Source organism: Paenibacillus sp. J31P316 (genome assembly GCF_056269105.1).
On sequence record NZ_JBWDNI010000003.1, the window covers coordinates 922,745 to 978,753 of the forward strand.

Genomic DNA, 56,009 nt, shown 5'->3' on the forward strand with positions numbered 1-56,009 from the left:
GACTTCCTTCCGGCGGCATGATTGCCGTCGCATCTGATCAGGGCAGCGCCATCAGCGGCAACCGGATCGATATTTTCGTTCCGCAGTCCAGAAAAGAAGCAAGCAATTTCGGCTTTCAAAATGTGAAAGTATTCATTCTCGATTAATCATAAGCAACGACAAAAGGCAGCCCCCGCGGGCTGCCTTTTATCGTTGCCGATGACGGATCGTTTATTGCTGTCTGCGGGCAGCAGGCTTCCCGAGCAGCTCGGACAAGGTGACGATGATATAGCCCTTGCTGCGGAGCAGCTTGATGAGACGGGGCAATGCGGCTACGGTTCCGGACAGGTCTTGCCCTTTGCCGCCTCCGGCATGCTGCAGGATAATGGAGCCCGGCTGCAGCGTTCTCTTGATGTTGATTAGAATGGCTTGGCTGCTCAAGCTGCGCCAATCCTGGGAGTCGACATCCCAGTTGACCACGGTATAGCCGCCGTTCCGAAGCCACTCGACTTGCGCCGGCAGGATTTCGCCATAAGGCGGGCGGACGAAACGCGGGCTGTAGCCGATAAGCGGACGCAGCACCCAATCGGTTCGTAAAATCTGCTGCTGCATGGCATACTGCGAGATTCTGGAGAAGACGGGATGATTCCACGAATGATTGCCGACGATATGACCTTCCCTGACCATGCGCTGCACGAGCGCGGGATAGGCCGCGGCGCGCTGGCCGACGACGAAGAAGGTCGCCCTTACTTTATAGCGGGCAAGCGTCTCAAGCACTTGCGGCGTATAGGCGGGATCCGGGACATCGTCGAAGGTCAGCGCGACTCTGCGGTAACGCCGTGATCCCCAGATAACGAACGAGCCGGGGTAACGCTTTTGAAGCGTCACCCAGGACACTGGCTTGGTGCGGGTTCGCTTTTTTTTGCCCGCTTGACCGGAGAAGGCATCCGCTTCCGATTCATCAGGCTGCGAGGGCGGCATCAGCCGGTTCTGTCCGCTCACTGCCGAGGTCGCGTTCGCTTGGGCGCGGGTATCCTCGCCTTGAAAATCACCGGCGGAACAAGATAAGATCGTCCATCCGAGTACAAGCAGCAGCGCTTTACGCAATCCCCCAAAAATCCGCATGGTCTTCCCTCCTCGATGATGTCATTTTGCCCTCAATGGCCGCGAGCATTCACATTAAATAACGAATCGCTACTTTACAGTTGGCCGTTCGAACACGTAACATAAAAAAGGAATCTTATGAGGTGAAGGAGAGATCAAATGCCAGCAATCGATATGCCGTTACAAGAATTGCAAACGTATTCAGGAATCAATCCCAGACCCGGCGACTTCGATGCGTACTGGGAAAGAGCGCTGACCGAGATGCGCGGCGTGGATGCCGCGATCGAGCTTGTGCCGAGCAAATTTCAAACGCCGGCTGCCGAATGCTTCGATTTGTATTTCACGGGCGTCAGAGGCGCGCGCGTCCATGCCAAGTATGCACGGCCGCGGCACTCGGAGCAGCCGCACCCGGCTGTCGTCCAATTTCACGGTTATTCCGGCTCTGCGGGAGAATGGGCCGATAAACTGAGCTTCGTCTCGCTTGGCTTCTCGATCTTCTCGCTGGATTGCCGCGGTCAAGGCGGCTACTCCGAAGACACGGGCGGCGTCGCGGGCAACACGCTGAACGGCCATATTATCCGCGGGCTCGACGGGGATCCCGACCATCTCCTGTTCCGCCATATCTTCCTGGACTGCGCGCAGCTGGCGGGAATCGCGATCGACAGCCCTGAAGTCGATTCGACGCGCGTGTATGCGATGGGCGGCTCGCAAGGCGGCGCATTGACGATCGCTTGCGCCGCGTTGGAACCGAGAATCAAGAAGCTCGCGCCGGTGTTCCCGTTCCTGAGCGACTACCGCCGCGTCTGGCAGATGGACCTGGCGAAGGACGCTTACGCGGAATTGAAAGCGTATTTCCGCAATTTCGATCCGCAGCATGAGCGCGAAGACGAAATTTTCATGAAGCTTGGTTATATCGACATTCAGCATCTTGCGAACCGAATCCAAGGCGAAGTGATGATGGGCGTCGGCCTTATGGACACGATTTGCCCGCCGTCCTCGCAGTTTGCGGCATACAACAAAATTACCGCGCCGAAGCGGGTGGAGATTTACCCGGATTTCGGTCACGAAGGACTGCCGGGCTTCACCGATAAGACGATGCAATTTTTCCTAGGGGATTATTAAGGGGAGGGAATCGATATGCGTATTGGTCAAAATGAAAAGCTGGTCATGATCGGGGATTCGATTACGGACTGCGGCCGTGCACGACCGGTCGGCGAAGGATTGTTTGACGCGATCGGCAAGGGTTATGTGGGCGTAGTGGATGCGCTGCTCACTTCGACCTATCCGGAGCTCGGCATCCGTGTCGTCAATATGGGTTCAAGCGGCAATACCGTCCGCGATCTGAATGACCGTTGGCAGACCGACGTGCTGGATCTCAAGCCGGACTGGCTGTCGATCATGATCGGCACGAACGACGTCTGGCGTCAGTTCGACTCGCCGACGAACAAGGAGTCGCATGTTTATCTGGAGGAGTACGAAGCGACGCTGGAAGCGCTGGTGGCAGCTACGCTTCCGAAGCTGAAAGGTCTGGTGCTCTTGACGCCGTTCTACATAGAGCCGAATCCGAGCGACCGGATGAGAGCGCAGATGGATCTGTACGGCGCGGCAGTCAAACGGATCGCAGCCAAGTACGATACATTGTTCGTGGATACGCAGGAAGCGTTCAACCGCGTGCTGGAGCATCTGTACTCGGGTACGATTGCCTGGGACCGGGTGCATCCGAACCAAACCGGACATGCCGTCCTTGCCCGCGTATTCCTGCAATCGATTGGCTTCGAATACGATAAAGGCTTGTAAGTTTGCGATTGACAGAAAAGCCGCCCCGGTGAAAACCTAGGCGGCTTTTGTTTGGTCATTTACTGTTGTACGGACGGATGGATGACCAATCGAGCTAGATTTTGAATATCGACATCGTACGCTGCAGCTGCATGACGATTTGCTGCATTTTTTCCGTTTCCGATACGACGGCTTGAACCGAACCGATCTGTTCGTTCATCGAAGCGGATACTTGCTCCGTTCCTGCCGCGGATTGCTGCGTAATGGCGGAGATGTTCTGAATGGCACCTGATATTTTGCGGGCGCTCTCCAGCATCGCGTCGCTCTCTCCGGAGAACTGGCCGATCTGAGCGGTGATGAACTCGACGCTCGTGACGATTTCCGTGAAAATATGCTCGGAGTCGCGCAGCATTTGCATCTGCATGCGAACGACTTCTTCGTTGACCTTGATGTTCTGGATGGCTTGCTTCACCCCGGCATCGATGTCGCGTACGAGCGTGAAGACCTCTTTCGTGGAGGCGGTGGATTCCTCGGCCAGCTTGCGCACCTCTTGAGCGACGACGGCAAAGCCCCGGCCATGCTCGCCGGCGCGCGCCGCTTCGATGGATGCGTTCAGCGACAGCAGATTCGTTTGTTCCGCCAGGTCCGAGATCGTTTTGGTGATGGACGAGATGCCTTGCGCCTTCTGGGCCAGGTCCTCGATCGCGGCCGCAACCTTCGAGGTGGCTTCCACGTTGCGGGTCATGCCCTGGGATTGGCTCTCGACCGCCTGGCGTCCGCGCGACACGAGAGTCAGCGCCTGATCCGATCGTTCGTTCATGACTTTGGTGGAATGGGCGTATGTACTCACTTTGTCCTCGATCTCACGGATGGAGTCGGCCATGTCGCCGACATCCTCGGATATTTCGTTGGCGCCGGTAGCCAGCTCGCCGGCCGATGCGGCGACCTGCTCCATCACGCCTTTAAGTTCCACGTTCTTATCGAATATGCTGCGGCTCGTATCGTTCACGACTCTGGAAATCGTCGACGTTTCTTTGAGAATATCGCGCAGCTTGTCCACCATGCTGTTGAACGAGTGGCCGAGCTCGCCGAGCGATGCCGAGGAAGTAACGTCCACCTTCTGAGTAAAGTCACCCTTGGAGATGCTGAACGCGATGGTGGTCATTTCTTGAATCGAGGATGTAAGCGCTCTCTCAATGACACCGACGAGTGGGAAGGTGACGATTGCGGCGATCGCGATGATACAAATGCCCAGCACGATGCTCCCGCCTGTCATGATCAAACCCAGCAGCAGCGCAATGGAGAAAACGGCGACGATGGCGTAACAGCCCGTCAGTAATTTATTCCGAATCGATAATGTCGAGAACCATTGCATGATGCTTGCTCCTCCTAATTATGGAATAATCTCATTATATCACCGCGAAGCTTTTTGTCTATATTGGTCCTATATAATCATATTGTGTCGAAAGCACTGTAAGGTTCGGTCGGAAAGATGTCGAAAGAACGAAATTTTCTGTAAGGAATTTGTAAAAAACTGTTGTAAGATCAGGTACGCTGTCCTATAATGGGTCTATTGGATGATTTGGAAAAAACATCCTTAATTAGAAATGGCGGAGGAGACGGATCACATGAACCAGGATGCAATGTCATTAAATCGACAGGTAGATTACGTATTCAAACAATTGGAGGACGAGCTGCTTCATTCGCTGGCGGGGACTGTCATCATTCAAATCCGGAATAATGTCGTTGGGAAATACGGCGTGCGGCATCATCCCATCGAGAGCAAGAACGGCCGGATCGGCCAGCCGGAGCAGGGCATGACCCGAGAGCAGGTGCAGGCATTCCGCCAAATGGCGGCCGACTCCATTAACTTGAAGCGGAATTGGACCCATGGCGAGATCATGTATGATTTCTCCGTCAGATCCGGAACCTGGTCGGCAAGCATCCTGTTCGAAAGTAATTATAATCTGGCTAACATGTTCCGCTATACGCCGAAATACGGGCTGCAAGCGCTGCGGGACACGCCTTGATACATAGCAAAGAAGCTGCCTCGGCTCGCAGGGGCAGCTTTTTTTGTTTCGGTCAGCCATGCTGCCCGGAGAAACATTGCTTAGCCTTAACGGGAAGCTCTGCCTGCGAGTTGCATTTCTGCCATTTGCACGAGTCTGCGGGTAATATTTCCGCCGATTGCGCCTGCGTCGCGCGTAGCCATTTCGCCATAATATCCATCGGACGGAATAGCAATGCCTATTTCGCGTGCGACTTCATATTTCATTTGATCAAGCGCCGCCATTGCGTTAGGGACGAGCAAGGAATTGCTGCTGCGGTTGGAAGCCATTATAATCACCTCCTTCATGTACCCTTAGTATGGATACGCTGGAAGCAATTATGCGACGACCTTTCATGAAGTTTTTACCAATTACATCATAAATCCAAGCACTAGAGGGAGGACGAACAAGCCGTAGATGAACAGATTGGCCGCAAGCGAATTGGACGGCTCGTGATTGCAGTCGCAAGCGGCCGCGTCGATGCCGTGCCATTCCTGAACGGCGGCTTGCAGCTGATAGATGGCAGTCGCGAACAGGCCGATCGCGGAGAGCTTGACCGCAACGACAAGGTTCGGCTCGACAAATCGGATCAGCATGCCCGTACGGGCGAGATAGACGATATAGAAACCGAACGCCCCGAGGATACAGAAGCGGATCAGATGATGCGCGATCATGGTCCGCTGTTTGGTCGACATGTACATGGCCCCCTCAGGTTCCGAATATGAGCTTCTCTGTCAGCAGAGATCCGATCCAGACCGCGATAATCAAGAACGCGACGATGCCTAGGATGACTTTGCTGCGGAATGCGGCGAAGAGAAGCAGCAGGCTTTTGACATCGACCATCGGTCCGAAGACGAGAAAGGCCAGCAGCGCGCCGGGGCCGAAGATGCCTTGCAGCGACGAAGCGACGAAGGCGTCGGAGGTCGAGCAGAGCGAGAGCACGAAACCGGCTGCCATCATAAGCAAGGAAGCGAAGGCGGGCGTTCCGCTCACGCTGTGGAGCCAAGCCGGATCAATGGCGGACTGCGCGAGCGCAGTAATGAAAGCACCGATGATCAAAAATTTGCCGATATCGAAAATTTCTTCGGAAGCATGCGTGAACGTCGCTTGGATGCGTTCTTGAAACCCGCCGTTAATATGGCCGTGGTTGTATTGATAATCGTCATCCGGCTGCCGGGAGCCTTGGGACACGAAGGCATGCAGGCCAAGCTTGAGCGGATTCCGTCCCATGAAGGCATGCAGCAGTAGACCGAGCAGGACGCACACGACGAAAGCTAGCCCCATTCGGGCGTAGGCGATCGAAGGCTGGGCGCGGAAGGCGTTGAATGTCGAAGCGAACACGATCGGATTGAGGATTGGGCCGGCAAAGATAAACACCATGCCGATATAAGGCGGCATGCCTTTGCGTATGAGCCTGCGAACGATTGGAATCATGCCGCATTCGCATAAGGGCAGCAGCAGGCCGAGCAGACTCCCGAAGAGCACGCCCGCGATCGGATTGCGCGGCGTCAGCCTTGCAATGAGCCGATCCGATACGAATACCTGGAGTACGGCCGAGACGAAGACGCCCAGCAGAATGAACGGAAACGCTTCTATAATGATGCTGATGAAAATGTGCTGGAATTCCTGCATGATTTCTGGTCCGCTCCTTCCCGGGATTCGTACAGGCGGCAGCTGCCGAAGGACTGATATGAATAGCGTATGCGGGCTTGTTCATGCGCAGGACAAACCCGCGACCGAATTTGCTAATCCAGCAAAAAATCATTGCCAGGGCGTAGGAAAAGGAGTAAAATTCGCTTTGTGTGATAATGATTCTCATTGTTAATAAGAATGATAGCTATTCAACTTATAAGGTTAGGGGTCTTATCTCGATGAACTTGCGCAAGAAAACGACTGGAGCCGCGGCGATTTCCGTTCTGCTGGCTTGCTCTACGGCCTTGACGGCTTGCAACGACGACGTGCATGTCAAGGTATCGGATTACAATTTCGACACGGCGGGCAATATGTTCGCTTATGCGGAATTCGAGCTCTCGGGGGAGCCGCTCGCGGAATCGCTTGGCGTCGACCTCGACGTTCTGGATACGGGCAAGATCGATCAGCCGACTGCCTTCGATTACAAAGCGGGCATCGAGTCGTATGAATATTCCGAAGAGGCGATGTATGAGGTCGTCGAGAAATCCGGACTCGGTCTTCACTTGGTCAACGGACCGGCAACTGCGCTTGAGGCGCAGGCAGCCGGCGTAGCGAACAACGAACTGCTTGCTTCGCGGTTTCAGCATATGGCCGAAAGCGTAGGACAGCCTGCGGAAGATATTCAGCAGAACATGTATCCGACGTTCATTGAATACGTTTCCGGCGATCCGCATTATAATCAGAAAGTAGATATCGGCAAATTCGCCGATGGCGAGGACGGCGCGTATATTCCGAATTATCAAGTGAATTTCGCTTCGCTCCGCTGGAACCGCGATAAGATGAAGAAACAGCTCGTTCCGGCTGCTTACGGCGCCACGATGCTGAAGCAATCGCTATGGGCAGGCGACTTCCTCGGGAATTTGCACGATGCCAAGAGCGATGAAGAGGTCGATGCTTCAACGGCCAAAGAAGGTCCGGAGGCCGACCAGGGATTGAAGCTCGGCGTAAGCTCCGTTGACGGCATGCAAGGCATGATCTTGACCGACGAAGTCTGGAATAAGCTGCTGTATGTCCGCGATAACCTGTTCTACAATCCGTCCAACAAAAACATCGGCGGACTGGTTAATACGCCGGGCGGCTATTTGCCCCATGCGGTCGACGTGGAAGAGACGGGCGACAAGGATTTCACGACGATCAAGAATCTGAAAGTCAGCGACGGCCGCAGTCTGCTGCAAGACCAATGGCTGATGCTCTGGCCGACGTCGGAGTTCTTCGGCATGACCGATCAGCGCGCGGCGAATCCGAATCGCAACCCTGCGTTCGCGCGCGTATTCGACGGGGATCCTTTCCCTGCCGCTCCGGCCGTGAATACGGACGCGGACGAGAGCAATGACATTGCCTCCACCGATCCGTATACGGTTACTCATGACGTGCTCCTTGCGGTGTTCGACAATATCAAGAACCGTCATTGGAATGACAAGGCCGGCGCTTTCGTAACGGAAGCCGACGGCGACAAGCAAGGCACGCAGGTCGATACTTTCCAAGCGGGCTACACCATCGAGGCCTTGCGCATGTTCGAGCGAGCCATCGACGGGCTTCCGGTCGGCTATGCCAACGGCGAAGGTGCCGAGGGCTTGAAAACGGAGCAAGGCGCTGCAGCCAAAGAAATGATCGCGAAACAAGCGGACTTCATATTGAACGCTTTGATTAATAAAGATGGGTTGGCTGTTACCGGTTACGATACGGCGAAGGGCGAAGCGGATAAGGATACGTCGCTGCAGGCCCAAATCGGCGCTATTCGCGGCTTGACGTCCGCTTTCCTTGCTACCGAGGACGAGAAGTACCGCGATGCGGCACGCAAGCTGTATGCCGCCATGGACGAGAAGCTGTGGGACAACGATCTGAAAGCCTACAAAACGAACGGCAAAGAAGCGAATTACGACGCGTTCACGGCTGGCGGCGTATCGGCCGTATTCCGTCTGGCGCTTGAGCACTTGAAGAACACGAGCAGCGATACGGACGCTCCGAAAGCGCTCGACCAGAACGCGATTCAAGACCGTTACGTTACTTTCTTCCGCCAAGTCATAAACGGACCGACACTCGATGAAGGCATGCAGGCCAGCGAATTCTGGGATACCGGAGACGTGTACAAGGAAGGCGACGATTCCGGCAACACCGACGGCGATACAGTGCCTCAAATTCAGAAGGGACATGGTGACAATGGGATTGCTCCGATTCTTCTCCCGGTTAAAATCTCCAACTAACGGGCTGCGGGCGATCAAACTGGCGGCGGGTGCATGCGCACTCGCCGCTATGGCGTTTCTAAGCGCATGCGCCAATGATAACGGGGACGCGGCCCCCGCGCCTCAATCCGGCAGCAGCATCGTGATGAGTGCGGATGGCAATACGCTCTATATCGCCAACGGCGACAGCAATACCGTCTCCGTCGTCGACGCGAAGAATCGCAAGGTCGAGAAAGAGATCGCGGTCGGCAAAGAGCCGAGAGAACTGGCGCTTTCGTCCGACGGCTCGACGTTGTACGTGACCTGTCGTTACGCAAACTCCGTGGAGTGGGTGGATATCGATAAAGGAACGGTGCTCGGTACGGTCAAGACGGGGATTGAACCGTACGGGATCGTGACCAGTCCTGACGAGAAGACGCTGTACGTGACCAACTACCGTTCGGGTACCGTAACCGTCCTTGATGCGGAGAAACGCACGGTTCTGAAGCAGGTGAAGGCAGGGGCGAATCCGAGGGCGATCGCGATAACGGCGGACGGCGGGAAGCTGTACGTGTCGGATTACTTGACCTCCGGTACGTCGATATTCGATACGGCATCCATGAAGCTGCTGAGCGACAAGAAGCTGGCTCCTTCGCCTGATCTGCCGGATCGGAAGAAGAGCCAGGGGACGCCGAACACGGTGGAGCAGCTTCGGCTGACGCCGGACGGCAAGTCGCTGTGGGAGGCGCATCTGCTTACGAATACGGATACGCCGGTCCAGTTCGAGGAAGTGATTTTCCCCGCGCTGTCGATCGTGGATGCGGCGACCGGAGCGGAAGAACCGAAGTCGCGCAAGGAGCTGTTCAAGGCGATCGACGTCAAGGATAAATTCGGCAAGACGATCATCGTGTCCAATCCGACCGATGTCGTGTTCTCCGCTGACGGGAAGAAAGGCTACGCCCTCATGGGCGGCAGCGAGGATTTGCTGGTGTTCGACTTGGCACGGGGCGGAAGAGCGGGTCAGATCGTTCATCATCTGCCTGGGGATTTGCCGATCGGCATGGTCATATCAAAGGACGGAGCGAAGCTGTACATCCATAATGCGAGCTCGCATGATCTGACCGTCGTCACGCTGCCTCCCTCGGACGAAGAAGGCGGCCAGGCGAGGGTGGATGGCAAGCCGATTGCGCTCATTGCGAAGGACCGCCTGAATCCGCAGCAGCGGCTCGGCAAGACGTTGTTCTATAGCGCCAATTCGGATGATTATCCGCTCGCGGGCAGCAACTGGATGAGCTGCGCGTCCTGTCATTCCGACGGCGAGGTGGATCAGTTGTCGATCATGACGGCGAAGGGGCCACGCAACGTGCCAAGCAACGTGCTCGCTTTCGACACCGGCTTGTTCATGTGGGATGGGAGCCGCGATGATTTCGGCGATTACATTCATACGGTGCAGGGCGAGATGGGCGGCTTGAGCGACGTCGATCCAGCCAAGCCGCTGCCCGCGGAAGCCCAGAAGCAGTTTGACGCCTTGGAAGCGTTCATGCGCATGCCGGATGCGTTCCCCGTGCCTCAGAGTCCGTACCGGAACGAGGACGGTCAACTGACCGAGGAGGCGCAGCGGGGCAAAGCGATCTTCGAAGGCAAGGCGCAGTGCGTCACCTGCCATGCCACGGACGTCATGACCGACAGCGTCCGTGCGACAGGTGACGACGGGAAGCTGACGACCGCCAATACCGGCTTCCTGCACGATGTCGGGACTGTCAACAGCGCGGATGTCGACTATGCCGGCGATGCCCGCGGAGCGTTCAAGAATACGCGTCAGCGGGGGCTCTACGATACACCAACGCTGCGCGGCGTCTATGCGACGGCTCCGTATTTGCATGACGGCAGCGCACCGACGCTGGAGGACGTGATCAAGCGGGCAGGCGACGAGCACGGGCTCACGTCGAATTTGTCTCCTAAGGAAATTAGCGATTTGGTATCCTACTTGAAGCAAATCCAATAACAGGCATCGCAAACAGCCGCAGCGTGCGTTCACGCTGCGGCTGTTTGCGTATCGCGCTTAAACAAGGGGAGGCGGGGATTATTTCTTCTTCTGATGCAGCAGCGGAATCGGGATGGTGAATTGCTTGCAGCTTTGCTTCGTTTTGCCGTGCCGGTCGAAATGCAGCACCGCATTGATCTCGCCGCCAAGCACGATGACGATGCTCGATAAGTACAGCCACGTCAGCAGGACGATAATGCCGCCGATGCTGCCGTACGTTTTGGAATAGTTGCCGAAATTGTTGACGTAGAAGGAGAACGCGAGCGACGTGATAATCCACCCGAACGTCGCGAACAAGGCACCCGGAACGACTTCCCGGAAGCGCAGCCGCAGGTTGGGCACGTACAGGTACAGCGCCGCGAATACAACGGCCATGACGAGAACCGGAAGCGCGAACTGGGCAATGCTCCAGACGGCATCGATATTGCCGGGCAGCCGCGTCTCTTTGTACAGCATATCCCCGATAATCCGGCCGAAGATGAGCATGACGAGACTGAAGACGATGACGAGCGCGAGCACGACGGTAAACAGCAGCGAGTAGGCTTTCACCTTCCAGAACGGACGCGTCTCTTCGACGTCGTACGCCTTGTTGAGCGCCTTCATGACCGCGCTGACGCCGCTGGAGGCCGACCAAATCGTAACGAGCAGACCTAAGGACAGCAGCGAGCCGCTGCGCGAATTTTGAATCTCTTGGAAGACATCCGTAATGGTCTTCGTCGACAGGTCCGGCATCACGGGCCTGATCCGCTCGATCACGTCGCTCACCGTCAGATCGGCAAAGCTCAGCACCGCGATGATGAAGATCAGGAACGGGAAAAACGACAAGATCAAGTAATACGTCAACTGGGCTCCCATGGCTTGGACGTCGTCGTCCTGGAACCGGCAGTACAGATGCTTCGAAAACGAAAGAATGCCCATCCGGCCGCGGCGCCGAGGGGGATTCACCGCGGGAGCGGGACGATAGCCGACAGGCCGAGAGGTGCTGGAATCCGTCATCCGAGACTTATCGGCCCCGGGCATATACCAAGGATTGGCCATTGAATCTCCTCCTTACATCGTTCAATCACTATTAACCAACGAAGCACGCGCAAAAACAAGCCGCCATCTAATCCTATGCGACAAGCCGGAAAGACTTGTCTACCCTTAGAGGCGTTTCACTCGCAGGCGAACGGGGCAAGGGCAAGAACAAAAGCCTTGTCCCGATAGGGACAAAAGCGACACCAAGCACGAATAGGCGCCCCAAGCGCCGCAGCAGCGCACCCAGACAACCATCCGCGTCCCCCGCAGGGACGCGGAACGGGGGCAGCAGCCCCCTCCCCCTTGACATTAGCCACCTGCAAGGTATAATCGTCCTAAAGCAATGACGGGAACAAGTAAGCGCGGATGAACGCTTCAGAGAGCCGGTGGGTGGTGAGAACCGGTGCAGGCGTCCGATTGACCGAATGGATCCCCGAGCAATGGCGAGGAAAGAGCTCCGCAGGGAGATCCGTATGCGCCGTCGTCTCGCTTCGCGTTAAGAAGCTTGGAGGTTTGCCGCATGCCAGCACATCATTGTGTGCCAGGACGATTGCGCAAACGAAATAGGGTGGCACCACGGTCCTCGTCCCTTGCGGCGGAGGGCTTTTTTGCGTTCTCTTCGTTTTAAACCAAAAGGAGGCTGTATTCAAAATGAAACGCGTACTATCCGGCATTCAGCCGAGCGGTCAATTGACCCTGGGCAACTACATCGGTGCGATACAAAACTTCGTGAAGCTGCAAGAAACCCATGAATGCTTCTTCATGGTCGTCGATCTGCATGCCATCACGGTACCTCAGGAGCCTGCGGCGCTGAGAGAGCAGTCGGAATCGGTCGCGGCCCTCTTCATCGCGGCTGGTATCGATCCGGCCAAAGCGAGCATCTTCGTACAATCGCACGTCTCCGCGCATGCGGAGCTGGGCTGGTTGTTCACGACGCTGGCTTACATGGGCGAGCTGGAGCGTATGACGCAGTTCAAGGACAAATCCACGGGCAAAGACTCCGTCGGCGCAGGATTGTTCGTGTATCCTTCGCTGATGGCTGCGGATATTCTGTTGTACAATGCGGATCTCGTGCCGGTCGGAGACGATCAGAAGCAGCATTTGGAGCTGACGCGCGATCTGGCGCAGCGGTTTAATCAGCGCTTCGGCGATTTGTTCACCATTCCGGAGCCGTACATTCCGAAAGTGGGCGCGCGCATCATGTCCTTGGACGACGCGTCCAAGAAGATGAGCAAGAGCAACCCGAATCCGGCGAGCTTCATCGCCTTGCTGGATCCGCCGGACGTCATCCGCAAAAAAATCAGCCGCGCGACGACGGATTCCGGCCGCGACGTGATTTTCAATCCGGCCGAGAAGCCGGAAGTCAGCAACCTGATGAGCATTTACGCGCATTGCGCGGATATGACGCTGGATGAGATCCAAGCGCGTTACGAAGGGCAGGGCTACGGGGCCTTCAAGAAGGATTTGGCGGAGCATGTCGTGGCGAAGCTGGAGCCGCTGCAGAAGCGGTACGCGGAGATACGCAGTTCGGGCGAGATTCACAACATCCTGAAAGAAGGCGCGGATCGGGTAGCGGCCGTCGCGAACGAGACGCTGCGCAGCACGAAGGAGAAAATGGGCTTCCTGCTGCCCCGCTGAGAGGTACGGCAGCGATAATAGGTAAAACAAACGCCGCAGATGGGGATCAACCCTGTCTGCGGCGTCTCATTTTGGCGTTAACGACGAAACCTGCTCCGATGCTGCAAATCGTCAAGAAGAAAAACAGGGCCGCAAGCCATCCGTTATAGCTGATGGAGATAGCGGTGACGGACATAAGCAGCACGGAAAAAATGGCGAAAAAAAGCGCCAGGGGCTTAGACATTTTGAACCTACTCCTTCATGCAAAAATATTTGAGCGAGTTTAGCATATTCTCGGCGCTTACGAATCATAATAAGTTTGCAACACACCACCGTAAGAGTTGAAAGGAGAAATTCAACATGGCAGGACGTAGCAGCAACAGCAATACGTTGGTTGTACCGCAAGCAAGCGCAGCACTCGATCAATTGAAGTACGAAGCAGCGCAAGAACTGGGTATTCAAATTCCGCAAGACGGCTACTATGGCAACTTCTCTACTCGCGATGCCGGCTCCCTCGGCGGTTACATCACGCGTAAATTGGTCCAAATCGCCGAGCAACAACTTTCCGGTTCCTCGTCGTTCCGTTAATTCGTTCATCGATAATCGGATACGAAGAACAGCTGAAGCTCAAGGGAAACCTTGAGCTTCTTCTATTTGTGTGCCGTCACGAAATCGTAGGTCGGCAGACGTTGCATCCGTTGCAAGGCGCGGAAAAAAGCCTCTTCTATTGTGCTAGAAGAGGCAGGCGTAGTCAAGTCGTCGCGCGTCAGTACGTATTCATCCGCAGCCGTTTCTGCAGCCGTTCGTCGCTCAGCCAGCCCACGTAGGAGCCGAGCGTCTTGAATTCATGGTCCATTACCAGCACGCCGACGAACGGATATTGCTTGCGATGCCGATAACGAACGTCCGACCAGCGTACTTCATACCCCCAAGGATGCTCCAGCACATCCGCGCAGGCGAAGGAGGTGAAGTAGAGGAAAGCCCGGATGGACGGATCGTTCCGGGAGCGGTCGATAGCCGGATGCTCCTTGCATTTGGCGCTGTCGATCCAGCGAAGCTTGCCTTGACGGAAGTCGCCGATGAAGAAGTACCCGTCGGGACGCCGCTTGACGACATTCCAATCATACAGCGATATCGTCGGGATCAGAATGAACTCATCGCCTTCCTTGAAGCCTGCATCCAGCCGGGAGAGCCGATTGCGAAGCATGCGATGCGTCACGGTCCGCCATATATAGTAGACGATGAGGCAGGCATACAGCAGCGGAAAAATAACGGTCGGATGTCCGATGCCGAGCGCCCAGAGGGCGATGGCGAGCAGATGGGAAACAAAGATGACGGGATCGAAAATATGGATAATGTTCCAGGATATCCATTTCTGCGTGAATGGCCGTGCGGCCTGCGTCCCGTAGGTATTGAATAAATCCGAGAACACGTGGACGCATACGGCGAGCAGCACCCAGCCTCCAAGATGAAGCCAAGGAAGCTGAAACCGAAATATCGTCTCGAGCAGCAGTGAAATGGCGATCGTCCAGATCGCGACGGCGGGAATGGAATGGGAAACTCCGCGATGATTGCGGATATAGGCGGCGTTGCTCTTGAATCGCAGTAAACCGTCCAGATCCGGGGCTTGGGATCCCGCGACCGTACCGATTAACACGGCGGCGTAAAGCGTCTGGTCCGAAGCGACGGCCGGATCGATCGAAGCAAGACCGGCAAGCCCGATTCCCATGACCAAATGCGTTCCGCTATCCATAGTCATGTACCTCCTTGAGCGCGTATGCGATGATGAATGCGTATTTGTGTATACTTCTTATATGTACGCTTCAGTATTTTCCGAATCGTGGGCGTTTATAACGGAAGGATGAATTTCATGTTTATTTGTTTCGTGGAGTATCGCATTGAGCCGTTGCATGAGCAGCAATACAGGGACTGGATTGCGGCGCAGGAGGGAGTTTTTCCGGGATTCAAGCTGTACGAGGGGACGGATCAGCCGCTGCTGTTCGTCGAGGTGTGGGAAGCGGCGGACTTCCACTCGGCGGAGCGCATAAAAAAAGAACGCTGCGGGGAGCGTTCTTCTTGGCGGAAAATGGCGGACTGGGTGCCGGGGGGCAGCACCAAGATCCATGCCTGGACGTTCAAGCCGATTAACGGCCGAGCGGAGCAGTCGTAGTCGTTCCCGCCGCCTGCGGCGTGTTATTGGTGATCGTGACGCCGTTGAACGTATATTCGTAGTTGATCGGTCCGTCGAACGTGACATAATCCAGATTCAGCGTAAGCAGCAGGTAACGCATGCCCGTGGACGGATCGCTGATGATGATATGATCGCGGCCTGCGGCTTCGATAATGCCGCGAAATACTTTGGCGTTCCATTCTTTGTTGTTCTCGTACGTCATGTAGAAGGTCGCCATTTTGCCGCGGTTCATCCGCAGAATGTTCTCGACGTACGATTCCTCCGATGCCGGAATCGCAATGACGTTGCCGCCGGAAGGCGTAACGAAAGAACCGCTCGGTATGTTAGGCGGCTGCGTGGACGCGCCCGCTACCAGGGGAGATTGCTGCATTTGCATCGGCATCTGCATCTGCATGGGCATTTGCATCGGCATTTGCGCCGGCAGTGTAGTAGGCTGCTGCGGATAGCCGTATCCGTAACCTGGGAAACCTCCCGTGCTTGCTGGACTAACCGCTGTGTTGTACCCGTAACCGTTTGACATAGGATTTAATTCCTCGCTTTCGTAAATGTGTTGCGTTGTCAGTAAACCGCTGGGCATTCGGATGCTTTGGGGGCATAGAAGCAATGGGCTTTATATTTATCGACCAGCCGCTGGTCCCACCAAGTCGGCGGACAGCTGCCGGCCGGACGGAAATACCAGAGGGAGTTCGTTGCCGGCCACTGCCGCTCGCCGTTGATGACCCGTTTGGCCAAGGCGATTTCATTGTCCCGGGCCGCTTGATAGAAGTAGCCCTTCTGAGTCGCTTCAAATCCGCCGGGACTTTGGTAGACCATTTGCTGGATCGTGCGAATGTTCCGGAAATCGATGCAATTGCCCCGAACCCGGTTGACGCCGACGTTGCCGACCATCAGCATGCCGAGGTTACCCTCGCCTTCGGCTTCGGCACGGAGAAGACGCGCCAGAAGCTTTACTTCTTCCGAGTTGGATTTGATGACTGCCATTGCCGAACCTTCCACTTCCTTTCGCTCAGATGGGCCATGAACCACATTGACAGTGTATTGAGAACTGGGCAAAATGGTTCCAACCGGTGTCAAATTCATGAACGACAACCGCGAACATTGTCAAGAGCTTGTTTTTTCGGTATGATTAAGAACGATTTTAAAAAGAAAATCTAGACACAAAATGGGCGGAAAATTCGCTCATCGGGATCGGAAGCGGGGAGGCTGGCTGTGCTTAAAGATTATGTGGCCCTGACAAAACCGAACATCATACGATTAAACGCGATTGCTGCGTTCGGCGGGTTTTGGGTCGCTTCCAAATGGGATATCGATTGGTTGCTACTGCTTTACATGTTAATCGGCTCGGCGTTGACGATGGCATCGGCTTGCGTCATCAATAACTACTGGGATCGTGAATTGGACAAGAAGATGGAACGTACCAAGAATCGCGCGCTTCCGACGAAAAGGCTGAATCCGAACGCCGTTCTGCTTTACGGAATCGTGCTCGGCATTATCGGGCTCGCGGTGCTGTTTATCCTTGTGAATCCTCTCACAGGCTGGCTTGGCCTGCTTGGGTTCTTCGTCTACGTCGTCATCTATACGATGTGGCTCAAACGGACATCGACCTGGAGCACATCCATCGGCGGCGTGTCCGGCGCGATGCCTCCGGTCATCGGCTATTGCGCGGTGACGGGCGTCGTGGACGAAGGCGCTTGGATTTTGTTCGCCTTGCTCTTCCTGTGGCAGCCGGCGCATTTCTGGTCGCTCGCCATTCGCAGAGTGGAAGAATACCGCGCGGCCGGCTTTCCGCTGCTGCCCGTCGTGAAAGGCATTCCGCGGACGAAGCTGCAAATGCTGCCCTATATCTTACTGCTGATTCCGACGGGAATCCTGATGTTCACGTACGATTACGTCGGATATACCTACTTGATCATTTCGCTGATCTGCGGCATCGTATGGCTCGTGCACACGTTCATGGGCATACGCGCCGCCGATACGACCAAGTGGGCAAGAACGAACTTTCTCATTTCCATTAACTATCTGATGGTCGTGTTCCTCGTTATGATCGCGGATACGAACGGCGCGATCGGTTAGGGGGGACGCTGAACATGCACGTGTTGCGCAAGTATGGTTTTGCGATTGCGGTGCTCCTATTGTGTGCCGCGATGGGCCTTTATTTATATCTCTCATCGACCAAAGGGTCCAGCGTCAATTTGGATCAGAGCCTGAAGGCGCCGAACTTCGCGCTGACGGATCTGGACAATAACAAGGTGACGCTGGACGATACGAACGGCAAAGTCAGGGTCGTGTACTTCTTCTACGCCAACTGCCCGGATGTCTGCCCGCCAACGACGTACCTGATGACGCAAGTGCAGAACAAGCTGAAGGACAAAGGCTCGTTCGGCAAAGACGTCGAGTTCATGTGGATCACCTTCGATCCGAAGCGGGATACGACTGAAGCGATGAAAGACTATCAGAGCAAATTCGATATCGATGCAAGCGGCTGGAAGTTCCTGCGTGAGGACAGCGCGGAAGATACGGAGAAGCTGATGAAGGATTTCGGACTGGGGCTTCTGAAGGACGAGAAAACGAACACGTTCACGCATACGGACACGATTGCCTTCGTTGACCGTAAAGGCGTCGTGCGCAAATATTTGACGGGTTCCATCGATGAGACGCAGAATGCGGATAAAGTCGTGGACGTCATCAATGCGCTCGTGAAAGATTGACGCATGGCCATTTTCTTTTCTATATTATGGAACAACGTAATCCCGCTGTCAGTCATGATTGCTTTAGGCATCACGCTGCATCGGGTTTTTTCTTTGGATATCAAGACGCTGTCCAAGCTGAATTTTTATTTGTTTTCCCCGGCTATCATCTTTAATTTATTGTATACGACCGAAATCTCGGTGAACGTGCTGCTGAAGGTACTGTTATTCTTCTTTGTTTTCATGTTCCTGCTCTATGGCTGCGTGGAAGCGGCGATCCGGATCAGGCGGACGCCCAAAGCCATGCAGGGCGCGGTGCGCAACAGCGTGCTCTTCTACAACAGCGCGAATTACGGCATTCCGCTCAATCAGCTGGCTTTTGCATCGAATCCGTACACGCTGTCTGTTCAAGTGCTGATCATGATGATGCAGTCGCTCATTCCGAATACATACGGCATCTACAACGTCAATTCACATAAGCTGCAGGCCAGGGATATCGGAAGGACCATTCTGGGACAGCCCGTCATCTATGCGATTCCGCTCGGCTTCTTGCTGCACACTTTTCATATCGAAATTCCGAAGGCGCTCGACATTCCGCTGAATTACTTGGCAAACGCGTTCATCGGCACGGCGCTCATCACGCTCGGCGTCCAGCTCGGGAGCATGAAGCTGACGCTTCGGCATCCTAAGCTGAAAGACGTGCTGATCTCCGTCGTGCTCCGCTTGATCGGCGGACCGCTGCTCGCGCTCGCCGTCGTCTGGCTGATGAGGACGAACAGCTTCACGATGATCGATAGCTTGATGGCGAAGGCGCTGATCGTCTCGTCGTCCGTGCCGACCTCGCTATCGAGCGTGCTGCTGGCGGTGGAATTCGACAACGAACCGGAATTCGCCTCGCAGGTCGTACTGCTGTCGACGACGCTGAGTATCATCACGGTGACTTGCGTGATCTACCTGTTACACATCTAAGTGGACTTGAGCTTTTTAAAAGTGCCCGGAGGGGCGGTATGGAGTCGGAAAAACGAAGTGGTCGCCTTTGTAGACGGAAAAACACATTTATAAAGTGGATTCAACTTTTCCGGCTACAACAGCGATTGGAGACCCGTACCGACCCGCAGGGGATGCTTTTAATTAGTCAAAGTCCGTCTTCTTTACTCCATTGGGCGGCGCTCTGCGGCGGGTACACGATGTACGCCTCAAGGCCGGCCTTTTCCAACTGCTCGATCAGATATTCCTCCGGCGTCTTCTCCACGCCGGGGTAGCCGCGCCGCGTATGAATATGCTCGGCGTCGGGGAACGCTTCGCGGAGCATGCCGCGGATTCGCCGCCCGGATGCGTCGTTGTCGGTGAATATGTACACCTGCTTGTCGCCGGCTTGGCGGCGCAGCTTCTCGAGCTGCAGCGTGCCCGGCGTCCCGTACGTGCACAGGATGGGGACATCCTCGTGCAGCACGCGCCGGAGCCGGCTGCGGTCGTTCTTGCCTTCTACGATCATGGCGATATCCATGGCAGCGTCACCTCTTACCGACATCTTACCGTATTTGCGCGCGAAACGAAAAACGGCCTGCCGGAATGATCCGACAGGTCGTTTTTTCGTTGCCAATATGGAGAATTTTAGCACCAGCCGCTAAATACGATAACGAGCAGGATGAAAAGGACGAGGATGATACCGACGTGTCCGAATCCGTGATGACCATGATGGCCGTGGATTGGTTCTACACATTGAGACATTGTGAAGTCACCCCTCTTTCGCCTAATGAGGACTAGGGCTTCAGGCGCTTTGCGTTTAAGCATTACAGCCGCTTGCCACACAGTACTATATGCCCCGGAGTGATAAAAGCCCTGTGCACTTACCCAGTATGGGAAAAATGGGCGCCGGCATCACGCGCGTCTCGGGTTCGTTTCGGATCGGAATAAAAGGGGAGAATCGAGACGGCCAGCATCAAGGCGACGAATGCGATGTAGTAGGGCGAGACGAAATTGCGCAGCTGGCCTGCCAGCATCGGCCCCATGAATGCGCCGACGGAGAAGGCGATCGACAGAATGGAGAAGATGCGTCCGTACCGCTCGCCGCCGCTGCGTTCGATGAGGAGCGAGGACAAGGCGGGGAAGATGACGCCTTTGGCCATGCCGAGAAAGAACAACAGCACGAAGAAAGGAAGCGGCGCGCCCGCGGCAATCGCAAAGTAGGTGAGTGCCAGCAGGAAGGCGCCCCAAAGCGAACGCAGAAAAGGCGAAAGCTTATTCAGGAACAGCATGCTGAGCGTGAACAGCGCGCCAAGGCTGACGATGGAGAAGAGCAGCCCCGTGGTCATCATGCCTTCCTTGGTCGTCGACATGAGCGGCAGCTCGAAGGACAGGATACCTTGCGCGCAGCTCATGGCAACCGGCAGCAGGAAGATGAGCCAAGGAATCGCCGGCGGTTTCTTTTTCGTTGGCGCGCCGCGCATGCCGACCATCTCCGCCTGTGCTTTAACCAAATTGTCTGCGGACAGCTTTTCGCTCTGGGCGGGAACGTCGCGAATGAAGAAGAGGGCGCAGACCGCGGTCACGATCAATACCCAGCCCAGCACATTGAAGGCGGTCGTGAAGCCGATTTGCGCAACCAGGTAAGCCCCCGCTGCGGGAGAGACGACCGAGGCCAGCGTATGGACCAGGCCATTGCCGGACATCAGCTTTCGCTGCTTCATGTGATCCGTGGCGATGCGCGCGAGCAGCGACATGCAGGCGGGAGATAGAAAAGCGAGCACGAAGCCGCTGATCGAGCGGAGGGTGAGCAGCTGCCACGGATCGGTCACATGCGACTGCAGCAGCAGGATGCCGCCGGCGGCGCCCAGGCTGAACACGATGAACAGACGGCTCCCGAACCGGTCGACGCCGACGCCCGCGATGAGATTGCCGGGAAGATGGGTGATCGAATACAGCCCCATCATAAGGCCGATAAAGGACGGGGCGGCTCCGAGCGATACGGCGAAGGGCGTCAGGATGGGATATTGGGCATGCAGGTCGAAGAACGCGACGAACAGGAACAGGTAGAGCCATATGGCGGTTCTCAACGGGAATCACTCCTTCAGTCATGCTAGGAAAAGCTGTTACTACTTGTACGCGCCCGGACGCCCGGATATGTCTCGACTCCGGCCTGGTTTACGCTCCCTAGGTCCTGGGTTATAATGTGTGATATAATGACCTTTTGGTTAAATGGGGGCATGCGGTCAAATGAGCGTTGATTTTAATTATGATACCGATACGTGGGTACAGTTTCTGAAGGATAACTGGCTGTTTCTCGTCATTGCGCTCGTCGTCCTGCTGCTTGTCGTTCGCGTCGTGAAGACCGTCGTGAAATGGCTGATCGTCGTCGTCATCCTGGCAGGCGTCGTTATCTACAGCGGATATTCGCTGGAAGACGTCAAGTCGATCGGCACGAAAGTGGCAGACGGCGTGAAGCAGGAAGCGGTCGCGGCGATGGCGGGCGAAGCGAAGGATGCGACGTTCACGAACAACAGCGACGGCACGTTTACCGTCCGAACGAAAAACCTGGAGCTGAACGGTACCCCCGGAGAGGGCGAAGTGAAGGTCTCGTTCCACGGCACGTCGCTCGGCACCTGGAAGATCGATACGGCGATTCAATCGTTGATCGATCAAGCGAAGAGTAACGTCTGATACGCGGATTAATTGGTTCTACGGCAATATTTGAATGAAGGAGGCCTCATCATGCATACATGGGTCCATACCCTGCTGAAACCGGAACCGGTTGCGCTCATGGTGGTGCTTATCCTGCTTGTCTCCTTATTTTCGGGCATGAGAAGAGGTGCATCGGGTTCCGCGAAGCACCTTTTCTTTTTTATTTGGCAGGCAGCCGCGGTAGTTGCATCCCTAATCGCGGCAGGCAGGGGCGCGGTCTATTTGTCTCCGCGCGTTCAGGACTGGCTGATCGGAAGGGACATCTCGATCCCTGCGGAAGAGATGGGTGCGCTGAAGCAATTCTGGTACACGGTCATTACCAGCCTGCGCGACTTTGAGCTGCTTCGTTTCGGCGTGCTGTTCCTGCTGCTTTATGCGCTGCTTCGGCTGCTGCTCCATACGCTGGAGCCGTTTATATTCGGGCTGGTCGACAGACTGCTCTCGCGCAGCGCCCCGGACGGCCGCAGACATAAGGGGGCATCGCCCCTGATTTCCGGTACGGCAAGCCGGACGACGGGCGCGATGATCGGCGCTTTGCTCGGCGGCGGCCGCGCGTTTATCGTGATGGCCTGCCTCTTCGTCTATGTGTCCGTTCTGCCGAACGCCTTCGGCACCGACGTTATCCGCGCCTCCGCGCTGTATAACAAGACGGCGTCGGAGCTGCTGGATCCCGTAGCCGGCGACGTGCTGAAGCGGGGACCGGTAATCACGGAAGCGGTGGAAGCCGAGTTCCGGCGGGTGCTGGAGCGCAAATACGATGTCATCGATGCCGCCATTCCGGAGAATATCGAAGCGGCGGCCGCGGCGGTGACGAAGAACAAGGGGACGGACGAGCAAAAGGCCCGGGCACTCTACGACTGGGTCGGCACGCGGATCGCGTATGATTGGGATAAAGCGAATAACTACACCGAGCATGGGATATGGAAAGAACAGACGCCAACGGATACGTTCGCCTCTCGCAAAGGCGTCTGTATCGACGTGGCCAGGCTATACTCGGTGATGGCTCGGTCGGTGGGCTTGGAGGTCCGCGTCGTGACAGGCGTCGGCGAGACGGGAGACGGAAGCTACGGCCCGCATGCCTGGAACGAAGTGAAGCTGGCAGATGCCGGCGGCAAGTGGATTCCGCTCGACGCGACTTGGGCTGCCTCGGGCGATTGGTTCAACCCTGAAGGTTTTTCGAAAACGCATATTCGGGAAGTGTAAGGAGCTAAATGTGAGTTATGGTGCAGGACGATCCCCAGAAGCGGGAAATTTCGAGACGGAGAAACTTTTCGTTTCGGCTGAACTTATTCTTTTTTGCCACGTTTTTCTTATTCAGCGTCTTGATCGTCCGCTTGGCGATTCTGCAGTTCGTTGACGGTCCCTCCCTTCGGGAAGAAGAGGAGAAGCGGGGCTCGACGAAAGTGTTGATTCCTCCGATCCGCGGCAATATTTACGATTCGGGCGGCAAGGCGATCGCGTATTCCACCTCGACGCAGTCGCTCTATTACAGCATCGAACCGGGCGCGAAGAAGCAAGATTCGATTGCGACGGCCGAGAAGCTGTTCGACGTATTCCAGAAGCATGGGGATCCCAAGGTTGCCGTTACGCTGGAGCAGATCATCAAGAGCATGGACCTGGAATACAAGAAGAACACCGTATCGGTGCCGCGCCGCATCAAGAGCGGCCTGACATCGGAAGAAATCGCCTTCTTCATGGAGAACCGCGACATGTACAAGGGCATCGATATCATCGAGGAGAGCATCCGGCATTACGATACGACCAATACGGCGGTTCAGCTCGTGGGCTACCTGAAGAAATTCGGCGGCGGCGCGGAGAATGGCTTATATAAGGACAAAGCCAAGACCGACGATGCGCGACTCAAATATTTGCAGCAGGAAGACGTCGGTTACGATGGCCTGGAATTTATGTATCAAGACGAGCTGCGCGGCAAGAACGGGCTGAAGGTCTATCCGGTCAATGCGGCGAGCCGCATCATCGGGCCCCCGGTCGTCACGACGCCGGAGAAGGGCGACAACATCTACTTGACCATCAACCGGCAGGTGCAGGAAGCGACGGAGACGGCGATTATGGACCAGCTGCATTTGCTGCAGACGACGACAACCGATAAGCATGCCCCGAACGCCAAGACCGGCTATGCCGTTGCGATGGAAGTAAAGACCGGCAAAGTGATTGCCATGGCGAGCATGCCGGATTATAATCCGAACATTTGGGAAGGCGGCAGCATTACCACGGATGATTATAATTCCATCAAGTACGTGCTGCAGAACGGTACCATCAGCCCGGTCATCGGACCGTACGACGATCCGAAGGAGCAGCGGAAGCATCCGTCTTCGATCGTGTTCCTTGGCTCCACCCAGAAGCCGCTCTCGGTGCTCATCGGGCTGAACGAGAAGCTGTTCACGACGTCGAGCACCTATACGGACTCGGGGTCGTTCTTCTACGGGAAAGAAGGCGCCACGCGCCGCCGGATCGGGAATGCCAAGGGCCATGCTTACGGAACGCTCGACCCGTCGTCGGCGATTTCCCACTCCTCCAACCCGTTCATGGCCAAAATGATCGGCGATGCCCTCTATCGCAAGGACTCGAAGAACGGCGTCGACATTTGGGATCGGTACGTCAAGCAGTTCGGCCTCGGCGTCAACACGGGGAGCGGGCTGCTGAACGAGAGCCGCGGCGTAATCGGCTACTTCCACGAGAAGGAAGCGGCGAGCTCGCAGTCCGCGCTTATCTTGGCCTCCTTCGGGCAGATGGGACGGTATACGACGCTGCAGCTGGCCCAGTACGCGGCAACGCTGGCGAGCCACGGCAAGCGGATGAAGCCGCAGTTCGTGAAGGAGATCCGCGACTCGGACGGCAACGTCGTGCAGAGCTTTCAGCCTGAGGTCCTGAATACCGTCACGTTCCCGGACGCCTACTGGAGAGAAATCGAAGAAGGCATGTCCAAGGTAAGCTTGGCCAGCTTCAATAACGCGCCGTACAAAGTACTTCGTAAAACAGGAACGTCTCAGCAGCAGGTCAGCGGCAAAACCGTGGAAAACTCGGTGTTCATTGCCTCTGCGCCTGCCGACGATCCGGTCATTGCCGTAGCGGTCGTTATCCCGGAGGGCGGCTTCGGCGCCGACGGTGCCGGGCCGGTCGCTCGCAAGATTTTGGATGCCTACGAGGATTACATCGGCTTGAACGGCGTGCCGAAGAAGCAGGCATCGCCGCAGGCAGGCAGCGCGGCTAACGGGACAACAGGCGCGAACGGTGCTGCCAGGTAAGGAACGGAACGTTAATGGATTGGCGCCATCGGTTTGAAGAGCGCCTACGAAACGGGAAGAAGCAAACGGGAAGAAGCAAACGGGAAGAAGCAGACAGTGTTCTGCGTCTTCCCGTTTTTTTGTTAGGCTTCCAGGCATTGTACATTTGTTGCACAACAGCAACATTCTTGCATATGATAAAAATATGATCGTTACCCAAGGAGGGGATCCCATGCGGAGAAGTTTATGGAAGCTGCCGGCTTTGCGCAGATTCGTATACGCCGTTCTGTTTCTTGCCGGCACGCTGATCGGCGTTTGAGCGTAAGAGCAGTTTGGATTCTCTCCATTCTGTGCTAAAATTGCTCTAGCGAGCTGCCTGCAGGCGCAGCTTGGGCAAGGAGGCCATCATGGGATCGATTAAACTAGTTGCATTAGACATGGACGGAACGCTTCTCAACGATCGGCAGGAAGTGAGCCAGGAGAACGCGAAATGGATTCGCAAGGCGCTGGATGCCGGCATTATCGTCAGCTTCGCGACGGGCCGCGGCTATCAGAGCGCCCTGCCGTATGCGGAGCAGCTCGGACTCGAGACGCCGATGATCACCGTCAACGGCGGCGAGATTTGGACGCGCCCGCAGGTGCTGCATCAACGGACGCTCATGCCTCTAGCGATGTTGAAGCGGCTGCGCGAACTCGCGTTGAAGTATCCCGACTGCTGGTATTGGGCGTACACGACGATGGGCATCTACAACAAGGAGAACTGGAGCGAGATCGCCGGCGATCTGGAATCGCAGCACTGGCTGAAGTTTGGCTACTACACGGAGGACAAGCCCATGCTGGAAGCGATTCTGAAGGAAACTTCCTCCTGGGGAGGGCTGGAAATTACCAATTCCTCGTCTTCTAACCTGGAGATGAATCCCGAGGGAGTATCCAAAGCTTCTGCCCTTCGCGAGCTGTGCAGCGTTCTTGGCATCGAGATGTCGCAGGTCGCGGCAATGGGCGACAGCTTGAACGATATCGCGATGATCCGCGAGGCAGGACTTGGCGTCGCGATGGGCAATGCCCAGGACGAAGTGAAAGCGGCTGCGAATGTCGTCGGCGTGACGAACGAGGAGGATGCGGTTGCGCATTTGATTCAAACCTATATTCTGAAAGGGTGATGCGGGGATGGAAATCGCAGGCTGGATTATCGTCATCGTTTTATTCGTCGTCGGTATGGCCGGCGCGATCTTTCCGATCCTGCCGGGGGCGCTGGCGATTTACGCCGCTTTCTTCGTGTACGGATTCTTCATCTCGTTTTCACCTTTCGGCTTTTGGTTCTGGACCATTCAAACGCTCATCGTCATCGTGCTGTTCATCGCCGATTACGCCGTCAGCGCTTGGGGTGTGAAGAAGTACGGCGGCTCCCGCGCGTCCGTCATCGGCAGCACCATCGGCATCCTGATCGGCCCGTTCGTCATTCCGGCGTTCGGTCTGATTCTGGGCCCGCTCCTCGGCGCCGTCATCGGCGAGCTGTTCACCGGGGCGGGCTTCGAGAAGTCGCTTAAGGCGGGGCTCGGGGCCGTCGTCGGTTTGTTCACCAGCACGGTCGTCAAATTCATTCTGCAGGGCGCAATGATTCTTATTTTCTTTCTATGGCTTTAATTCGAGGAGGCAGATGGAGAATGGTCAAAGTTACCGTATGGAACGAGTTTCTGCACGAGAAGCAGCACGATGAAGTAAGGTCCGTCTATCCGGACGGCATTCATGAGGCGCTGAAGGCGGGGATCGGCACGGATGGATTCCAGGTCGCGACAGCGACGTTGGAGCAGCCGGACCATGGCCTGTCGACCGAGGTGCTGGCGAACACCGACGTATTGATCTGGTGGGGCCATATGGGTCATGACAAGGTTGAAGACGCCATCGTCGAGCGCGTGTTTGCCCGCGTCATGGAAGGCATGGGACTGATCGTCCTGCACTCCGGCCACTTCTCCAAAATTTTCAAGAAGCTGATGGGCACGGGCTGCGACCTGAAATGGCGCGAGGCCAATGAGAAGGAACGGATCTGGACCGTTAATCCGGCGCATCCGATCGCGGCAGGCATCCCGGAGCAGTTCGTTCTCGATCGCGAAGAGATGTACGGCGAGCATTTCGATATTCCGGCGCCGGACGAGCTCGTGTTCGTCAGCTGGTTCGAAGGCGGAGAAGTGTTCCGCACGGGCTGCACCTGGTCCCGCGGTCAAGGCAAGGTATTCTACTTCCGTCCCGGCCATGAGACCTATCCGACCTATTATAATCCAACCGTGCTGCAGGTTATCCGCAACGGTATCCGCTGGGCAGCTCCGTCGGGCGCGGCCAAGCCGGTGCGAGGCAACCATCAGCCGCTTGAGGAAATCAAAGCGAAATAAGCTTCAGAGTAGGAGACTATAAGCAGCTCATGGTTACAAAGGACTCTTTAATCAAAGGTACGATTATTCTGGCAGCGGCGGCGCTGGTGGCCCGTTTCCTCGGCATTTTCCAGCGTATCCCGCTGGACTATATGACGGACAGCCACGGCGGCGGTTATTTTACCGTCGCCAATAACATTTACTTAATGCTGCTCATCGTCGCTACGGGCGGCATTCCGAGCGCGATCAGCAAAATGGTATCCGAGCGCTATGCGCTCGGCCGTCCTGACGAAGCGCGGCGCATCTACAAGGCGGCGCTGTTGTTCGGCGCCGTGACGGGCGTGCTCATCACGGTGCTGCTGCTCATCTTCGCGCCGTACTACGCGACGCACATCGCGGAGAAGCCGGGAGCGGATCTAGCGGTGCGCGCGATTGCGCCTGCGCTGCTGTTCTTCCCGATCATCGCCATGATGCGCGGATACTTCCAAGGCCGGCAGTACATGACGGCAGGCGGCGTCTCCCAAATCGTGGAGCAGATCCTGCGCGTCATCACGGCCGTCGGACTCGGTTACCTGGCGTTCGCCCAGGACTGGGGCCAGGATTGGATTGCAGCCGCGGCTACATTCGGGAGCGTGTTCGGCAGCGTGGGCGCATTCGCGATCATGCTGTCTTATGCCCGCAAGTTGAAGCGTCAGGATATGAAAGATGCGGCCAGCGCTGGCCGAGCTTCGGCCGTGACGCGGCCCTCGGCGTTGTCGTTCCGATCCATCTATAAGGAACTGTTCAAGATTTCGGTACCGATCGTCATTACGTCGATGACGGTGCAGTTCATTTATTTCTTCGACACGTCGTTCTTCATGAAGCTGACGCATGGCTATTACGTCAGCGCCGACGCCGATCAGATGCTGGACTGGCTGGGGGTAAAAGCGCAGGCGCTTGCCGGCATTCCGCCGATCCTGGCGATCGCGCTCAGCCAATCGATGATTCCGATTATTTCGGCCGCATACAAGGTCCGTAATATGAAGGAAGTCGAACGCCAAGCGTCGCTCGTCATGCGAATCGTCGTCTTCACGGGCGTTCCGGCTTCGCTGATCATGACGGTCGTCGCCATATCCATTACGGGCTTGCTCTTCTCCAACATCGGAGGCAGCGGCGCCGTCGCGGCACTGACGGCAGGGACGATCTTCCAGATTACGATGATGACGAGCAATACGGTGCTGACGAGCATGAACAAACCGACGCTTCCGATGCGCCATGCGCTGATCGGCATCGTCATCAAGGTCGTGACAAGCTTGATCCTGGCGCCGCTGCTCGGCGTATACGGCATCATTCTGTCCTCCACGATCTGCTTCCTGGCGATCGCTACGCTTAATTTCCGCAGTATTCGCAAGGAGATCAAGCTGAACATTCTCGGTACTCGCTGGGTAGGCTATGGGGTGACGATCGCAGTCGCTTCCGGTGCCGGATGGCTGATCGATTATGCGTGCCGCACGTATATCGGAGGTCCGGACAAATTGACTTACGCCATCGCCTGCATTGCCGCGGGCGTCGTTTCGCTTGGGCTGTACGTCGCATTCTTGATCCTGCTCAAGGTGATTACGAAGGATGACGTTCAGCAATTCCCGGGCTCGCTAAGGCGGCTGCTGAACCCGCTGATGCGCATAGCGGCGCGGCGCAGCGCCAATTCCAATCATTAAAAATCATTTCCATAACCCCCTCTATATGGTAGAATTGACCGTGGTCTTTTTACCTAGGAGAGGGGTTTTTTACGTTGATGAAATCATGGATTAGGGGAAAGAAAGCGTTAGGCTTACTAGCCGTCTCGCTCATCGTGCTCGTGGTGGCGGGATGTCAAGCGCTGAATGGCGTGGATTTCAATTCGATGCTGAAGCAATCGCTCAGCACAACCTCGTTCGAAGGATCCACGACGATCGAATTCAAGCTGCTGCCGAACGACGAGGACGACTCGGATGCGGCGGCGTCCGCCGAGACGGAAGAACTGCTGAACTTGTTGTCCAATGTCAAGCTGCAGCTCGATGATGTGAAGTCGAGCGAGGAAGCGGGCATGTCCGCGAAAGGCAGTCTGGAGCTTGGCGATCTACATATACCGTTCGAAGCGAAAATGAACAATGATGCCGCCGAGCTGGATTTGGAGGGTGCAAGGCAGCCGATCATTCTTCATCTGACGGATGCCGCGCCTGACTCGGCTGCCCAGCCGGACGAAGAAACGCTCGCGCAGGCGCAGAAGCAAATCATCGACGCATTCAGCAGCTATGCCGTGGACAATTTGCCGAACCCGGTTCACCTTAGCGTGCTGCCCGGACAAGAGAGCGTGAACGGGAACACCGTCACCGGGATGAACGTCCATGCCGAGCTGAAGGGCACGGAACTGCTGGATTGGTTCAAATCGTACCTGGATGCGCTGATCGCCGACAAGGATGGCTTGAAGGCCATGCTGACCGGCGTGCTGGAAGCGGTCCAAAGCCAGTCGGCTCTGCTCGAAGATTCGCCTGCGGACAGTCTCTTCGGTTCGCTTCCGGAGAAAGACAAATCGGCAGAAGCGATCAACGACGCGGTCGATCAAATGATTGACGCGTTCACGGAGGTGCAGGCGAACATCGCGCAGTCCGAACAAGAAGATCCGGAAGGAAGAGACAGCTTGTTCAATGACGGCGTATACGTGAAAGGCGACGTGTTCATCGACGGCAAGCTGGATATCCGCAAGGCGGTCATCGAAGCGGGTGTTACCTTCAATGACGAGGTGCCGGCAGCGATGAAAACAGACGACTCCGGTATTACAGTCCCTTCTATTTACAAAACGGATGGTACCGAAGACTCCGACAGCGAAGACGGCTTCGATGCAGTTACGGACGAGGACTTCGATTACGAGGATTCCTACGTAACGATATCGCCGTTCAAAGGCATTTGGTTGAAGGTCTCAACTGAACGTTGGAACGTCAACGGAGACGTGAAGCCGGATGCTCCTTCGACAGGCACGCCTGCAATGGACGCCGAGAAGCTGGCGGAGATGCAAGGCTACGAAGTGCTCCGTCAGTTCGACAGCAGCTCCGACATTTACGATCTGCTGCGCAACCAGGCGCATATCAGCAAACAAACGATCATGCTGAATACGGAGTACGGTCCTTATCAGCCGATCGTGACGCCTGGCGGAATCGCTCTTATTCCGCTTCGCTATGCTGCGGAGGCCATTGGCGCGCAGGTGCTGGAAGAGCGCGGCGGCGGAATCCGCGTGCTGGACAGCGCCACGAATGCGGACATTCGCTTGAAAAAGGGCGGCGTCAATGCGATCATTAACGGGAAGACGGTCACATGGCGTTTTCCGCTGACCGTCGTGAATGACATGACCTACGTACCGGCCCGCGACTTCGCGAATGCGGTGGGCGCGCAGGTGAGCTGGGAGCAGGATTTCGGCTCCAAGACACTGATGTTGGTTCGTGAGCCGTAAATTCGAGGCTTTGATCCAATCGTTCCCGGAACGGGCATGCTACACAAATACAACCCGCTACAGGAGGAGAGATTCGCATGGAATTGATTTCAACAGATGAAGCATTCCGCAGTGCCGTGCAAGGAGATGGCGTCACCGTGGTGGTCTTCAAGACAACCTGGTGCCCGGATTGCCATTTCATCGACCCGTTCATGCCGGAGGTGGAAGCGGCGTATAGCGGCAAAATCCGCTTCTTCCAGATCGACCGCGACGATTTGCCGGATCTGTGCAGCGAGCTGAACATCTTGGGCATTCCGAGCTTCATTGCTTTCAAGAACGGCGGCGAGCTCGTGCGGTTCGTGAACAAACTCCGCAAATCGCGGGAGGAAATCGAGCAGTTTCTGGATCGTGCGCTTCAAGTGGGAGAAGCCCTTCAACGATAGCCAAGCGACCCTTCTGCAGGCCCGCCAAGCGGCAAAACAGCCGTTTTGGCGGGCTTTTCTCATTACATGGGCGTTCACAGTTTGAACATGGTATTTGTCGAATTTGTTCGTTATAATGGGAGGTGATTCTTTCGGAAGTAAGGTGATGAAGTTGAACGCGAAACGCTATCGTGCGCTTGCGATCCTGACCTGCATCGGTATGTTCCTCGTGCTGATTGCGGGCGCATTGGTTACGAATACGGATTCCGGCCGCGGCTGCGGCACGGATTGGCCGCTCTGCAACGGTAAATTTATTCCGGCGTATACCGTCGAGTCGTTAATCGAATATTCCCATCGTTTAATCAGCGGCGGGGTGGGCATGCTGGTTCTTGCGGCCTTCATTGCCACGCTGGTCTTATACCGCAATGAGAAAGAGCCGATTGTCTATGCGTCGGGGGCTGGTCTATTCACGCTGCTGCAGGCGCTGCTTGGTGCCGCTGCCGTCATCTGGCCGACAACGCCGGCCGTGCTGGCGCTTCATTTCGGGATTTCGATCCTGGCCTTTATGTTCACGCTGCTGCTCGTCATTTGGACGTATCGCAAGAAACGCGGAACGTCATCGGACAAGCCGCTTGCCGCTATTCCGCGGCCGGTATTTTGGTTTTCCTTATTTATTCTCGTCTATAGCTATTGCGTCGTCTACTTGGGGGCTTACGTTCGCCATACGGATTCGGCCGGCGGCTGCGAGGGCTGGCCGCTTTGCAACGGGGAATTCGTTCCGGAGCTGAACGGCGCGACGCTTTATGTGTTTTTGCATCGCGTAGCCGCCGCCGTCTTGTTCATCTTGATCGGTCTGTTGACCTTGTACTTCAATCGCGTAAGCCAAGGCCATCCGGGATTGCGCAAGGCGTTGACCGCTACGTTCGTACTCGTCTGCTGCCAAGTGCTGAGCGGTGCGCTGCTCACGGCAACGCTGCGCAATGACGATTGGTTCGTGTTCACGAGTATATTGCACAATATGATCGTCTCCGCGCTGTTCGGCATCCTATGCGATTTTATGATTCGAGCTTGGAAATGGCGCGAAGGGCGGCCTCGGGTATAGGCCTTCTCCGCGGCTCATCAGCACGACTTCTCGGTAAGGCAACTTGTTCGAGTATGGAGGAATGACGATGCTCCGCATGCTGTTTGGCGAACCCCCGCGCAAGGACGAGGGCAAGCTGCTAGAGGCGAACCAAGCGATGCAGCGGTTTGCTGCTTTAATGACCAGCCGCATTGAGCGCGGTTTGGACAACGACCATCTGCTGCGCAAATTCGAGATCTACACGCTGGGCTTGATTGCAGCGCTGGATGAGCTGGAGCAAAGCGTCTATGCCGCCGCCAAATTCGCCGCAGCGGTGAAGTCGGAGACTGTCGAGGGCATGTCTGAAGCGGAGGCTATGAACTACCGCAGATACGTCTATTTCGATAAGAACGCCTTTATTCGTTTGTTCTCCTTGTTGGACAAGCTCGGAACGCTGATGAACGATTCGCTTCGATTGGAAACGGAGCGGCTCAAGCCGCATTATTCGTATTTTACCGTTCTGCGCCGAATGTTGGATCGAAATGCCTATCCTGAATTAACCGGTCAGCTGCATAAACTCAAGGAAGAGGGCAAGGAAGCGATGAACCGTCTGCGCAAGCGGCGCAATACGGAAATCCATTACATGAACTCCGAGATGCAGGACGACCTGAAGCAGAACCACGAAGCTTATTTCGAGCCGCATCGCCTGGAGGATTTATCGCAGCAGACGCAGGACCTTGCACAAATGATGGACTTCGTGCTGGATACGCTTAAGCTGACCTTTCATCACGCCTACAGCCAGTTCGAGCATTGAAGCTGACCTAGGAGGATGCCATGGAGCTGCAAGGAAGAACGGCCCTAATAACCGGAAGTGCCAAAGGCTTAGGCAAAATGACCGCGCTCGCGCTGGCCGCCATGGGCTGCGATATCGTCCTGAATTACGTGACCAGCGAGCAGGAGGCGCAGCAGCTGGCGGGCGAGATCACGCAGCGCCACGCGGTCCGGGCAACGGCGTTCCGTGCGGATATCGCCGTCGCGGAAGATGTCGCCCGTCTTGCTTCGAAAGCGCTGTCTTGGTCTCGGACCGGCAGCATCGACATTCTCGTCAACAATGCGGGACCGTTCATTCGCGAGCGTCGGCTCTTTACGGATTACGACGCAGCCGATATTACGGGACTCGTGAATGGCAACCTGCTCGGCGTCATGCTGCTGGATCATCATGTGCTGCCAGGGATGCGGAGCCAGCAGTGGGGACGCATTATCCATTTCGGCTTCGGCCATGCCGGCGAAGGACGCGCTTGGCCGCACAGGGCGGTGTATGCGGCCGCCAAGACGGGACTGGTATCCTTTACGAAAACGCTGGCCGTCGAAGAGGCTAGCAACGGCATTACGGTACATATGGTATGTCCCGGGGATATCCGGGGGATGAATAAAGAGCGTACGATTGCCGAAGTAGCCGAAGAGCGGGACGAGGAGTCGCCTCGCGGCCGGCCGGGCAGCGGAGAGGATATCGCGCGCGTTATCTCGTTCCTTTGTTTGCCGCAGTCCGATTATATGACCGGCAACATTGTGGATGTGACGGGTGGGTTTGACCCCATCAAAACATCGATCAAGTCCTGAAGTGTTAAAGCATGACCTGCGGTCGGAATGAGCCTTCAATCGCTGTTGTAATTCTTTTTTCCTGATTATTTAATTGAGTAGATGTAGAAAACAGATTACAAAGGCGAACGCTTACGCTTTTTCGGCTTCATTCCGACCTCCGGTCACTTTAGAACATTCACGACTAGAGACTACAACAACAAAAAACAAAAAAAAAACAACAACAAAAAGCGTCTTGCCGTTGGCAAGACGCTTTCATGTAAATAATGGGACAACAGGAAGCAAGTTTTAGAAAACTTGCATAACCTCTTGTACGCCTTCGACTTCCTCGAGCAGTGCGCGTTCGATACCTGCTTTAAGCGTGATCGTCGAACTTGGGCAGCTGCCGCAAGCTCCCATCAAACGGAGCTTAACGATGCCATCCTCTACATCAACGAGTTCAACATCGCCGCCGTCGCGCTGCAAGAACGGGCGAAGCTTATCGAGAACGTCCAGTACTTCATCATACATGGTGCTTTGTGCGTTTTCACTCATTGCAATCCACTCCTTTCTCCCCTATTATAGTACAAAGCAAAGCAATTGAAAATGGATATCAGAACAAGAGGCAAGGTGAATCATCATGTTGAAACCAATTATTGAATTTTGCGCCAGCAATATGCACCACGGCACGGACAAGCTGATGAAGAAATTAGAAGCGAATCCGGATTATGAAGTCATTGAATATGGCTGCCTGGGCAATTGCGGCGAATGTTATCTCGTGCCGTTCGGCATGGTGGACGGTCAAATCGTCTCTGCCGATACCGTCGAAGAACTGGAAACAAAACTGATGGATGAGATCGAAGAGCAGCAGGCACTCCGCGAAGCGCTCGACCGGATCATTGACGATATGTAGCACCGCGTGCAAGCTGCACGTAGCTGAACATTTTACCGTCTGAAACCGAAGCCGAGCTTGAGAGAAGATGAGCGGAGCTGGACCGATTCAAAATATAATTACAGATTTTAATAGTTTAACCCATATGATGCTTCGACATCCAGAGGACGCCGCTTTTTACGAGACGCGGCACTCTGCCCATCATCGTCGCTCGGCCCATGAGGCCGAAGCCGTCCTTCTTGCCCAGTGAACCGAGCGTGCCCTTCAGCTTGATCTTGCCGAGCTTCGGCGTTTTGCCGCTCCAGATTGCCTGCATAACTTCCGCAACCTGCTTGCCTTGACCTTCAGCAGCTTGCGCGCTCGGCGAGAAAGGCACGGAAGCACAGTCGCCGACGATGAAGACTTCGTTGTAATCGGGTAGCTGATGATACTCATTAATGATTAGACGGCCTTGATTGTCCTTCGGCAGATTCATGCGCTGCACGATCGCCACGGGCTGAATGCCTGCAGTCCATACGGTCACGTCGGACATGATCGGACTTGCGTTGTTCGCATCGTGAAGGACGCCTTCCTCCAGCTTATGCAACGAAACATGACCACGCATCTCCACCTCATGCTCGATGAACCACGACGATACGTATTGCTGCAGCTTGCCTGGGAACGCAGACAGGATGCTCGGACCGCGGTCGATGATACGGATGTTCAAGTCCGGCCGGCTCTCCCGAAGCTCTGCAGCCACTTCTACGCCGCTTAATCCGCCGCCGACGATCGACACTTGGCCATAAGGCTTCACGTCGTTCAAGGCCATATAGGTTTTACGTGAAGCGGACATCGTCTGGATGCTGTTGGAGTACAACTCCGCTCCGTCGATGCCATGGTACTTGTCCGTGCACCCAAGCGCGACGACGAGCCAATCGTACGAGAGCGGCTCCTGCCCGGCCATGACGATATGCTTCTCGTCCAAATTGACGTCCGTCACTTCGCCGTAGGTTACGATCAGACGCGGATCCGACGGGAAGGCGACCCGCAGGTCGATTTCCGGCGATGTGCCGGCAACCAGTGAATAATATTCTGTTTTTAGTCCTTGGTACGGCATGCGATCAATAAGCACGACAACCGTGTCATCCGGCAGCTCGCCTTCAAGCAGTGCATGAGCAACCGTAAGTCCTCCGTAGCCACCGCCAAGAATAACGAATCGTTTCATTCCAATCCCAACTTTCTTTGTAGCAATAAGTGCTGTTCTGAGTGGTTTTGTGTTGTAGTATGCGCACGACAGACCCTCGCAATGAGAACATCTCCTCGCGAAGGTCATGGGAATCGCTGTTTATTCGAAAACCTTAACTTCATTGTAGAACGTATCGCGTTCCACTGGAATGCGTCCGGCGCCTTTGATAAGCCAGATGAGGTCTTCGCGCGTAATGCCTTCCGGTGTCAGCGCGCCCGCAGCATGGCTGATGCGTTCTTTCACCATCGTGCCGTGTACGTCGGAAGCGCCCATCGTCAAGGCAACCTGAGTCAGCTGCGTGCCGATATTAATGAAGTACGCTTTGATGTGCTGGATGTTGTCCAGCATCAACCGGCTGATGGCGATAGCCTTCAGATCGTCGAAAGCCGAGTTGCGGCGGCGGATGCTCGCCTTCGGGCTGATCGGCTGCATGGAGAGCGGAATGAAGACTTGGAAGCCGTTCGTCTCGTCCTGGAGCTCCCGGATTTGCAGCATATGATGGATGCGGTCTTCCTTCTTCTCGACCGAACCGTACAGCATCGTCGTATGCGTGCGAAGGCCCAAGTTATGCGCGGTGCGGTGAACCTCCAGATACTGGGAGACATCGGCTTTGTCGACGCGCATTTTTTTGCGATACTCGTCCGACAAAATTTCGGCGCCGCCGCCGGTCAAGCTTTGCAGGCCGACCGCAATCAGCTCCTGCAGCACTTCCTTATAGCTCAGACCGCTGATGCGGGAGAAGAAGTCGATTTCTGCTGCCGTGTAAGCTTTCAGAGCGACTTCAGGGAAACGCTCGTTCAAGGCCTTCAACGAATCGACGTAATATTGGAACGGAACATGCGGATTATGACCGCCGACGATATGGAACTCCCGGACGTCCGGGTGAATATGCTGTTCCACATAGGCGATCATCTCGGGTCCGCTCAACGTATAGGCGCCTTCTTGGCCCTCGTCCTTGCGGAAGTTGCAAAACGCGCAGTGCGCTTCGCACACGTTGGTAAAATACAAGCTCATATTTTCGATAAAATAGACCTTGCGTCCGTTCTTCTTGAGGTTAACCTCGTTGGCCATCTGTCCGATCGTCAGCAGGTCGTCGGATTTATACAGAAACTCTCCATCTTCTTGCGTGAGACGTTCGCCGGAACGAACCTTCTCCATGATGGCTTGCATTTGCTTGACTTCTGTCGGTATAGCAACATTCATGACGGCTTCCTCCTTGTCCGCCGGGCACGCGCTTGCAGGTCCGGTGATTGAAATAATGAAGAGAATAATGAGTTGTGCCACACAATTCATTACTTTGTGAAAAAAATTACTTATTCTTTCCCTAAAAAACCACTAGCACAACTTTTCCTTATTATAAACCTCGGGGAACGCGGGCGGCAACTATTAAGTCATACCATGCCACCAAAGTGCTGGAAGAAGCGCATCGGTTCGGATCTAGATTTTGAACAAGGGAGTAATTGAAGTACAATATAGACAAGAGCAATGTCATTCGACATTGGGAAACGAGGGACAACATGGCAAACACATACACCTATACCCGCAAAGAAGAAGCGTTAAACGCGATTACGCATGGAATCGGCGCGCTGCTGAGCGTGGCTGCGCTTGTGCTGCTCATTGTATTCGCCGCGTTGAAAGGGAATGCTGAGCATGTCGTCAGCTTTACTATCTATGGTACCATGATGCTTCTGCTGTACGTGTCGTCGACGCTCGTCCACAGTTTTCCGGAAGGCCGGGCGAAAAACGTATTCGAGATCATGGATCACGCCTGTATCTATCTGTTCATTGCCGGCACTTATACTCCGATTGTCCTTCATATGGTGCAGGGTGCGGCAGGTTGGACGCTGCTTGGCATCGTGTGGGGACTTGCGCTCTGCGGCGTCATATTCAAGGTCTTCTATGCGTCCCGGTTTCTGTTCACTTCGACGATCGTCTATATTCTGATGGGGTGGATGATTGTCTTCGTCTGGGGTCCCCTGAAGGCGAATTTGGCTGAAGGCGGTCTGCATCTGCTCATAGCGGGCGGTTTGTTGTATACGGTCGGAACCATATTCTACGTATGGCGGAGCTTCAAGCATCACCATGCGGTATGGCATTTGTTCGTCCTCGGCGGCTCTGCGCTGCATTTCTTCGCGATCATGCTTTATGTGCTGCCGAGATAATGGGAGCAAAGCGGAAGCTAATCCCGCAAAAGCGTTCCAAACAGGGCCGTACGCATATTGAGTCGCGGACGGATGTGCAGTATACTTATACTATAGAAACGTAAGTAAGTCGCATGATATGAGCGAAGGAGGAAAAACCATGATTACGATCAGCGAGACAGCTAACGAGAAAATCAAAGAAATGCTTGCAGCCGAGGATGCGCCGGAATTGTTTTTGCGCGTTGGCGTGAAGGAAGGCGGCTGCAGCGGTTTCTCCTACAATATGGGCTTCGACGACGAGATCGCCGAGTCCGACAAAGCATTGGAAATGGACGGCCTGAAGGTTGTCGTGGACGGAGACAGCATCAAATATTTGAACGGCCTTCAGATCGACTTCAAGGAATCCGCCATGGGCGGGGGCTTCACCATCAATAACCCGAACGCGACCGCGACCTGCGGATGCGGATCGTCGTTCCGTACGGCGACGGAAGCAGGGAATCCTGCGGCCGAGCCTTGCTAAACGATTAGTCGGACGCGAACACATGATTGCGTCGCATCAATGCTTTGAAATTACTTATGAAATCACTTAGTATGTACAACCCAAAAAGGAAGGCCCCCGCATGCGGGAGCCTTCCTTTTTGCTATGAGTTTATGGCATAGCACTATTGCGCCGCAATCGCGCGAACCTCCGCCAGTGTCGCTTCGTCGAGCTTGATATCAATTGCGGGAAGCACGCCAAGGATGTGGCTCGGCTTGCGGACGCCGACGATGGCGCTCGACAACGCAGGATGCGCCAAATCGTAAGCGACGGCAAGCTGCGGCAGCGTAATATCGAAGCGGGCTGCGACTAGCTTCAGCTTCTCCGCTTTATCCACGTTGCTGCGCAGGCCCTCGCCGGTATGCGCTTTGTTGCGAGAGCGCCAATCGTCTTCGCCGAAGGTCGTCTCGTACGTATAGTTGCCGGAGAGCAGACCGGACGTCAAGGGGCTGTACGCGACGACGCCGATTCCGTTCGCTTGGCAGAAAGGAAGCAGCTCCTGTTCGGCAGCCGGGCGCAGAATGGAGTAGGGGGGCTGAAGAGCGTCGACATGACGCACGGTCAGCGATTGCTGCAGCTGTTCCACGTTGTAGTTGCTGACGCCGACGTACCGAACCTTGCCGTCCTGAACGAGCTTGTCCATCGCGCGCATCGTTTCTTCTGCCGGTACTTCGCTGTCCGGCCAGTGCACCTGGTACAAGTCGATGACGTCCGTTCCGAGCCGCTTCAGCGAAGCTTCGGCTTCGCGTATGACGGATTCGTAAGCGCCGCTTCTGGTGACGCTGCCCGATTCGTCCCAGACGAGGCCGCATTTCGTCGCGATGATGACGCGGTCGCGGTCGCCGCGGAGCGCTTGGCCAAGCACCTCTTCGGAATGGCCGAGACCATATACCGCAGCCGTGTCATAGAACGTAATGCCGGCATCGAGCGCGGCGCGAATGCTCTCGATGGACTGATCATCGTCTTGACTCCCCCAAGCGCTGGCCCATCCGGCCCCTCCGATTGCCCAAGATCCAAAACCGATTACGGAAACATCGGGGCCGTTCTTGCCGAGTTTGCGATATTGCATGCGTTCTTCATCCACCCTTCCTATGAGTTGATTCCATTATAGTAGACGCCAACGCGGAAAGATACTTGAGCGGTCATCGTTGAATGTCGATTGCTGGCAGTTCGTTAAATCATGATGCTTCTTCCCTATCCATTGCCCGGGTAATAAACGCCAACCTCTATCAGCCTATTAAATCAGGCGAGTTAACCATATCAATCATCCAAGAGATAGATGATTACGAGGCATATGCTGTCCTATAGCACGCCACGAAGGGGAGGACCACGACATGGGAAATGAATCGGGAAGGCAGCTGGCAAGCAAGTGGGCAAAGACGGAGGCGCTGTTGTCTCACGCGCAGATTGCTCCGCATATCCCGCCGACTCGGATGTTCACGCGCGATAATTTGAGCAGCATGCTGAATCAGCACAGCATGGTTGTCGTCAAGCCGGTGAAAGGGGCGGGAGGTCACGGAGTCATCAAGGTATCGCGGGAAGGAGGCAGCTATCGCTATACGTATTACTCCAAGACGAACAGTTTTCAGAGCTTCGAAGGGCTCTATAAATCTCTGAACTCCAAACGCGGCAACCGCCGATACTTGATCCAGAAAGGCATTCGCTTGGCGACCATCGCGGGCAGGCCGATCGATTACCGCGTGAAATACGTGAAGCAGCCGGAGGGACATTGGAACATTACCGCGATTGTCGGCCGCTTGGCCAAACCGGGACTGTTCGTGACGAACATTTGCCGTGGAGGCACGCTGTTAAGCGGTTCCGAGGGTATTCGCCGTTCGTTCTCGAGCGCGTCCGTCGGACCGAAGAAACGGGAAATGCGAACGCTTACGCAATTGTCGACGGAAGTGCTGGAAAGCCGTTTCCCGGGAATCGGAACGCTGGGCTTTGACTATGGCATCGATACGAGCGGGAAAATATGGATTTTCGAAGTGAATACGAGGCCGCAGTAATGATTAACCCGATTTAATATATTCAATTGATAGACTCATAGAGGATCATTAAAGTTTTTTATCGAAATGGACGATCATCAGCCTGTGTATAAAAGTATCCACAAATTCCCATCGATATTTCCTGTTTATTCGACCTTTATTCACATCCTGCACACAAGCTGTCCACAGTAGGATGTGGATATCCGGAACGCTTGTTCTATCGTTCAAGGACATGCTAAGATGAACTGGAAGTAAGAGGAAGGGGGGCAGTGGATATGGAACAACTGTCTGATGAATTGCTGCTCGATGCGTATATTGCCGCAAATAAATATAACTTAGAGCCTGAGTTTATCGAAATGCTGGAAGTCGAACTCCTACGCAGGCAGATCAGTCCGGACGCCTACCGCAACTCTGCCTAACACTTCACGGTCAACAAGCTTTAAGGCCATTTTTGAACGACGGCTTGATACGCTGCATCGCATTGACGACAATAAACAACATGGCCGCAGCTTTGGGCCGATAGCCCGATCCCGGAAGACATCGTCATCGAAGAAAGCTCTTCCATAATATCATCCGGCTGATAAGGGGCATAAGGACCCGTAAAATCGACTGCCCGCCCTAAATCATCGGTTTGCACCGCGCAGGTTGGACATTGAACATGCAACTGTTCCAAGCCGTTGCAAATAGGACATAACATATTGAAAGGGTACCCTCCTTAGCTGTGCGCGTAATGATCGCGGATGACGGCTATAGATAGGATACCCTTTTTTATTGGAATTACTTCGCGCGTCAGGCGTGCAGCGGGCTTATAGCTTCATGTTGCTGCTATGGCCCGGCGAAAGCTTGGCGGTCGGATCGACGTATACTTTAGCGTTGTTGATTGCGGTAGGCGCTTCGCCGAATCCGACGGCAATGAGCTTTAATTTGCCGGGATACGTCGTAATATCTCCTGCCGCGAATATGCCGGGCACACTGGATTCCATACGGGAATCGACGATGATGCTGCCTCCGTCAATCTCAAGACCCCATTCGGCGATCGGGCCGAGCGAGGAGACGAAGCCGAAGTTAACGATGACGGCATCGGTATCAAGCGATTTGATTTCGGCCGTCTTGACGTGTTGAAGCGTAACGCCCTCGATGCGGTCCGTCCCTTTCAAGGCGGTAAGCTCATAAGGGGTCAGTACCTTGACGCTCGACTTGATCAGGTTCTCCACGCTATGTTCATGCGCTCTGAATTTATCGCGGCGGTGAATAAGCGTCACGCTGGCCGCGATCGGCTCCAGCATAAGCGACCAATCCACCGCCGAATCGCCGCCTCCGCTTACGATGACATGCCGACCGCGAAACTGACTAAGGTCACTGATGAAATAATGCAAGTTCCTCTGCTCGAATCGGGACGCTTCATCAAGCTCCAGCCGCCGTGGTTCGAAGGCGCCGACTCCGGCGGTAATGATGACCGATTTGGCGTAATGCGTCGTTTTGTCCGTGACGATGGCGAAGTCGCGTTCGTCCCGCTTCACGACCTCAAGCACCTTCTCTTCCAAATGAATCTCCGGCTTGAACAAATCCATTTGCTTCTTTAATTGCTCGACAAGTTCGCCCGCGGTTATTTTGGGGAAGCCGGCTACGTCGTATATATGCTTCTCGGGGTAAAGCGCTGCGAGCTGGCCGCCTAACTGGGGCATGCTTTCAATAATCTTAACGGAAGCCTGGCGCATGCCGCCATAAAATGCGGCGAACATTCCGGCAGGACCGCCGCCGATAATCGCGATATCGACCTGAGGGGAAGCAGAAGAACTCGACACGGTTGACACCTCCAAAAAATTGGAAATCGTTAGCAAACAGAAGCCGCTCTTTCAGTCCATTATATAGGGTCGACAAGCCGCTTTGAAATAAGAAAATTGGATGTTATTCTAAAGATTTTCGTATATTTTACCCTTGATGTTTTCAGAAAAAATTTGTATCATGTGTGGTATTAGTAATGGGTTTGTCGAAAGGCGACGGGCTTTTTCATAATAAATGAACAGTGAGAATCACACACTACAGGCAAGAATTGTTACATTATTGTCTGTTTTTCCGTGTTTGTGTAATTTTTCACATTCCTAGAAAGAAAAGACTTAACGAATGGATGGGATTCTGGATGAGCAACATACCGAAAATTGTTATCTTGGGTGCCGGTTACGGCGGCATCCTGACAGCGCTTCGGCTACAGAAAGAGCTAAACTATAATGAAGCCGACGTCACGCTCGTCAATAAGCACGACTATCACTATTTCACGACTCATCTGCATATGCCTGCCGCAGGTACGGACAAGACAGAAAATGCGCGCGTGAGCATTTCGAAGCTGATCGATGAATTTAAAATTGATTTCGTCAAATCGACGGTCGTGCAAATTCGAACGCAGGATAAGAAGGTCATCCTTGAGGACGGCACGCTTTCCTATGACTATCTCGTCATCGGTCTTGGCGGGGAGCCAGAGACGTTCGGAATCCCAGGTATGCTTGAACATGCGATGAACATCCGCAGCATCAACTCGGTCCGCTTGATCCGCGAGCACATCGAATATCAATTCGCGCGCTACAAGCGCGAGCCGCACCGTACGGATTACCTGACCTTCGTGGTTGGCGGCGCAGGCTTTACCGGCATTGAATTCGTAGGGGAACTCGCCGACCGGATTCCTGAGCTTTGCAAACAGAACGACGTGGATCCATCCCTCGTCAAAATATATAACGTTGAAGCAGCGCCTTCGGCTCTTCCGGGCTTCGATCCCGAACTCGTGGAATACGCCATGGCGGTGCTGACGAAGAAGGGCGTCACGTTCCGCATCGGAACGGCCATCAAGGAATGCACGGCGGATGGCGTCGTCGTCGGCGACAACGAGGAGATCCGTTCGGCTACGGTCATCTGGGCTGCGGGCGTACGCGGCAACCGTCTGATCGAAGAAGCCGGCATCGAAACGATGCGCGGACGCGTGAAGGTAGATGAGTTCCTTCGCGTACCGGGCCAAGAGAATATTTATGTGGTCGGGGACAACTCTCTCATGTTCAATCCAGAGGGACGTCCATATCCGCCAACAGCCCAAATCGCGATGCAGCAAGGCGTCGTTTGCGCGCATAACCTGGTCGCGTCCATTCGCAATCAGCCGCAGAAGAAATTCGAGTTCAAGAACAAAGGTACGGTTGCATCCTTGGGTAAAGGCGAAGCAGTCGGACTGGCATTCGGCAAGAAATACAAAGGCAGAGTGGCGGCTTGGCTGAAGAAAGCAATCGATATCCGTTACCTGTACACGATCGGCGGCATTTCGCTCGTCGTTCGTAAAGGTAAGTTCCTGTAATGCGCCACTGCAGCGTGCAAGTTCGCGGGCTGCTGCTGCGCGAGGAATTGGACCGCTACAACGCGCTGATGGAGGTCGGTTCGTTCCTGGAATCGCAGAACCGGTACGACCTGGCTTATACCGTTCAGAAGGAAGTCGATATTCTCATTCTGCCCGCGATCGAGCGGCTGAAGGAGAAGGGAAGGGAACGCGACCGTCAAACGGAAGCGTACTTGGAAGCCAAGCGACTGCTCGAAGACGAGGACGACGAAGACTAACAAATGATTGTGAAATAAAGGAAAAGCGGATGGGATGCCCGAGGGCGTTCCATCCGCTTTTTTGCGTTCCAGTGAAGCTGCTTTCTTTGTGGCCGTCATTATGGTGCTTCGTGTTGTAGGCAGCTGCCTGACACAAAACTACTTGATGCTGAATAGCTCCCCAAGCTTCTCTTCGGTCAGACGGTTGCCGACGTAGAAATCGCCGAAATCGCCGAAGCGCGCGCTTACTTCGTCGAAGCGCATTTCATAGACAAGCTTCTTGAATTGAAGCGCGTCTTCAGCGAAGAGCGTAACGCCCCATTCCCAGTTGTCGAAACCGACGGAGCCGGTAATGATCTGTTTCACTTTGCCGGCGTACGTGCGGCCGATCATGCCGTGGCTTCGCATCATCGTCTTGCGCTCGTCCATCGAGAGCATGTACCAGTTGTCGTTGCCTTCGCGGCGCTTGTTCATCGGGTAGAAGCAGATATGGTTCCATTTCGGAAGGATCGGCTTCAAGCGCGCGAGGATCTCCGGATTTTGCATCGGATCGGTGCCCGGCTGTGCCATGTAGTTGCTAAGCTCGACGATGCTCACGTAGGAATGCGCCGGAATCGTAAACTGGGCGAACGTGGATTTGTTGAATGCGTTCTCGATGGCGTTCAACTCATCCAGCGTCTCGCGCAGATGCATCATCACGAAGTCCGCCTTCTGGCCGACGATGGAATAAAATGCGGTGCTGCCTTGCTTGTTATCTTCAACGGACTGCCATTCTTTCAGGAACGCGTGGAGATCGTCGAGCGCCATTTGGCGTTCCGCTTCCTCTGCTGCCGTCCAGGCCATCCAATCGATGGAACGGAAATCATGCAGCGCATACCAGCCTTCCAGCGTTTGTGCCGCTTCACTCATAGTTCATCTCTCCCTACTCTTGGGAAGGTTATACGTCGTGCCGTTAAAGGACGTCGATAACGCTTCACTTTGTCGCTTACATTGTATCGTAACGGCGCAAAGAAGAGCAAATGGCGGACTTGTGACAACATGGCGACAGAAATTGACTTCCAATCAGCCATCTACTACACTATTTGTAGCGAAAGGGGAAGAGGTTTCCACATGAATTCAGACGTTAATATTTTGCAGTTGATTATCGCGACTGTATTATTTTTTGTGATGATGTTCGGAATCGGGTTCATCTTGAACATGCTGCTCAAAACGACCTTTTTTCCGATTTATTTATTCATTATCGTGCTTGTGCCGGTCTTTATCTGGCAGACCTGGGACGATACGAAGACGTTCGGCGGTAATTTCACATCCTTTACGTATGTCGACATTTTACCCGGAATCGGTGCGCTGATCGGCGCTTACGTCAGCGGTGCGACCATTCGGCTGCTGCGCCGCGGCGGCTATAAAATGTTCTAGGATGAAAGAACGGCTGGCGGTACGGCCATACTAAGGAAAACGCGCGTCAAGCGGGCGACAGCGGCAGTCATGCCGCCAGCGCTGCTTGCTTAGTCGCGGCAACCGAGGTGAGGGTCTGTGCCGTTTTTTCGTATTGGAGATGTAGCTTTGCACGTTCATGAGCCGGCCGGCGGCGGAAGCGGCGGAATGGTCGTCTGCGTCCATCCGCCTTGTTTGACGAGCCGGCTGTTTGCCGGAATCGAGGACCAATTGAAGGTCGGACATGGGGTTATTCGCTGGGATATTCGCGGTCACGGTACAAGCGAGAGCGGAAGCGGGAAGCTGACCTTGGCGATGATCGCGGAGGACATGAGGCAGCTCTTGGACGAGCTTGGCGTGAGGCGGGCGTACGTCTGTGCCTACGGCGCCGGTTCTTTCCCGGCGCTGACGGCGCTGCTCCTGCATCCGGAGCGGTTTATCGGCGGCATGCTCCTGTCGGGAAGCGCGGCATACACCGATATTCGGAGCCGCGCCAAACTGCAGGCTTCCTATATATCAAGCATCTTGGCGCCCAAAGAGCCGATCGCGTTCAAGGCAGCATGGAGCGAGGCGCGCACGCGAGCGGAATTCGAAGCGCTGCGCGCGGAGGCGGGGCAAGGCGATGCGGCCAAATGGCGCGATTACACGGCGGCTTGCCTGGAGAACGGGCTGGAACGCCGGATCCGCCAGATCAAGCAGCCGGTCCTGCTGCTCTATGGCGCGAAGGACACGATTGGCGGCCAATACGCCGCTCGGCTGCACCGCCTGCTGCCGAACAGCGAGCTGTACGGGATTATCGGCGCGAAGGGCCAGTTGGCGACGCATGAGCCGATTACGACATCTTTCGTCATGTCCCAGTGGATGGCCAAGCAGGAGCATCCGGAGCTGGCCGATACGCATGAAGAGCGGGAAGCGCTGCTGCGGGAGCTGGCCGAGCACGGGGTCAAGGAAGCCGGAGAACGAGGCTTGCTTCACTGAGAGTATAGGGAAAATTCCCTTCGCAAGGGGGGATTTTCTTTTTTTGCGTTCGGAAAAACGGGCTGCTTTTATGATAAACTAGTTACAAGAATACGAGGCGGATGGAGTCGAGAATGAATGCGGATCGGCAGTTTGCACCAATTTACTGAACATCACCGCTATTACGCCTTTCGCGATTTTTCGCTAAGCGCCGTGGACCGTAAAATGGTCGGACTGATCTATCAGCCAATGGTCGGCGCATTTGCCGCGGGGCTCTATCAATTGCTCTATCAGCAGGTGGCGGATGATCGCGTCGGCTATTCGGCGCTGGAGCCGCAGCGTAAGCTGCTGCTCGGTTTAGGACTCGAGATGAATGAACGCGGGAGGCAGGAGCTGGTCAATCAGGCGTCGCGTCTGGAGGCCGTGGGGCTTCTGCAAGTGACGCGGCTGGGCGTGCCTGACAACGACGATGTCGTGTATGAATATGAAGTGGCGAAGCCGCTGTCGCCGGACGAGTTCTTCGGCAGCCCGCATCTGACGCTGCTGCTTCGGGACAAGGTAGGCAAGCATTCCGTGATCGCGCTGCGCGAATCCTTCTATGCGAAGGAAGACGACGAGCTGGCAGGCGCCGAGCTGACGCGCGAGAATATTTCGGTGCCCTTCTACGAGCTGTTCCGCTTGAACACGCAGGGCTTCGATCCGGAGCTGGAACAGGCGCTTACGGAGGTCGCTCCGGCAAGGCAAGCAACGCCGAAGCTGCCGCAGACGGAGACGGCGGGCATTCAGTATGGCGAGATTATTATGCGTTTTCCGCGCAACTCCGGCAACCGGTCCCATGTTGAACGGCTGCGGGGCAACGAAGAGGCGCTTGCGCAATTGAACTACGTGGCCTACAAATACAGCCTGACCGTCGTGGATCTCGTGCGGCTGCTCGACGAGGACGACGTGTTCTCATCCCGTGGCGAGCTGCTGGTAGACGAGCTGCAGCTGCGCGGCAATCAGCTGTTCCGCCAAGACCGCAAGCGGAAGGACGAGCGTCAGCGGATCTACGGCCGCATGGAAGCCGTCAAGGCCGACAGCGGCAAGAGCGAGAGCAGCGACGACATGCCGGATGAAGTGGCCGTGCAGGCCGAGTTCTATATGGAAGTGCCGGCCCAGCTGGCAGGGCGCTGCGACATTCATCAGTACAACATGCTCATGCGCAATGAGCCGCATACCCGGTTTATCGCCCGATTCTTCCCGGGGGCCGTACCGGAATGGCTCATGCGGGTATTTGAAGTCATCGATCATAATTATAAGCTTCAAGGTGCCGTCATTAACGTACTTATTCATTACGTATTAGGCCAAAACGACTCGCAGCGCGTGACGAAGACGTATATTGATGCCGTAGCTTCCAACATGCTGGTGAAGAGCGTCGATTCCTTCGAACGGGCAGTCAGCTATGTGCGGGAACAAGTGAAAATGGAGCAAGATAAGGAGCGCCGCCGCGAGGGCGGAAGTTCAGCTGCGGCACCGAGAAGAAGCGGAGGCGCGGCAGCGGCGAAGGGCGGCAGACGCAAGCCGCTTATACCGGTCATGCCGGAGACGTCAGGCGGGGCGCAGCTCACGGCGGACGAGATGGAAGAGATTCGCCGCATGGCGCGGAAGCTGGACGGAAAATCGACGTAAAAACGAGGTGAAGCAACGATGGCGATGGAATCGCTGGGCGATCTGCTGAAAGGGATGCCGGGCGGCAGGGACATGAAGCAGCACGCCGATAAATTAATGGCCGAGCTGCTGGAGGACCCGCTTGTCGGGATGCTTCGCACGAAATATCCGGAGCTGGACGAGCGGACGATCCGTCTGAACCTGAACCGGATCTATCAATGCACCAAGGAGTATCGGAATTGTTCGAATTGCCCCGGACTGGATGAGTGTCCGAACGATTTTGAGGGTCATTATACCGAATTGAGCTGCGAGACGACGGGCGGCCTCGTGCAGTTGAACGACCGCAAGGTCTCCTGCAAGAAGCTCATCGCCAGACAGAGCGAGAATCGGATCCGAACCCGCATTCGCAGCTTCTATATCGACGAGCGGGCGCTGTCGAAAGGCTATTCCGCGGACGAAATCGTCTCCAAGGACCTGGAGCGGATGAAGGCGGTCGGCCAAGTAATCAGCTATATCAACAAGACGAAGGATGAAGGCCTGCAAGCCGAAGGCATGTATTTGACGGGCTCCTTCGGAACGGGCAAGACGTTTCTGATGTGCTATATGCTGCATGAGCTGGCGAAGGCGGGCTTCACGGGCGCGATCGTCTATATGCCCGAATTCGTCGAGGACATGAAGTCGCTTATGCTGGAGCAGGGGAAAGTGAAAGAAACGGTCGAGATCATGAAGGAGACCGACCTGCTCATCTTCGACGATATCGGAGCGGAGAACCTGAACCCGTGGGTACGGGATCATGTGCTCGGCGCGATATTGAATTATCGGATGAACCGCAAGCCGACGTTCTATACGTCCAATTACGGCTTGGAAGATCTCGAGCAGCATCTCAGCTTCACGAATAAGGAAGGCGAAGACCTGCACAAGGGACAGCGGCTGATGGACCGCATCCGGCCTTACGTGCAGCAGGTCCATGTGACCGGGCATAACAAGCGCGGCCGTTAAGTGCGATGCTGGCAGGCAGCTGTCTGCGACGACGATTTATTTTCACGTTTGATACGTTGATGAACACAAAGAGCCTGCCGCTGCGAATATGCAGCGGCAGGCTCTTTGTCGTTAAAGCTTGTATGCGCGGAACTGTTATGTCTCCGAACTATTATTCACCGAACAATAGGTTATACAGAACCTTGGCGGCTTCCGCGCGAATCGCATTGTTCCGCGGGGCGAAACGATCGCCGCTGCCGGTCATCAGTCCGGCGTGGACGGCATCCTGGACCGCTTCTTTCGCCCAGCTGCTGATCGAACCGGCATCCTTGAATGCCGCAAGATCGGCGGCGGAGCCTGCTGAACCCGTACCGCCGCCGCGTTTCTCGTCGATGCGCACGATCATGATGGCCATTTGCTCGCGCGTGATGGCCTTGTCGGGCTCGAACTTTCCAGTTCCCGTGCCGGTAACGATTCCGTTCTCGGATGCAGCCGCTACCGCTTCGGCATACCAGCTGCCGGATTTGACATCGCTGAATGGAGCGGAAGAGGAAGCTTCCAAGCCGAGCGCCCGGACGAGCATGGCTGCGAACTCGGCGCGCGTCACGCTGGCCTTCGGACCGAACTTATCGACAGCAATTCCCTGCACGATATGCTTCGCAGTCAACTCCTGGATGATGCCCGAAGCCCAATAGGCCGAAGGGACATCGGTGAATGTCTTCGTATACGCATAGACGCCATAGCTGCTGAAATGGCTGATATCGGCCGATATAGTTCGGTCCTTCACGCTGCCGCCGACATAATCCACCGTTCCGCTATCCGCGAAGTAATAGATTCCCGTAAGGCGGGCATCCGCATCCGCCTCCAGTTGAAGCTGCAGGTGGACCGGCTTGGCGAACGTGCTGAGCGTTTTCTTGCTTCCGTCCTTGAGGACGATGCCAAGCGACAGCTCGACAAGGGGGCCTTGCGCTTTCAATCCCGCTCCGGCCGAACCGGTGTGGGAAAGTACCGCTGCGGCCTCGCTGTCAGTCAGTGTCTTGACCTTCAGTGTGATGCTAGCCTCGGTGTCATTGGCAGCTAATGCAGCCAACGCGCTCAATACGTCCTTCGGCAGCGTAACCGCCCCGTCGGCAAGCAGGATGCGGAGGCTGCTGTCGCCGATTGACTGACCGACAGCGGCTGGGAACAGAATTTCCAAAGCAGGGGCATTCGTCTTCGATGCGTCCAGCGTTGCTGAACCACTTACTGGCGTGGATACATCGGACAGGCCGAGCTTTACTTGAACGACGGCTGGATCTGAGGGCGTTGTCGGATTGCCGGGAATGGTCGGCGCATTCGGTCCGCTGCCGCTTGAAGACGAAGTGTTGAACGTCCGAGTGGAGACGTCGTTGCCCTGACCGGCGATAATGCGGTATGTGCCGCCTGCGGGCGCGTCGCTCGGCATCGTGAACGTTGTTTCATATCGTCCGCCGCTCGCTGGCGCGATATCGAAGAACAGGATCGTGCCGTCCGGACTCAGCACCTTGACGATGACTTCCGGCGCGTTCGTCTTGCCGCCGATGGTGACTTTGCCGCCGGCTTGAACATCGGCAACGGCGTCGATGGCAGTGCCCGCCTCTGCCGGTACCGCTGCTTCCGCGGCGAAGGCCGCGGACGGAATGGCGGCCGGAATCGCGAGCGCTAAGGTCAGCGCCGCGAGGAGAATCGCTTTTCTCTTCAACGATGATGCTCCTTTCTATATCGGCGTTCCGGCCCGGCTATCTCGGTTGGGCTTCGGAACGCCTTCGGTAGTTGGTCTCAGCGTTGTCGGTTAATTCAAGTTCTGGTTCGTAATCCGGCCTTTTACGCTTGCCGTAATCGCGCCATGGTTGAAGGTCTTCAACACGTATTTGTAAAAGGCTTCGATATCCGTGCTGCCTGCGGAAGGGTTCTTGCCCTGCGTCAGCACCGTATAGTTGTCGCCTCCGGCAGCCATGAAATTGTTCACGACAGCCGTATATTCGGTCGCATCCTCGATCGGCGTGCCGTCTTCCTTCGTCAGGGAAACGACGCGTTCCGCAATCGGCTTGCTGAAGTCGGCCGTATACTTCAGGCCGGAGATCTGCAGCGTCTTCGTGTCAGCCGGCTTCGCGCCCCATTGCTGCTGGAGGAGCGTCTTGATCTGCGCGCCCGTCAGCGTCATCTTCACGAGCTGGTTGCCGAACGGCTGGATCCGGAACAAGTCGGAATAGACGATGTCGCCCTTAGGCAGGTCGGCGCGGATGCCGCCGGGGTTCATGAACGAGAAGTCGCTTTGCATCGCGTCCTTCATCGCATCGGCGATCAGGCTGCCGAGGGCGATTTCCTGCGTATATGCGTTGGCTTTCGAGATGACGTCCGCGGTCGTGCCGACCGGTTCCATGAGCTCGGGATGACGTCCCAGGGAAGCTTGAATGATGGCTTCGACATCTGCATTCGGCGTAATGCCCGCTTGCTTCACGTCGATGATGGCTGCTTGCTTCTTCACGATGTCATGCGTCTCCGGGTCGATCTCGAGATCGACGTCCGCGAAGGCGGTGCCGTATGAGTACGCCTGGAATACCAGCTTGTTGTCTACGGTACCGTTGACCTTAGCGTGGTTGTCCCCCGTGAAAATAACGTCGACCTCGTCATCTACCGCATTGGCCAAATCCGCTGCCTCGCCCGTGATGACATCGCCGCTTTGCGAAGCGGGATCATGCGCGAGGACGACAATCGCTTTGACGCCTTGCTCCTTCAGCTCCGCGACGGCCGCGTTCACGACCGGAGCTTGCTCCACGATATTGACGGGCTCAAGCGCGGCAGGCGACACTTTGGACGGCGTCAGCATCGTGACGACGCCGATGAAGCCGATTTTCTCGCCGCCGATTTCTTCGACGACATAAGGGGCAATGATCGGTTCGTTCGTTGCTTTGTCGATGACGTTCGCATTGACATAGTCGATGCTCGTTTTCGTATGCGTAATGGCCGGATTAATCGGATCCGGGCCGCCGTTCAGTTGGGCCATCAAAGCCGGAACGCCTTGGTCGAACTCATGATTGCCCAGCGTGCCGACGTCGAAGCCGAGCAGATCCAGGATGTCGAGCGTCGGCTTGTCGCGATCCAGCGCCGAGACTGGGGAACTGGCGCCGACGGAATCGCCGTTATGGACGAGCAGCGTATTCGGATTCGTTTGCTCGTATTGCTTCAGATACGTGGCCAGATAGGGAGCGCCGCCCAGCACATTGTCGCCGGCGGTCGTCGAATAATCCAGCTGGCCGTGAAAGTCGTTAATGCCAAGCAATTGGACCTTCACGTTGCCGTTCGGCTGCTCCGGCTCGCCCTGCAGGTTCAGTTTGAAAATGTCAAAGCCCTTGTCATCATGCTTGTTCAGGTACGTAATGTTCGGATTGGCGCTCAGATAATCATTGGCTGAAGGCGAGGACGTGAACGTTACGTTGACGCTGCCCTGAATCGGCGCGATAGACCAATTGTTATCCGCGGCAGGATTGATCGTCTTCAGCTCCGAGATATAGTCCATCAGCACTTGGCGGTTCTCGTCGGCAGAGTCGACGACCAGCGGAGCGCCTTTCACGCCCGGGAAGTTGCCTCCGCCGTTCACGCGATAATTGTTGCTGACGACGATGAAATCCTGATTCGGATCAAGGGGCTGACCGTTGTATTTCAGATTGATGATCCGGCTGGAAGAGCCGTCATTGACGGTGCCGTCCGCCTTGTATTTAGCCGGCTTCGTCACGTCTACCTGATACGTCACGCCGTCGATCACGTCGAAGTTGAAGACCGGGAAGGATGGGTTCAGCAGCGGCTGCTCGGCAGTTGCCGCAGGATCGATCCGATTGAACATGCCGGCCGACATTTCGAGCCATTCCTTGACGACGGAGCCTTTGACCTTAATGGCCTTCAGCGTGTTGTCGTAGAGGCACAGGTCGCTCGCGCTCTTGATCGTAAGCGCGCCTTGCTGAATGTCGGTATACTCGGTCGGGCCGTTGCGTCCTGCCTTGAACGGCGCGCCGACGGAGAGAATCGGAAGATCCTTGTCCGGCGAATTTTTGGATTCCAGCGTCCGCTGCACGTACCATTTTTGCGCCTGCGTTACGATTTGGACGGACGGATCGTCCTGTACGAGCGCGAAGTAGCTGTAGATCGGCGCCGTCGTTTGGCCGATCGCTTGGTTGACGTAGGCTTTCGTGGCCGCGTGCTCGTCCTTGATGGCGTCGACGATGGCCGGCACTGCGTCGACGAGAGGCTTCTTGGCGACGCTGTCGTAAATGTATTTATTGGATGATTGCGAGTTCGCAACATGCCATTTGCCATTCGTTTTGTTCAGCGTCAGGTCGATGATGCCGAGATTCGCGCCGCCGAAGCCGGCTTGAACGGCCGCGACCCCGTTAATCGTGCCTTTGGCGTTATCTATGCCGGGCAGCGGATTGCCGCTCGAGTCTTTGAAGAGCGCATCCAGCGAACTGACGGCAGGGGCAGGGAACACTTTATGCGTATGCGAGAACGTAATGGCGTCGATGCCAGGCACGCGGCTGAGCGGATAGACAGCATCCTCGGCGCCTGTACCTGCGGCAGCGGAGCCGTTGAAGCCGGAATGCGCCATCGCCACGACGATATCCGCGCCTGCAGCCCGCATTTCCGGGACGAATTTCTCGGCCGTCGCCACGATGTCCTTCGTAATGACTTTTCCGCTCAGATTATCCTTGTCCCAATCCATGATCTGAGGCGCTACGAGGCCAAGGAAGCCGACCTTCACCGTCTGGTTGTTGCCGTTCTCGTCCTTGAAGGTTTTGTTCAGGATGACGTAAGGCTTGAACTTGTTCACGTCGTTATCGGGGTTGGAGTCGTGATCGTCCACATAGATATTCGCATTGATATAAGGGAAGCCGGCATCGTCGATCGCTTCGTTCAAATAATCGAGGCCGTAATTGAATTCATGATTGCCGAAGGTCGCGATGTCATAGCCCATGAGGTTCATCGCTTTGTAGGCCGGGTGGACTTGTCCATCCTGGAGGGGTTTCACTTTCGCCATGTAGGTGCCGAGCGGGGTGCCTTGCAGCAAATCGCCGTTGTCGACGAGCAGCGCGTTCGGCTCTTCGTCGCGTGCTTGCTTGACTAAAGCCGCGGTCTTGACGAGGCCAACGGTGTCGGCAGGCGCGTCTTTGTAATAATCGTAATTCATGAAGTTGGTGTGCACGTCGGTGGTTTCCATGATTCGGATTTTCAGCGCCGTGGAATCGATGGTTATCGGATCAGCTAGATTCGTGCCGACCTCGGTTAGTTTGCCGCTGTACGCATCGACGACGAATACTTTAACCGACAAGCCGCCGCCGCTCTTATTAAAGTGTGCCGTAATCTTCTCGCCTGTCGTAATGTCCTTCGTGACTGCGGCGATACCAGCCGGCGTCGTGCCGTCGAACAGTTCAAAAACAACCGTTTCCTCGCCGGCGTGGGGGACGGAGGTTGGCGTAACGACAACGCTGGCAACAACGCCGCCATCCGTATCGATGGCAGGCTGCCCGATCGTGAACGCGCGCTCTTCGGTTAACGTGCCTACATCCGCGGAAGACAGCGCGTGCGCAGGAACGGCGACATAAGACGAGGTCAGGACGCCGGCAAGAAGCGAGGCGGCTAACGCGGTCCGCGACATTCTTTTCTGAAAATCTACCATTTTCTAGCTATTCCACCTTTCGATTGGTATACGGACATTATAGCAATCGAAATGTAAGCAGAAGTTTAAAATAATGTTAAAATTTCGAAAAGTCAGCAAATTTAAATATTTACCTAAATTGGAATCGGCATAAACATAAGCAGATTAAATTACACGAAAGTAAGGTCGCAAGGCAAATAAGGTCGGACGGCAAATAAAGGTTGCAAGGCAAATAAGATCGCAAGGCAAAAAATAAATAAACAAAAAAGGACCGCACAAGGAATGTGCGGTCTTTAGTATGTGCAGCAGGACGTTTTCAAATTTACGGCGTATAGATTTTGTCGAACACGCCGCCGTCATTGAAGAATTTCGTTTGCGCTTTGTTCCAGCCTCCGAAATCTTTGATATTCGCCAATTCGACGCCTTTGAATTTTTTCGTGAATTCGGCGGCAATGGACGGATTCGTCGGACGATAGTAGTTTTGCGCGACGATCCGCTGGCCGGCATTGGTGTAGAGGTAATCGAGATACGCTTTGGCTACGGTACGCGTACCGTGCTTTTCGACGTTCTTGTTGACGACGGCAACCGGGGGCTCAGCCAGGATGCTGAAAGAAGGCGTTACGATTACGAAATCCTTCGGATGTTCTTTCAAAGCAAGATACGCTTCGTTCTCCCAAGCCAGCAGCACGTCGCCGATGCCGCGTTCCACGAACGTCGTCGTCGAACCGCGAGCGCCGGAATCCAGCACAGGTACGTTCTTGAACAGGTTGGTTACGAATTCAGTGGCTTTAGCTTCGCTGTTATTGTTGTGCTTCAGCGCATAAGCCCATGCGGCGAGGAAGTTCCAGCGTGCGCCG

57 protein-coding genes and 1 other annotated feature (2 of these 58 running past the window's edge) are annotated in these 56,009 nt (G+C 55.4%); of the genes, 35 read left to right on the forward strand and 22 right to left on the reverse strand.

The window, feature by feature from the left end; genetic code table 11:
* Window positions 1-146: the 3' portion of a 3D domain-containing protein gene (locus AC0YNU_RS14985; RefSeq protein ID WP_475757800.1), read on the forward strand. It extends 694 nt beyond the left edge of the window; 146 of the gene's 840 nt are visible here — the last part of the coding sequence; the start codon falls outside the window, past its left edge; it ends in the stop codon at window positions 144-146.
* Window positions 147-210: 64 nt separating this feature from the next.
* On the opposite strand, the gene AC0YNU_RS14990 is transcribed toward AC0YNU_RS14985, so the two are convergent.
* Complete coding sequence (locus AC0YNU_RS14990; protein WP_475757802.1) at window positions 211-1,104, reverse strand: polysaccharide deacetylase family protein; 894 nt, start codon at window positions 1,102-1,104, stop codon at window positions 211-213.
* A gap of 138 nt (window positions 1,105-1,242) precedes the next feature.
* Between AC0YNU_RS14990 and AC0YNU_RS14995 the strand changes: the two genes are divergently transcribed.
* Complete coding sequence (locus tag AC0YNU_RS14995; RefSeq protein WP_475757805.1) at window positions 1,243-2,205, forward strand: acetylxylan esterase; 963 nt, start codon at window positions 1,243-1,245, stop codon at window positions 2,203-2,205.
* A gap of 15 nt (window positions 2,206-2,220) precedes the next feature.
* On the forward strand, window positions 2,221-2,880 hold the full coding sequence (locus tag AC0YNU_RS15000) for an SGNH/GDSL hydrolase family protein (protein ID WP_475757807.1): 660 nt from the start codon (window positions 2,221-2,223) through the stop codon (window positions 2,878-2,880).
* Between the two features lie 94 nt (window positions 2,881-2,974).
* Here the strand turns inward: AC0YNU_RS15000 and AC0YNU_RS15005 are convergent, their stop codons facing one another.
* The gene (locus AC0YNU_RS15005; protein WP_475757809.1) at window positions 2,975-4,234 is read right to left on the reverse strand and encodes a methyl-accepting chemotaxis protein; all 1,260 of its coding nucleotides are present in this window, start codon (window positions 4,232-4,234) and stop codon (window positions 2,975-2,977) included.
* 253 nt (window positions 4,235-4,487) lie between these two features.
* On the opposite strand from AC0YNU_RS15005, the gene AC0YNU_RS15010 reads away from it, so the two are divergent.
* Window positions 4,488-4,889, forward strand: a complete 402-nt coding sequence (locus AC0YNU_RS15010; RefSeq protein ID WP_475757812.1) for an O-methyltransferase — start codon at window positions 4,488-4,490, stop codon at window positions 4,887-4,889.
* Window positions 4,890-4,975: 86 nt separating this feature from the next.
* On the opposite strand, the gene AC0YNU_RS15015 is transcribed toward AC0YNU_RS15010, so the two are convergent.
* The 3 genes from AC0YNU_RS15015 to AC0YNU_RS15025 form a co-directional block, all read right to left on the reverse strand.
* Complete coding sequence (locus AC0YNU_RS15015) at window positions 4,976-5,197, reverse strand: small, acid-soluble spore protein, alpha/beta type (protein ID WP_475757814.1); 222 nt, start codon at window positions 5,195-5,197, stop codon at window positions 4,976-4,978.
* An 81-nt stretch (window positions 5,198-5,278) separates the two neighbouring features.
* Window positions 5,279-5,602, reverse strand: coding sequence for a DUF1980 domain-containing protein (locus tag AC0YNU_RS15020; protein WP_475757816.1), 324 nt, complete (start codon window positions 5,600-5,602; stop codon window positions 5,279-5,281).
* A 13-nt stretch (window positions 5,603-5,615) separates the two neighbouring features.
* Entirely contained in the window at window positions 5,616-6,539 is a 924-nt protein-coding gene (locus AC0YNU_RS15025) for a permease (RefSeq protein ID WP_475757818.1), read from the reverse strand.
* A gap of 239 nt (window positions 6,540-6,778) precedes the next feature.
* Here AC0YNU_RS15025 and AC0YNU_RS15030 point away from each other — a divergent pair, with 239 nt between their 5' ends.
* Window positions 6,779-8,803: a hypothetical protein gene (locus AC0YNU_RS15030; RefSeq protein ID WP_475757821.1), complete on the forward strand. Its 2,025-nt coding sequence runs from the start codon at window positions 6,779-6,781 to the stop codon at window positions 8,801-8,803.
* Window positions 8,760-10,766 carry a beta-propeller fold lactonase family protein gene (locus AC0YNU_RS15035; protein ID WP_475757823.1) on the forward strand — a complete coding sequence of 669 codons (2,007 nt, stop codon included), beginning with the start codon at window positions 8,760-8,762 and terminating at the stop codon, window positions 10,764-10,766. Before AC0YNU_RS15030 ends, AC0YNU_RS15035 begins: the two co-directional genes overlap by 44 nt.
* 78 nt (window positions 10,767-10,844) lie before the next feature.
* On the opposite strand, the gene AC0YNU_RS15040 is transcribed toward AC0YNU_RS15035, so the two are convergent.
* Complete coding sequence (locus AC0YNU_RS15040; RefSeq protein ID WP_475757825.1) at window positions 10,845-11,843, reverse strand: YihY/virulence factor BrkB family protein; 999 nt, start codon at window positions 11,841-11,843, stop codon at window positions 10,845-10,847.
* 313 nt (window positions 11,844-12,156) lie between these two features.
* Window positions 12,157-12,416: a binding site (T-box leader), on the forward strand.
* 57 nt (window positions 12,417-12,473) lie between these two features.
* Between AC0YNU_RS15040 and trpS the strand changes: the two genes are divergently transcribed.
* Window positions 12,474-13,460, forward strand: coding sequence for a tryptophan--tRNA ligase (trpS, locus tag AC0YNU_RS15045; RefSeq protein WP_475757828.1), 987 nt, complete (start codon window positions 12,474-12,476; stop codon window positions 13,458-13,460).
* 46 nt (window positions 13,461-13,506) lie between these two features.
* Here trpS and AC0YNU_RS15050 read toward each other — a convergent pair whose 3' ends face one another.
* A complete protein-coding gene (locus tag AC0YNU_RS15050; RefSeq protein WP_475757830.1) occupies window positions 13,507-13,683 on the reverse strand; it encodes a hypothetical protein in 177 nt (58 codons plus the stop codon).
* Window positions 13,684-13,799: 116 nt separating this feature from the next.
* Between AC0YNU_RS15050 and AC0YNU_RS15055 the strand changes: the two genes are divergently transcribed.
* The gene (locus AC0YNU_RS15055) at window positions 13,800-14,027 is read left to right on the forward strand and encodes an alpha/beta-type small acid-soluble spore protein (protein ID WP_161698009.1); all 228 of its coding nucleotides are present in this window, start codon (window positions 13,800-13,802) and stop codon (window positions 14,025-14,027) included.
* Window positions 14,028-14,205: 178 nt separating this feature from the next.
* Here the strand turns inward: AC0YNU_RS15055 and AC0YNU_RS15060 are convergent, their stop codons facing one another.
* Entirely contained in the window at window positions 14,206-15,192 is a 987-nt protein-coding gene (locus tag AC0YNU_RS15060; protein WP_475757833.1) for a metal-dependent hydrolase, read from the reverse strand.
* Window positions 15,193-15,309: 117 nt separating this feature from the next.
* On the opposite strand from AC0YNU_RS15060, the gene AC0YNU_RS15065 reads away from it, so the two are divergent.
* On the forward strand, window positions 15,310-15,609 hold the full coding sequence (locus AC0YNU_RS15065) for a hypothetical protein (protein WP_475757835.1): 300 nt from the start codon (window positions 15,310-15,312) through the stop codon (window positions 15,607-15,609).
* Here the strand turns inward: AC0YNU_RS15065 and gerQ are convergent.
* Window positions 15,584-16,150: a spore coat protein GerQ gene (gene gerQ, locus AC0YNU_RS15070; RefSeq protein ID WP_475757837.1), complete on the reverse strand. Its 567-nt coding sequence runs from the start codon at window positions 16,148-16,150 to the stop codon at window positions 15,584-15,586. The genes AC0YNU_RS15065 and gerQ overlap by 26 nt on opposite strands.
* A gap of 38 nt (window positions 16,151-16,188) precedes the next feature.
* A complete protein-coding gene (locus AC0YNU_RS15075) occupies window positions 16,189-16,611 on the reverse strand; it encodes a cell wall hydrolase (protein ID WP_475757839.1) in 423 nt (140 codons plus the stop codon).
* A gap of 192 nt (window positions 16,612-16,803) precedes the next feature.
* Between AC0YNU_RS15075 and cyoE the strand changes: the two genes are divergently transcribed.
* Genes cyoE through AC0YNU_RS15090 form a run of 3 tightly spaced genes read left to right on the forward strand, consistent with a single transcriptional unit; the run spans window position 16,804 to window position 19,286 of the window.
* Complete coding sequence (gene cyoE / locus AC0YNU_RS15080; protein WP_475757992.1) at window positions 16,804-17,703, forward strand: heme o synthase; 900 nt, start codon at window positions 16,804-16,806, stop codon at window positions 17,701-17,703.
* A gap of 14 nt (window positions 17,704-17,717) precedes the next feature.
* Entirely contained in the window at window positions 17,718-18,338 is a 621-nt protein-coding gene (locus tag AC0YNU_RS15085) for an SCO family protein (protein WP_475757842.1), read from the forward strand.
* A 3-nt stretch (window positions 18,339-18,341) separates the two neighbouring features.
* Complete coding sequence (locus AC0YNU_RS15090; protein ID WP_475757844.1) at window positions 18,342-19,286, forward strand: AEC family transporter; 945 nt, start codon at window positions 18,342-18,344, stop codon at window positions 19,284-19,286.
* 166 nt (window positions 19,287-19,452) lie between these two features.
* On the opposite strand, the gene AC0YNU_RS15095 is transcribed toward AC0YNU_RS15090, so the two are convergent.
* Both AC0YNU_RS15095 and AC0YNU_RS15100 read right to left on the reverse strand, forming a co-directional pair.
* Window positions 19,453-19,824 (reverse strand): toprim domain-containing protein, encoded by a 372-nt coding sequence (locus tag AC0YNU_RS15095; protein ID WP_475757846.1) that lies wholly within the window; start codon window positions 19,822-19,824, stop codon window positions 19,453-19,455.
* A gap of 343 nt (window positions 19,825-20,167) precedes the next feature.
* A complete protein-coding gene (locus AC0YNU_RS15100; protein ID WP_475757848.1) occupies window positions 20,168-21,373 on the reverse strand; it encodes an MFS transporter in 1,206 nt (401 codons plus the stop codon).
* Between the two features lie 160 nt (window positions 21,374-21,533).
* Here AC0YNU_RS15100 and AC0YNU_RS15105 point away from each other — a divergent pair, with 160 nt between their 5' ends.
* The 12 genes from AC0YNU_RS15105 to AC0YNU_RS15160 all read left to right on the forward strand — a co-directional run bounded on the left by AC0YNU_RS15105 (window position 21,534) and on the right by AC0YNU_RS15160 (window position 34,156).
* Window positions 21,534-21,977 carry a hypothetical protein gene (locus tag AC0YNU_RS15105; RefSeq protein ID WP_475757853.1) on the forward strand — a complete coding sequence of 148 codons (444 nt, stop codon included), beginning with the start codon at window positions 21,534-21,536 and terminating at the stop codon, window positions 21,975-21,977.
* A gap of 51 nt (window positions 21,978-22,028) precedes the next feature.
* Window positions 22,029-23,201, forward strand: coding sequence for a transglutaminase domain-containing protein (locus AC0YNU_RS15110; RefSeq protein ID WP_475757855.1), 1,173 nt, complete (start codon window positions 22,029-22,031; stop codon window positions 23,199-23,201).
* A 17-nt stretch (window positions 23,202-23,218) separates the two neighbouring features.
* Entirely contained in the window at window positions 23,219-25,264 is a 2,046-nt protein-coding gene (locus tag AC0YNU_RS15115) for a peptidoglycan D,D-transpeptidase FtsI family protein (protein WP_475757857.1), read from the forward strand.
* A 386-nt stretch (window positions 25,265-25,650) separates the two neighbouring features.
* Window positions 25,651-26,403 carry a Cof-type HAD-IIB family hydrolase gene (locus AC0YNU_RS15120; RefSeq protein WP_475757860.1) on the forward strand — a complete coding sequence of 251 codons (753 nt, stop codon included), beginning with the start codon at window positions 25,651-25,653 and terminating at the stop codon, window positions 26,401-26,403.
* Window positions 26,404-26,410: 7 nt separating this feature from the next.
* On the forward strand, window positions 26,411-26,887 hold the full coding sequence (locus tag AC0YNU_RS15125; RefSeq protein ID WP_475757862.1) for a DUF456 domain-containing protein: 477 nt from the start codon (window positions 26,411-26,413) through the stop codon (window positions 26,885-26,887).
* Between the two features lie 20 nt (window positions 26,888-26,907).
* Window positions 26,908-27,630 (forward strand): ThuA domain-containing protein, encoded by a 723-nt coding sequence (locus tag AC0YNU_RS15130; protein ID WP_475757864.1) that lies wholly within the window; start codon window positions 26,908-26,910, stop codon window positions 27,628-27,630.
* 29 nt (window positions 27,631-27,659) lie between these two features.
* The gene (locus AC0YNU_RS15135) at window positions 27,660-29,306 is read left to right on the forward strand and encodes a putative polysaccharide biosynthesis protein (RefSeq protein ID WP_475757866.1); all 1,647 of its coding nucleotides are present in this window, start codon (window positions 27,660-27,662) and stop codon (window positions 29,304-29,306) included.
* 77 nt (window positions 29,307-29,383) lie between these two features.
* Complete coding sequence (locus AC0YNU_RS15140; RefSeq protein WP_475757868.1) at window positions 29,384-31,075, forward strand: copper amine oxidase N-terminal domain-containing protein; 1,692 nt, start codon at window positions 29,384-29,386, stop codon at window positions 31,073-31,075.
* A gap of 77 nt (window positions 31,076-31,152) precedes the next feature.
* Entirely contained in the window at window positions 31,153-31,497 is a 345-nt protein-coding gene (locus tag AC0YNU_RS15145) for a thioredoxin family protein (RefSeq protein WP_475757871.1), read from the forward strand.
* Between the two features lie 145 nt (window positions 31,498-31,642).
* Entirely contained in the window at window positions 31,643-32,578 is a 936-nt protein-coding gene (locus AC0YNU_RS15150; protein ID WP_475757873.1) for a COX15/CtaA family protein, read from the forward strand.
* 67 nt (window positions 32,579-32,645) lie between these two features.
* Window positions 32,646-33,350 (forward strand): Cthe_2314 family HEPN domain-containing protein, encoded by a 705-nt coding sequence (locus AC0YNU_RS15155; RefSeq protein ID WP_475757875.1) that lies wholly within the window; start codon window positions 32,646-32,648, stop codon window positions 33,348-33,350.
* Between the two features lie 26 nt (window positions 33,351-33,376).
* On the forward strand, window positions 33,377-34,156 hold the full coding sequence (locus AC0YNU_RS15160) for an SDR family oxidoreductase (protein WP_475757994.1): 780 nt from the start codon (window positions 33,377-33,379) through the stop codon (window positions 34,154-34,156).
* Window positions 34,157-34,423: 267 nt separating this feature from the next.
* Here AC0YNU_RS15160 and AC0YNU_RS15165 read toward each other — a convergent pair whose 3' ends face one another.
* Window positions 34,424-34,669, reverse strand: a complete 246-nt coding sequence (locus AC0YNU_RS15165) for a NifU family protein (RefSeq protein ID WP_048744982.1) — start codon at window positions 34,667-34,669, stop codon at window positions 34,424-34,426.
* Between the two features lie 88 nt (window positions 34,670-34,757).
* Here AC0YNU_RS15165 and AC0YNU_RS15170 point away from each other — a divergent pair, with 88 nt between their 5' ends.
* Window positions 34,758-35,027 carry a YuzB family protein gene (locus AC0YNU_RS15170; protein ID WP_475757996.1) on the forward strand — a complete coding sequence of 90 codons (270 nt, stop codon included), beginning with the start codon at window positions 34,758-34,760 and terminating at the stop codon, window positions 35,025-35,027.
* A 115-nt stretch (window positions 35,028-35,142) separates the two neighbouring features.
* On the opposite strand, the gene AC0YNU_RS15175 is transcribed toward AC0YNU_RS15170, so the two are convergent.
* Both AC0YNU_RS15175 and mqnE read right to left on the reverse strand, forming a co-directional pair.
* The gene (locus AC0YNU_RS15175) at window positions 35,143-36,210 is read right to left on the reverse strand and encodes an NAD(P)/FAD-dependent oxidoreductase (RefSeq protein WP_475757877.1); all 1,068 of its coding nucleotides are present in this window, start codon (window positions 36,208-36,210) and stop codon (window positions 35,143-35,145) included.
* A gap of 120 nt (window positions 36,211-36,330) precedes the next feature.
* Complete coding sequence (gene mqnE / locus AC0YNU_RS15180; protein WP_475757879.1) at window positions 36,331-37,434, reverse strand: aminofutalosine synthase MqnE; 1,104 nt, start codon at window positions 37,432-37,434, stop codon at window positions 36,331-36,333.
* A 314-nt stretch (window positions 37,435-37,748) separates the two neighbouring features.
* Between mqnE and trhA the strand changes: the two genes are divergently transcribed.
* Complete coding sequence (gene trhA / locus AC0YNU_RS15185) at window positions 37,749-38,393, forward strand: PAQR family membrane homeostasis protein TrhA (protein WP_475757882.1); 645 nt, start codon at window positions 37,749-37,751, stop codon at window positions 38,391-38,393.
* A 139-nt stretch (window positions 38,394-38,532) separates the two neighbouring features.
* The gene (erpA, locus tag AC0YNU_RS15190) at window positions 38,533-38,892 is read left to right on the forward strand and encodes an iron-sulfur cluster insertion protein ErpA (RefSeq protein ID WP_475757885.1); all 360 of its coding nucleotides are present in this window, start codon (window positions 38,533-38,535) and stop codon (window positions 38,890-38,892) included.
* A 142-nt stretch (window positions 38,893-39,034) separates the two neighbouring features.
* On the opposite strand, the gene AC0YNU_RS15195 is transcribed toward erpA, so the two are convergent.
* Complete coding sequence (locus tag AC0YNU_RS15195) at window positions 39,035-39,979, reverse strand: aldo/keto reductase (RefSeq protein WP_475757887.1); 945 nt, start codon at window positions 39,977-39,979, stop codon at window positions 39,035-39,037.
* A gap of 265 nt (window positions 39,980-40,244) precedes the next feature.
* Between AC0YNU_RS15195 and AC0YNU_RS15200 the strand changes: the two genes are divergently transcribed.
* Together AC0YNU_RS15200 and sda are read left to right on the forward strand one after the other, a co-directional pair.
* Window positions 40,245-40,919 (forward strand): YheC/YheD family protein, encoded by a 675-nt coding sequence (locus AC0YNU_RS15200; RefSeq protein ID WP_475757889.1) that lies wholly within the window; start codon window positions 40,245-40,247, stop codon window positions 40,917-40,919.
* 254 nt (window positions 40,920-41,173) lie between these two features.
* On the forward strand, window positions 41,174-41,317 hold the full coding sequence (gene sda / locus AC0YNU_RS15205) for a sporulation histidine kinase inhibitor Sda (protein ID WP_475757892.1): 144 nt from the start codon (window positions 41,174-41,176) through the stop codon (window positions 41,315-41,317).
* Between the two features lie 20 nt (window positions 41,318-41,337).
* Here sda and AC0YNU_RS15210 read toward each other — a convergent pair whose 3' ends face one another.
* Window positions 41,338-41,595: a hypothetical protein gene (locus AC0YNU_RS15210; RefSeq protein ID WP_475757894.1), complete on the reverse strand. Its 258-nt coding sequence runs from the start codon at window positions 41,593-41,595 to the stop codon at window positions 41,338-41,340.
* Window positions 41,596-41,704: 109 nt separating this feature from the next.
* On the reverse strand, window positions 41,705-42,703 hold the full coding sequence (locus tag AC0YNU_RS15215) for an NAD(P)/FAD-dependent oxidoreductase (protein WP_475757897.1): 999 nt from the start codon (window positions 42,701-42,703) through the stop codon (window positions 41,705-41,707).
* Between the two features lie 335 nt (window positions 42,704-43,038).
* Between AC0YNU_RS15215 and AC0YNU_RS15220 the strand changes: the two genes are divergently transcribed.
* Both AC0YNU_RS15220 and AC0YNU_RS15225 read left to right on the forward strand, forming a co-directional pair.
* On the forward strand, window positions 43,039-44,232 hold the full coding sequence (locus AC0YNU_RS15220; protein WP_475757899.1) for an NAD(P)/FAD-dependent oxidoreductase: 1,194 nt from the start codon (window positions 43,039-43,041) through the stop codon (window positions 44,230-44,232).
* Window positions 44,232-44,489 carry a hypothetical protein gene (locus AC0YNU_RS15225; RefSeq protein ID WP_475757902.1) on the forward strand — a complete coding sequence of 86 codons (258 nt, stop codon included), beginning with the start codon at window positions 44,232-44,234 and terminating at the stop codon, window positions 44,487-44,489. Before AC0YNU_RS15220 ends, AC0YNU_RS15225 begins: the two co-directional genes overlap by 1 nt.
* Window positions 44,490-44,627: 138 nt before the next feature.
* Here AC0YNU_RS15225 and hemQ read toward each other — a convergent pair whose 3' ends face one another.
* Entirely contained in the window at window positions 44,628-45,377 is a 750-nt protein-coding gene (hemQ, locus tag AC0YNU_RS15230; RefSeq protein ID WP_475757905.1) for a hydrogen peroxide-dependent heme synthase, read from the reverse strand.
* A 201-nt stretch (window positions 45,378-45,578) separates the two neighbouring features.
* Here hemQ and AC0YNU_RS15235 point away from each other — a divergent pair, with 201 nt between their 5' ends.
* The 4 genes from AC0YNU_RS15235 (at window position 45,579) to dnaI (ending at window position 49,505) form a co-directional block, all read left to right on the forward strand.
* Window positions 45,579-45,884, forward strand: a complete 306-nt coding sequence (locus AC0YNU_RS15235; RefSeq protein WP_475757908.1) for a YuiB family protein — start codon at window positions 45,579-45,581, stop codon at window positions 45,882-45,884.
* A gap of 147 nt (window positions 45,885-46,031) precedes the next feature.
* Complete coding sequence (locus AC0YNU_RS15240; RefSeq protein WP_475757910.1) at window positions 46,032-46,880, forward strand: alpha/beta fold hydrolase; 849 nt, start codon at window positions 46,032-46,034, stop codon at window positions 46,878-46,880.
* A 117-nt stretch (window positions 46,881-46,997) separates the two neighbouring features.
* On the forward strand, window positions 46,998-48,527 hold the full coding sequence (locus AC0YNU_RS15245) for a replication initiation and membrane attachment family protein (RefSeq protein WP_475757912.1): 1,530 nt from the start codon (window positions 46,998-47,000) through the stop codon (window positions 48,525-48,527).
* Between the two features lie 24 nt (window positions 48,528-48,551).
* A complete protein-coding gene (gene dnaI, locus AC0YNU_RS15250) occupies window positions 48,552-49,505 on the forward strand; it encodes a primosomal protein DnaI (protein WP_475757998.1) in 954 nt (317 codons plus the stop codon).
* 151 nt (window positions 49,506-49,656) lie between these two features.
* On the opposite strand, the gene AC0YNU_RS15255 is transcribed toward dnaI, so the two are convergent.
* From AC0YNU_RS15255 to AC0YNU_RS15265, 3 genes are all read right to left on the reverse strand, one after another.
* On the reverse strand, window positions 49,657-51,204 hold the full coding sequence (locus AC0YNU_RS15255) for an S-layer homology domain-containing protein (protein ID WP_475757914.1): 1,548 nt from the start codon (window positions 51,202-51,204) through the stop codon (window positions 49,657-49,659).
* Between the two features lie 90 nt (window positions 51,205-51,294).
* Window positions 51,295-55,173: a bifunctional 2',3'-cyclic-nucleotide 2'-phosphodiesterase/3'-nucleotidase gene (locus AC0YNU_RS15260; RefSeq protein ID WP_475757916.1), complete on the reverse strand. Its 3,879-nt coding sequence runs from the start codon at window positions 55,171-55,173 to the stop codon at window positions 51,295-51,297.
* 301 nt (window positions 55,174-55,474) lie between these two features.
* Window positions 55,475-56,009, reverse strand: the 3' portion of a protein-coding gene (locus tag AC0YNU_RS15265; RefSeq protein ID WP_475757918.1) for a sulfate ABC transporter substrate-binding protein. The gene runs 485 nt beyond the window's last position; 535 of the gene's 1,020 nt are visible here — the last part of the coding sequence; the start codon falls outside the window, past its right edge — the gene reads right to left on this strand; its stop codon occupies window positions 55,475-55,477.

What these genes read in the sequence shown, in the direction of transcription:
- AC0YNU_RS15005 (WP_475757809.1), bottom strand. Translation starts at nt 4,234, where the DNA reads ATGCAATGGTTCTCGACATTATCGATTCGGAATAAATTACTGACGGGC.
- hemQ (WP_475757905.1), bottom strand. Translation starts at nt 45,377, where the DNA reads ATGAGTGAAGCGGCACAAACGCTGGAAGGCTGGTATGCGCTGCATGAT.
- AC0YNU_RS15075 (WP_475757839.1), bottom strand. Translation starts at nt 16,611, where the DNA reads ATGGCAGTCATCAAATCCAACTCGGAAGAAGTAAAGCTTCTGGCGCGT.
- AC0YNU_RS15040 (WP_475757825.1), bottom strand. Translation starts at nt 11,843, where the DNA reads ATGGCCAATCCTTGGTATATGCCCGGGGCCGATAAGTCTCGGATGACG.
- AC0YNU_RS15025 (WP_475757818.1), bottom strand. Translation starts at nt 6,539, where the DNA reads ATGCAGGAATTCCAGCACATTTTCATCAGCATCATTATAGAAGCGTTT.
- AC0YNU_RS15260 (WP_475757916.1), bottom strand. Translation starts at nt 55,173, where the DNA reads ATGGTAGATTTTCAGAAAAGAATGTCGCGGACCGCGTTAGCCGCCTCG.
- trpS (WP_475757828.1), top strand. Translation starts at nt 12,474, where the DNA reads ATGAAACGCGTACTATCCGGCATTCAGCCGAGCGGTCAATTGACCCTG.
- AC0YNU_RS15020 (WP_475757816.1), bottom strand. Translation starts at nt 5,602, where the DNA reads ATGTCGACCAAACAGCGGACCATGATCGCGCATCATCTGATCCGCTTC.
- erpA (WP_475757885.1), top strand. Translation starts at nt 38,533, where the DNA reads ATGATTACGATCAGCGAGACAGCTAACGAGAAAATCAAAGAAATGCTT.
- AC0YNU_RS15055 (WP_161698009.1), top strand. Translation starts at nt 13,800, where the DNA reads ATGGCAGGACGTAGCAGCAACAGCAATACGTTGGTTGTACCGCAAGCA.
- AC0YNU_RS15120 (WP_475757860.1), top strand. Translation starts at nt 25,651, where the DNA reads ATGGGATCGATTAAACTAGTTGCATTAGACATGGACGGAACGCTTCTC.
- AC0YNU_RS15220 (WP_475757899.1), top strand. Translation starts at nt 43,039, where the DNA reads ATGAGCAACATACCGAAAATTGTTATCTTGGGTGCCGGTTACGGCGGC.
- AC0YNU_RS15130 (WP_475757864.1), top strand. Translation starts at nt 26,908, where the DNA reads ATGGTCAAAGTTACCGTATGGAACGAGTTTCTGCACGAGAAGCAGCAC.
- AC0YNU_RS15090 (WP_475757844.1), top strand. Translation starts at nt 18,342, where the DNA reads ATGGCCATTTTCTTTTCTATATTATGGAACAACGTAATCCCGCTGTCA.
- AC0YNU_RS15110 (WP_475757855.1), top strand. Translation starts at nt 22,029, where the DNA reads ATGCATACATGGGTCCATACCCTGCTGAAACCGGAACCGGTTGCGCTC.
- AC0YNU_RS15000 (WP_475757807.1), top strand. Translation starts at nt 2,221, where the DNA reads ATGCGTATTGGTCAAAATGAAAAGCTGGTCATGATCGGGGATTCGATT.
- AC0YNU_RS15015 (WP_475757814.1), bottom strand. Translation starts at nt 5,197, where the DNA reads ATGGCTTCCAACCGCAGCAGCAATTCCTTGCTCGTCCCTAACGCAATG.
- AC0YNU_RS15150 (WP_475757873.1), top strand. Translation starts at nt 31,643, where the DNA reads ATGAAGTTGAACGCGAAACGCTATCGTGCGCTTGCGATCCTGACCTGC.
- AC0YNU_RS15135 (WP_475757866.1), top strand. Translation starts at nt 27,660, where the DNA reads ATGGTTACAAAGGACTCTTTAATCAAAGGTACGATTATTCTGGCAGCG.
- AC0YNU_RS15145 (WP_475757871.1), top strand. Translation starts at nt 31,153, where the DNA reads ATGGAATTGATTTCAACAGATGAAGCATTCCGCAGTGCCGTGCAAGGA.
- AC0YNU_RS15200 (WP_475757889.1), top strand. Translation starts at nt 40,245, where the DNA reads ATGGGAAATGAATCGGGAAGGCAGCTGGCAAGCAAGTGGGCAAAGACG.
- AC0YNU_RS15010 (WP_475757812.1), top strand. Translation starts at nt 4,488, where the DNA reads ATGAACCAGGATGCAATGTCATTAAATCGACAGGTAGATTACGTATTC.
- dnaI (WP_475757998.1), top strand. Translation starts at nt 48,552, where the DNA reads ATGGAATCGCTGGGCGATCTGCTGAAAGGGATGCCGGGCGGCAGGGAC.
- sda (WP_475757892.1), top strand. Translation starts at nt 41,174, where the DNA reads ATGGAACAACTGTCTGATGAATTGCTGCTCGATGCGTATATTGCCGCA.
- trhA (WP_475757882.1), top strand. Translation starts at nt 37,749, where the DNA reads ATGGCAAACACATACACCTATACCCGCAAAGAAGAAGCGTTAAACGCG.
- AC0YNU_RS15140 (WP_475757868.1), top strand. Translation starts at nt 29,384, where the DNA reads ATGAAATCATGGATTAGGGGAAAGAAAGCGTTAGGCTTACTAGCCGTC.
- gerQ (WP_475757837.1), bottom strand. Translation starts at nt 16,150, where the DNA reads ATGTCAAACGGTTACGGGTACAACACAGCGGTTAGTCCAGCAAGCACG.
- AC0YNU_RS15030 (WP_475757821.1), top strand. Translation starts at nt 6,779, where the DNA reads ATGAACTTGCGCAAGAAAACGACTGGAGCCGCGGCGATTTCCGTTCTG.
- AC0YNU_RS15165 (WP_048744982.1), bottom strand. Translation starts at nt 34,669, where the DNA reads ATGAGTGAAAACGCACAAAGCACCATGTATGATGAAGTACTGGACGTT.
- AC0YNU_RS15210 (WP_475757894.1), bottom strand. Translation starts at nt 41,595, where the DNA reads ATGTTATGTCCTATTTGCAACGGCTTGGAACAGTTGCATGTTCAATGT.
- AC0YNU_RS15235 (WP_475757908.1), top strand. Translation starts at nt 45,579, where the DNA reads ATGAATTCAGACGTTAATATTTTGCAGTTGATTATCGCGACTGTATTA.
- AC0YNU_RS15195 (WP_475757887.1), bottom strand. Translation starts at nt 39,979, where the DNA reads ATGCAATATCGCAAACTCGGCAAGAACGGCCCCGATGTTTCCGTAATC.
- AC0YNU_RS15155 (WP_475757875.1), top strand. Translation starts at nt 32,646, where the DNA reads ATGCTCCGCATGCTGTTTGGCGAACCCCCGCGCAAGGACGAGGGCAAG.
- AC0YNU_RS14995 (WP_475757805.1), top strand. Translation starts at nt 1,243, where the DNA reads ATGCCAGCAATCGATATGCCGTTACAAGAATTGCAAACGTATTCAGGA.
- mqnE (WP_475757879.1), bottom strand. Translation starts at nt 37,434, where the DNA reads ATGAATGTTGCTATACCGACAGAAGTCAAGCAAATGCAAGCCATCATG.
- AC0YNU_RS15105 (WP_475757853.1), top strand. Translation starts at nt 21,534, where the DNA reads ATGAGCGTTGATTTTAATTATGATACCGATACGTGGGTACAGTTTCTG.
- AC0YNU_RS15175 (WP_475757877.1), bottom strand. Translation starts at nt 36,210, where the DNA reads ATGAAACGATTCGTTATTCTTGGCGGTGGCTACGGAGGACTTACGGTT.
- AC0YNU_RS15065 (WP_475757835.1), top strand. Translation starts at nt 15,310, where the DNA reads ATGTTTATTTGTTTCGTGGAGTATCGCATTGAGCCGTTGCATGAGCAG.
- AC0YNU_RS15085 (WP_475757842.1), top strand. Translation starts at nt 17,718, where the DNA reads ATGCACGTGTTGCGCAAGTATGGTTTTGCGATTGCGGTGCTCCTATTG.
- AC0YNU_RS15245 (WP_475757912.1), top strand. Translation starts at nt 46,998, where the DNA reads ATGCGGATCGGCAGTTTGCACCAATTTACTGAACATCACCGCTATTAC.
- AC0YNU_RS15050 (WP_475757830.1), bottom strand. Translation starts at nt 13,683, where the DNA reads ATGTCTAAGCCCCTGGCGCTTTTTTTCGCCATTTTTTCCGTGCTGCTT.
- AC0YNU_RS14990 (WP_475757802.1), bottom strand. Translation starts at nt 1,104, where the DNA reads ATGCGGATTTTTGGGGGATTGCGTAAAGCGCTGCTGCTTGTACTCGGA.
- AC0YNU_RS15125 (WP_475757862.1), top strand. Translation starts at nt 26,411, where the DNA reads ATGGAAATCGCAGGCTGGATTATCGTCATCGTTTTATTCGTCGTCGGT.
- AC0YNU_RS15035 (WP_475757823.1), top strand. Translation starts at nt 8,760, where the DNA reads ATGGGATTGCTCCGATTCTTCTCCCGGTTAAAATCTCCAACTAACGGG.
- AC0YNU_RS15115 (WP_475757857.1), top strand. Translation starts at nt 23,219, where the DNA reads ATGGTGCAGGACGATCCCCAGAAGCGGGAAATTTCGAGACGGAGAAAC.
- AC0YNU_RS15060 (WP_475757833.1), bottom strand. Translation starts at nt 15,192, where the DNA reads ATGGATAGCGGAACGCATTTGGTCATGGGAATCGGGCTTGCCGGTCTT.
- AC0YNU_RS15225 (WP_475757902.1), top strand. Translation starts at nt 44,232, where the DNA reads ATGCGCCACTGCAGCGTGCAAGTTCGCGGGCTGCTGCTGCGCGAGGAA.
- AC0YNU_RS15095 (WP_475757846.1), bottom strand. Translation starts at nt 19,824, where the DNA reads ATGGATATCGCCATGATCGTAGAAGGCAAGAACGACCGCAGCCGGCTC.